The following is a 56,083-nucleotide window of genomic DNA, read 5'->3' as shown; positions in this document are numbered from 1 at the left end:
AGGTGGGGTCGGTCAGGTCGGTCTCGCGGATGCGGACCTCGACGTGCGGGTGCCGGCGGCGGTAGGCGGCGGCCAGCCGGGTCACTGCCGGGTCGGTGCTGTCGCCCAGGAGGCCGACGGTGAGGGTCGCGGTGCCGGCTGCCGTGGCCACCCGGTCCTGTACCCGGTCGGCGTGGTCGAGCAGGGCGTGGGCCTCGTCGAGCAGGACCGTCCCGACCGGGGTGAGGGTGACGCCGGCGGAGGATCGGTCGAACAGGGTGGCGCCGAGCTCGGTCTCCAGCTGCTTGATCGCCCGGCTCAGGGGCGGCTGGCTCATGTGCAGCCGCAAGGCGGCCCGGCCGAAGTGGAGTTCCTCGGCGACCGCCACGAAGTAGCGCAGCGTGCGTAGCTCCATGGCAGCGACGATACCCGCACGGTATCGAGATCCCGGAACGGGTCTTGGACACCCGCCGGGCCCCGGCAGTGGAATGAGGAGTATGAGTGACGCACCGAAAGCCAGTGAGCCGGGTGCCGACCCCGCCGTATCGGTGGTCGGTCCGGGCGACGGCGAGATGATCATCCTGGGCACTACGCGCCTGCGCGTCCTGGAGGACGGCAGCAACACCGGGCACCGCCTCGGGATCGCCGAGTCCGTCCTCGCCCCGCACACACCCGGACCGCCTCAGCACCGGCACGCCCAGCACGACGAGGGCTTCTACGTCATCTCCGGCACCGTGCGGTTCACGGTCGGAACGAAGCACTACGACGCGTCGGCGGGCACGCTCGTGATGGTCCCGCCCGGAGCCCCGCACACCTTCGCCAACCTGACCGACCAACCGGCCGTCATGCTCAGCACGTTCACGCCGGACCTGTACGTGCAGTACTTCCGGGACCTGCAGGACATGATCGCCGCCGGCCAGGCACTGACCCCACAGGCGAACATCCGGACGATGAGCCGCTACGCCACCGAGCCCGCCACTGAGTTCGCCGAGCGGCCGGAGGGATGACGAGGCCCACCTGGCCATGCCGTACCCGCACTGCCGGGGCGGACTTCGCCGGTGCTGCCCTGGTGACGGGTGGTCACCTACACCTGGTAATCATGGATTGGGACTCATGAACGTCGCCTACTGGATCGTGGCCGGCCTGCTCGCTCTCTTCTCCCTCTACGGGGGCGGAGTGAAGGTGGTCCGCAGCCGTGAGCGGCTCCGGCCGATGATGGCCTGGGTGGACAGCACCCCGATGCCCGCCGTCCGGGCCATCGGGATCATCGAAGTGCTCGGCGCCATCGGGCTGATCCTCCCGCCACTGACCGGCATCGCTCCCTGGCTCGCCCTGGCCGCCGCCGTCGGCTTCGTGGTCCTGCAGCTCGGCGCGACCAGGGTCCACCTGAGGATGGGCGACCGCCAGATCGCCCTCAACATCACGCTCCTCCTCGCAGCGGCCGTGACCGTCGGGTTGGCCACGACGTGGCTGTGACCCCAGGAAGATCGAGCTCTCAGGAGGTTTCATGGCATCGATGACCACGGGCTTCACTCATCGGCGGGTGCCCTCGCCCGCCGGCCGGATGCACCTGGTGGAGCAGGGCAACCTGACCGTGTCCAGCCCTCCGCGGAAGGCCGCAGAGGCGGCGCTCGCCCCGTCTGGCTCGGCCTGGGGAACGACCCCGGCACCACCCGCGAGATCACCGCCTGCGTCAAGGCGGGTGGCCCCGGTCTCGCCGACCCACCCGACACGCCGGGCTTCGAACGGGCCGTAGCGATCGGCCACGACGGTCGTACCTCAGCTCTCGGCCGCAAGAGCCGCCCCGGGCACCGTGGTCACGTCCGAGGCCGTGCCCCATGGGCGGCCCGCGTTCGGCAGGTGCCGACAGCAGGTGCCGAGCACGGTTGCGTGAGTCGTCGCGAAGGGGCTGCGAGTCCGACTACCGGACCTGGTTCACCATGTCCTGCACGGCGTTGATGACCACGTCCGGCCGGTCGGTGGGGATGTCGTGCGAGCTGTTCTCGGCGACGACGAGGTGCCGGTTGGGTGCGGCGTCCACGAAGTCCTGTTGGGCCTGGCGCCACAGCTGTGCGTCGTCGGGTGTCGGGAACGGGGTCTGGGAGGAGACGATCGCGGTGGCCGGGACGCTCCGGGGCCAGACAAGCTTGTGGTACGCGAGGTGGACGGGGCCGTAGTCGGCGGCCTCGGCGAGGAGTTGGCGGGTTGCCCGGGTCTGGGGGGCTTGCCGGAGCGCGTCGAGCTGAGGGGTGTTCGCGGCGACGAGCTTGGCGGTCTCGCTGTCGGTGAAGAACTGCGGGAGGTTGGCGTCGACCAGGACGGCGCCGGCGATCCGGTCCGGGTGCTGCTGGACGAAGGCGGTGGCGATCTCACCGGCGAGGGAGTGGGAGACCAGGACGACGTTCTTGGTGATGCCGAGCTGGGTGAGGCCGGCGGCGAGGTCGGCGGCGGCGTTCTGGGCCTTCCACGGGCCGGGTGCGTCGTCGCTCTTTCCTTCGCCGGTGCGGTCGTACGTGATGACCTCGGACCCGGTGTTCTTGGCGAGTTCGGGCGCGAGCTTGTTCCAGTACGAGGCGTCGAGTCCGCCGCCGGCGTCCAGCACGATGGCAGGGAGGCGGCCGGGTGTGACGTAGAAGGCCAGCTTGTGGCCTTCGTTGGTGATCATGTGGAGCGAGGGCTCAACGGCAGCCGCCGTGGAGGAGGTCGCGCCGGGGGTGGTCCCGGTCGTGGTTGTGGCCGGGCGGGGGTCCTGCGTCTTGGCCGTGCCGCAGGCGCTGAGGGTGCCGGCCGTGACAGTGACGCCGGCCAGGGCGAGCGCTGCGTACCGGAGCCGGCGGCGAGGTGTGGTGGGGACGGCCACGGGAGTACCTTTCGCGAGGGACGGACCGCCGATGCGCGGGGATCCGGAGTCGCCGGCAAGTCCGCTGACATGAGGGTCTTCTGACACTCCCCAGCCTGCTCGCGCAATCCGCCGGGGTGCGATGGTGCGGGCCACCGGGTCCTCCGGGGGCTGGCCCTACCCTCAGGGAGGGGGTAACCGCCGCTTGGGGCGATGGGCCGCCTGGTGTGGGCTCGGTCGTCCGCCGTGTTCCGCAACAGCCGATGCAAGGCCGGACAGGCCGCCTGGCGGTCGGTGACGGACGTCCTGCCGGCCGGTGGCGTCGACCAGCGCGGCGCCTCGACCGGCTGAGGGCTCAGCCGCGCGCGCCCGGGTCGGCGGTCGTCCAAGGCCGACCCTCCTGAGACGCGCCCATCGGCCAGGGACCGGACCCCGGCAGACGTCCGTATCGGGTGCCGCTGAGCGTACCGACGCTCACTCCGTCCGCCCAATGACGCTGAGATTCCACGGATTTGACGCTGCGGTGCGAGCGTGCCGGCCCCGTCCATCTGACCGCGTGCACCACGACTTCCGACCGCGTCGGCGACGTCGGGGACAACGCGCGCGATGTCCCCGAGGGAGGCGCTCTAGATCGGGAACCTGGGCTCGCCAGGGTGGTTGGGAAGGCGGTGGACTCGATTCACCAGCCCGTAGGGGCTGACGAGTTCGTCAAGCTTCAGCAGCCCACCGAGTAAGGTGGGCGACGGTATCACGGTCATCTTTCTTCCCCCTGGTCCCAGCTGAAGAGTCGAGCAGCGAGTAGTGCGAGGAGAACGGCCGAACCCGCCAGTACCAGCCAGTCCACGGCGAGGCCGTGCAGTGACGGTGCGCCCGTGAAGGCGTGGCTCAGTGCGTCCACCAGGTAGGTCGTCGGAAACGCCTGGGACACCGCGCGCAGCGGGCCGGGCATCAGTTCCATCGGCAGGAACAGTCCGCTGAACAGCATGGTCACCGGCATCAGCACGGCCAGCAGACCGTTGGCCACCTCCGCGTTGCGCATCCTGGCGGCGACCAGATAGCCAAAACCGAACAACATCAGCGCACCCAGCAGCCCGCTGACCAGCACGGGAAGCGCGTCTCCCGGCGCGAGGAACCCGCAGATCGCCGCGATTGTCCCCACCACCACGACCTGGGCCATGACCAACCCCAGGCGAACCGGCGCCTGGGCCAGGATGAAGGTTCGTCGCTTCAGCGGCGTGGTGCCGAGCATCCGCAGGGTTCCGCGTTGGCGGAGGCCGATCAGCGGCGTGGCTGTGCCGAAGAAAGCGGCTGACATCAGTGCGATGAACAGAACGGTGGGCAGGGACGCCTTCACCGGGTCGAACGGCACTCCGCCGTCCGGCGTGCGGAAGACCGAGTGAGCTGACGCGCCGGTGCCCTTGTCGAGTGCATCGCGCATCCCGCGCACCACTCCGAACTTCCCGGCGTCGACCGTGACAACCGGTCGGCCCTCCTCGGGCTGGACGACCGCGTCGTAGCCGCCGAGCGCACGGGGCTGGCCCGGCAGCGCCTGGTCGAGCTCCTTCACGGTGAGGCCCTTGACGTGGTTGAGCCGGTCGACCACTTGATGCTGCCCCGGCCCCGGAGCCACCGCGACGTGGTACGAACCGCCGCTCATGACGAATCCCATTCCGAGGAACAATGCCATGAAGAACAGTGGGAAACCGAGGACAAAGAATGCGGTTTTCCCGTCGCGGAAAAGCTCCCTGTAATTCGTCCTCACCAAATGGGAGAACGTCGATTTACGAGGATGCATCCGCTCCGCCTGTGTGATCGCTGCCGGTTTCCTTGGAAGCCGAGGCAACCAGATTCCTGAATACCTCGTCCAGTCCCCCGTGTGCAACAGAAAGGTCGATCGCATTCAGTTCGGGAGTGGAGGCGACGTGCCTGAGAACGACATCGCTCTGTCTGGTGCTCACCTGCACCGCGAGGCGCCCGCCGCGGGATTCCGTCTGCACGGTGGTGACCCCCGGAAGCGTACGGACGGCAGCCAGCGAGGTGGGCGAGTCGGTGGTGAAGGAGATCGTGCTGAGGCCGCCGAGCTCGCGGACGAGTTCCGCAGGGTGCCCGAGGCGACCACCTTGCCTGCGACCAGCACAGCTACCCGGTCACAGAGCTGGGCGGCTTCGTTCATGTCGTGGGTCGTCAGCAGGACGGACCCGCCGGCTCGCCGGTGTGTCCGGATCACGTCCCACAGAAGCTCACGCGCCTGCGGGTCGAGGCCCGCGGCGGGCTCGTCTCGCGAACGCGACGTCGCCCTACCTGCTCCAGCACGCCTCCAATCCGGTGGATTGGTGGCCATGGGGAGAGGAGGCGATCAATGAAGCCAAGCGGCGGGACGTACCCATCCTTCTCTCGGTCGGGTACGCAGCCTCCCACTGGTGCCAGTAGATGTGCACAACCCGGTAGATCTGAACTGGGATTGTTTCGGGGAGCAGCGCTATGCATGCGCATGGCGAGCGGCTGGGACAGGACACAGACGCCGGGTTGAAGCCAAGTTGGCCGCCTCGCCCGAGTGGGTGCCCGAGCAGTACGCCACACTCCGTCGGTACCGGGTGGGAGGCGGTCTCGTCTCCGCCGGCCGGCGCTGCTGAACAAGGGTACGAGGCGGCCATCGTGAACCCCTGGTGGTACCCGTGCGAGTGGGGCACCTGGCGGTGTGGACGGCACCGTCCCAGCTGACGCTCTTCGTGACCGCCCTGTGCGGGCCAGGGCGCCATATAGCTGAGGGGCGACGGGAAGGAGCTGTTCATGAGCGTCGACGCGGTCATGCGCACCGAGTTCCCCACGGGGTACGTGGTCTTCTTCGGAGCCGACGGGAAGGTGATCATGACTCCGAAGAGCGAGGAGCACTCCAGCACCATCAGGTCGATGCAGATCGACTCCTTGGCCCTCGGTCGACATGCGAAGGTCATCTCCGACGTGTAAATCGACTTCCCGGCGGACGAGAACTCGGCCCCCGATCTCGCCATCATGCGGGAGGACGCGCAACGGCAGGGCAAGCGCTACGGCTTCGAGGACGTGCTGCTGATCGCCGAGGTGGTGTCGGTCTCCTCCGCGCGCAAGGACTACGACGACTGCACCGCGAAGTACGGCCGTTACGGCATCCCGGTCTACGTGGTGGTGGACCCGTACGCCGCAGAGGTGGTCGTCTACACCCAGCCCACCAGCTCCGGTTACATAGCGGCGCACACCCACAAGTACGGCTCGGGCAAGCTGCCCATCGAGCTGGCCGACGGGCGGACCTACACCCTCGACCTGGACGAACTGCCCCGGCCCGAGCCGGACGCCTGCTGACTGTATAGCGGAGCACGGCCCGCGCCTCCGCGCACCGGAGGCGTCGTACGCGTGTGTGGAGCGGGTCCGGCGGGGCTGGTGCTACCGCTCCGCGCGGCGCAGGAACTGCCAGCCCAGTACGGCCAGGGCGAGCGTCTGCACGAGAGATGTGAGCACGAGCAGGGGCTGAACGGTGGGAGAGCACCAGAACGCGGTCGTGCAGACCATGGGCAGGACCAGGTACGTGAACAGGTCCACCGCGGTCTGAAGCCGCTTGCGCATGGTGCGGCCCGCAACGTTGCGGTGGTAGACCTCCCAGCCGAACATCGTGCCGTGGCCGGAGGCGAGTTCCCCCAGGCGCGGTCCCAGTTGGTCGCGGACGTAGCAGCCGATCGCCGAGATCTTCTCGTCGTTGACCAGGTAGGTCCAGCCCAGGATCAGACAGATCGCGGGGACGAAGAGCAGCAGTCGGGACTGTCCGCTCTGGACGGTGACCGCCACGACCGCAGTGGCCGCGGCGAGCGTGAAGTAGAGCAGGTTGTCGCGGAACCCTATGCGGGTCTTCTGCTCCTCCTTGAGGCAGTCGTACTCGGCCAGCAGGATTTTGCTCTCGGTGACATCGTCCGTGGAGGTCACAGGCATTCCCATGCTCGAGTTCAGGATCAGCCGGCGATCTGAAATGGCGTCATGTTGTTGGGGCTGTGCCGTTCGATCCAGCCCTTCCCGTCCGCCGCTATCCCCTCCAGGAGGCGGAAGGTGTGGGTGGAGCCGGTCGCGCTGAGGTTGATCTCGGAGATCTCCTGGGAGTTCTCGTCCGGCGCCAGTTGATGGGCGTCGGCGTCCTTGATGCGGATCTTCCTGGCAGGTCCGTTAGTGAGGACGAGCTCCAGGTCGTAGCCGACGTCGACGTTCTCCGTCACCTGCACGGAGGACAGCGCGTCGAACCGGTAGTTGCTCCGCTGTTCGTTCCTGCGCGTTGCGTCGGAGAAGTTGAACTCGGAGCTGATCTCGCGGATGCCGTCCTGGGTGAACAGGAACAGGCGGAAGACGTAGTGCGAGTACCGCCACGGGCCGCCCCTGACCCGACCTCGTTTGTAGGAAGGGGCTGGGGCCACCAGGATGGTGTGGGTGATCAGGTCGCGCCAGGTGAGCCGGTGGTGCCGGAGCGCTTCATCGACGAACGAAGTCTTGTCGCAGGTGAGCCAGGTCTCCATTTCCAGCTCGCTGGGGCGCGTGGCGTCCAGGAACGACTGCCAGCGCTGGTGGGCGATCTGTCGCGCGGTCAGTTGTTCCTGGTACTCCTGGGTCTCGCGGATCAGTCGGTACTCTTCGCGCCTGACCTCCAACCACCGGGAAGCGGCCGCGTGCCCGGACCAGGCCGCACCGAGCGCGGCCAGAAACACCCACAGCGGCCGAGGTTGGGCGGCACCCGAGACCGCCGTGCCGAACGCGGCCAGGGCCGCGGCGCCGAGAACGGCGAGGGCCGCTACGGTCAGGGCCTTCGTCCTGCCCGGGGTCTGCTCCTGGCGGTGCTGGAACAGGGTGCCGTCGTTGTGGCGGTTCCGGGCGTCCTCGGCGAGGTACCGGATCAGCCAGTTGACCCGCTCCACACCGATCCGGCTCTCCCGGTAGAGGTCCGCGATCTCTGCCGCGAGGCTGCCGCGGACCTGAGCGGTGTGGGCGAGCCAGGCGTCCGGGGTGAACCCGTAGGGCGTGCGAACGCCGAAGTAGTGATCGAACGAATGGCGGACGCCCTTGGTGAACCCGCCCTCGGCGGAGGCGGGATCGCGCGGGTGCGGGACGCGGGGCCCGGATGCGGGGCCCGGCCGGGATTCCCGGCCCCACCGGAGACCGCAACGGGCCGCGGTCAGGCCCGCGCCGAGCGCCACCAGCAACTCGACGACCGCCTGGGTCGGATCAGCGATCAGCGCCAGGGTCCAGAGGAGCACACTGCTGACGACGAACAGGACCGCCCGGACCGGGAGGGCCGCCTGCGCGGCGGCAGCGGTGCTCGGGCGGGGCGGAACGGCCCGCGCCCCGATGGGGGTGGGCGCGAAGTAGGCCCAGACCCGCCGGGCCCGCTCGTTGCCGAAGCGCTCCGCCCCGGCACGTTCGCGGGTCTCCGCCCACAGGTCGTCCTTCAGACCTCCGGTGAGGATGAGGTCGAGGTGGCGGAGGATCGCGTCGTGCTGGCGGAGCGGCAGGTCCTGCAGCTGCTTCAGCACGGGGCCGGTTTCGCCGTTGGCGGTGCTGAGTACCGCCAGCAGGTCGAAAGTGACGCGCAGGGCTTCCTTCCACTCGTCCTCGGCGTAGGTCTGCACGAGCCCGGAGGTGTAGCGCAGCCGCTGGACCTCTTCGGTGCTGAGGTCGTGGTGGGTGCGTGCGCTGAGCATGGCGAGCACCCAGTGGAAACGCACCTCCGCACCGTCGTACCCGTGGACGATCGCATCAGTGATCATTTCGCGGGCGCGGCTGGGGACGCCGTCCCGCAGGAGTTGCACGCCTACCCGGTACTTCTCCTGCGGCGAGGCGTCCGGGTGGACGAGGTAGATGGTGGAGTCGTGCACGGTCTCGGCCTGGATCCCGATGGTGGAGTTGTGCGCGGCGTTGCTGTGGCTCATGCCAGGTCACCGGCCGCGGCGACGACGGGAGCCAGTGCGGCCACCAGCGCGGGGCACTCCGCGACCAGTCCGCGCAGCCTCCTGAGCGTCATGACCGTCCGCTTCCACGAATCAGGGGTGTTCCTCCCGGCCGACCGGAGGGCGGAGTCCAGATCGGTCAGGGCCTCTCGGTAGGTGTCCTCGTCGAGGGCGCCTTCGACGTGGTGCCGCCCCAAGTGCTCGCGGAAACCGTTCAGTTCCGAGATCAGGTCCGTCGGCCCGGATGCCTTCGGAGCCGTGTGCAGGTGGACGCTGCTGCCCGTGACCGAGCCGGCCATGACGCCGACGGTGCTGTTGTGCGCGGTGTTGCTGACGTGTCGGTCGAGCCGGTCGGTCGAGCGGACCCTGTCGTCCCGGGGCATCGCGGTCTCCTCCTGTTCTCCCAGCAGTTCCACCGCCAAGCGGGTGGCGAAGGCCGCCGCGTTCGCCGCGGCCTTCGGCTGCCAGTTGCGGTCCTCCGCGCTGTTCTTCGTGCCGTCTGCCCGGTCGCTGATCCCCCGGACGATGGCCACCGGCGCCCCGTTGAGATGGCCGGCCTGTGCCACACCGGCCGCCTCCATCTCGATGGCGAGTGCGTCGTTGTAGTGCTGCCGGATCCACTTCGCCTCGGCCGAGATCCTCGAGTTCTGGACGATCTCGCCGGCGGCGATCGCCCCGAAGCGCACCTGCGGCGCGTCCTCGTGACCAGGTGCGGGGTCCGCCCAGTCGTTCAGGCGGGCCAGGTGGGAGGCGAGCTGGCTGATGCCGTGCGGTGCTTCCCACACCCGAGGGCGGGCTTTGAGCCCGTCGTCCTCGCTGGTTCCGCCGTGGTAGGCGTACACGTGTGACGCCATCACCACGTCGCCCAGCCTGGTGGTGTCCCACAGGGCGCCGGCGACCCCGACGAACAGCACGGCCATCGGCGAGAACTCCTGAATCGCGCGTTCGGCGATCACCGCGGCGGAATGGTTCCCCTTGCTCGTCAGGCCGAGCGCGACGTTGCACGACGTGCCCCGCACGGTTCCCACTTCGAACCGGGTACCACGCTCATGGCGGTGCACCAGCGGATCGGCCAGCCTCTGGCGCACGGCCTGGTACTCAAGATTGAGGGCGGTGAGAATCACCACCGAGCCATTCGACATCTACTCCTCTTCCCCTCTCGTGTTCTCTTCCGTCGCGGATGGCGCGGGGCGGATCAGCGGTGGGAACAGCACGGTTTTCGGACCGGCCCGGTACAGCCGTGCGGGCCGTCCTCCCGTGGTCCTGCGGTCCGTGCCGGCGGGGATGATGAATCCCTTCGCGGCTTGGACCTTCCGGTAGAAATTGCGGGTGTCGAGTTCGGTGCCCCAGACGGCCTCGTACACCTGTTGCAGCTCCGCGATGGTGAAGCTCTCCTCGCAGAAGGCCGTGGCCAGCGCCGAGAACTCGAGCTTGGTGCGCGCGTGTTCGATCCCGTCCGTAGCGATTCGGCGGTGGTCGAAGGCGAGCTCCACCTCGCCGGACAGGACAGCTTGTGCGGGAACCCACGCGGCGTCGGTGGCATCCGTCCCCGCGACCGGGTCGGGCAGCCCCGGTGCGATCGCCAGGTGGGCCACGGAGACGACTCGGCCCCGCGGATCGCGGCCCGAGTCCCCGTACACGGCCAGCTGTTCAAGGTGCACCCAGCCGGCGGCCAGGGCCGTTTCCTCGCTCAGTTCGCGGTGAGCGGCATCCAGAATCTCCTCACCATCGTGGTTCAGGAATCCTCCGGGCAGGGCGGCCATGCCCCGGAAGGGATCTCCGCCCCGCTCCACCAGGAGGACGTGCAGGCGGCTCTCCCGCAGCGTCAGGATCACGAGATCGACCGTCAGCAGTACAGGGGGTGGTGACCACACGTCATCTTGCATGTCCTGCAAGATACTTCAGTTATTGTCACTTGCACAAGAAGGGGGGTGGTGGGGATTGCTGTGCCGCTCGACCCCGCAGCCGCGGCGCGTGCGGCGGGACCGCACGGATCGACCGGCTGGCACCGACCCCACCGGTCCGTTCCGGTTTCGGGGTTCCCGCGGCCGGTGCTGCGATACTGCCCACATGGTGAACCGCCTGGCCGATGCCACGTCCCCGTACCTGCTGCAGCACGCCGACAACCCGGTCGACTGGTGGCCGTGGGGTCCGGAGGCGTTCGAGGAGGCGAGGCGGCGCGGGGTGCCGGTGCTGCTGAGTGTCGGGTACGCAGCCTGCCACTGGTGCCACGTGATGGCGCACGAGAGCTTCGAGGACGCCGGGCTCGCCGGATACCTGAACGAGCGGTTCGTCGCCGTGAAGGTGGACCGGGAGGAGCGGCCGGACGTCGACGCCGTCTACATGGAGGCGGTGCAGGCCGCGACCGGCCAGGGCGGGTGGCCGATGACGGTGTTCCTCACGCCCGACAAGGAGCCGTTCTACTTCGGCACCTACTTCCCGCCGCAGCCCCGGCACGGCATGCCGTCCTTCCGGCAGGTCCTGGAAGGCGTCGACGCGGCCTGGCGGGAGCGGCGCCAGGAGGTCGCGGAGGTCGCCGGGCGGATCCGGGCCGACCTCGCCGAGCGCGCCGCCGTCTACTCCGCCGGCGCCCACCACCCGCCCGCCGACGCGGATCTGCACCAGGCACTGGTCGCCCTCAGTCGGGAGTTCGACCAGGCCCGCGGCGGCTTCGGCGGCGCGCCCAAGTTCCCGCCGGCCATGGTCGTCGAGTTCCTGCTGCGCCACCACGCCCGCACCGGCTCCGAGGCGGCGCTGGAGATGGCCGTCCGCACCGGCGAGGCGATGGCCCGCGGCGGCATCCACGACCAGCTCGGCGGCGGCTTCGCCCGGTACGCGGTCGATGCCGACTGGGTGGTGCCGCACTTCGAGAAGATGCTGTACGACAACGCCCTGCTGCTGCGTGCCTACCTGCACCTGTGGCGCGCGACCGGCTCCCCGCTGGCACGCCGGGTGGCGCTGACCACCGCGGACTTCCTGCTGCGCGAACTGCGCACTCCCGAAGGCGCGTTCGCGTCCGCCCTGGACGCCGACAGCCTCGACGAGGAGACCGGGCAGTCCACCGAGGGCGCCTACTACGTCTGGGAGCCCGGCCAGTTGGTCGACCTGCTCGGGCCGGCCGACGCGGCCACCGCCGCCCGGCTGTTCACGGTCACCGCCGACGGCACCTTCGAACACGGCACCTCCGTCCTCCAACTCCTCGCCAACCCCGAGGACTTCGCCGAGTACGAGGCCATCCGCGCCCGACTGTTCGAGGCCCGCGCCCAGCGGCCCGCCCCGGCCCGTGACGACAAGGTCGTCGCCGCGTGGAACGGCCTGGCCATCGCCGCCCTCGCCGAGACCGGCGCCCTGCTGGAGCGCCCAGACCTCGTCGAGGCCGCCGAACGCGCCGCCGACCTGCTGCTCGCCGTCCACCTCACCCCCGACGGCCGGCTGCTGCGCACCTCCCGCGACGGCCGGGCCGGCACCAACGCGGGCGTCCTGGAGGACTACGCCGACACCGCCGAAGGCTTCCTCGCCCTGTACGCCGTCACCGGCGAGGCCGCCTGGCTGCAACTGGCCGGCGGGCTCCTCGGCACCGTGCTCAAGCACTTCACCGACGAGGCCTCCGGCGCGCTCTACGACACCGCCGACGACGCCGAGGAACTCATCCGGCGCCCCCAGGACCCCACCGACAACGCCACCCCCTCCGGCTGGACGGCCGCCGCCGGCGCCCTGCTCACGTACGCCGCCTACACCGGCTCGGACCGGCACCGGACGGCCGCCGAGCGTGCCCTCGGCATCGTCGGCGCGCTCGCGTCGCGGGCCCCCCGGTTCATCGGCTGGGGCCTCGCCGTAGCCGAGGCGCTGCTCGACGGGCCGCGCGAGGTCGCCGTCGTCGGCCCGGCGGACGACCCGGCCACCGCCGCGCTGCGCCGGGCCGCGCTGCTCGGCACCGCGCCGGGCGCGGTCCTCGCCGTCGGCTCGCCGGCGGATGGGGACGGCGAGGTGCCGCTGCTGGCCGACCGGCCGCTGGTCGGCGGAGCGCCCGCCGCGTACGTCTGCCGGCACTTCGCCTGCGACGCGCCGACCACCGACCCGGCGGTGCTGGGGGAGCGGCTGGGTGTCGCGGTCGAGTAGGGCCGGCGTGTCGGGCAGGGCCGACCCGGCGGGTAGGGCTGGCCGGTCGGGCGGGGCCGGTCCTAAATCGCTGGTGGTGGGGGTCGGCCGGGGCGAGAATGGGCCATGACCTGGACGTTCACCACCTCCCTCGACGACTTCCGCGCCCACGCGGGCGACTTCCTCGCCACCCACCCGGTCCAGAACACGGTGCTGCTCACCGTCGTGCACCGGCTGGCCGAACGTGGCCCGGACGTGTTCGGGGAGCGGCCGCCGGTCTTCGGCTGGTGGCGCGGCCCGGCGGGAGGTTCGGCGGGAGGTCCGGTCGAGGGCGCCTTCCTGCGGACGCCGCCGTTCGGCCCCCGCCTCTCCGTCATGCCGACGGCCGCTGCCGCCGAGCTGGCGATCGAACTGGCCGCCGCCGGAGCCGAGTTCACCGAGGTGTCCGGAGTCGGCGGGGGCGCGGACGCGGTCCGGGCCTTCGGCGCGGCCTGGACCGCCGCCACCGGCGCCGGCCAGTCCGTCCGTTTCAGCGAACGGCTGTACCGGCTCGACGAGTTGACCGACCCGCCGCGCCCCCCGGCCGGCCGCCACCGGTCCGCTGCGCCGGACGACCGCGACCTGGCGATCCGCTGGTACGAGGAGTTCCTGGTCGAAGCCGGTGTCGATCTGCCCAACATCCCCCAGGCCGTCGACGACCGCATCGCCTCCGGCCATCTCCACCTCTGGGAGAACCGGGGCCGCCCGGTCGCACTCGCCGGCAGCAGCCCGGTGATCGCCGGGATGTCCCGCATCGGCCCCGTCTACACCCCCGCCGATCAGCGCGGACGAGGCTACGCCAGCGCCGTCACCGCCGCCGCCTCCGCCCACGCCCTCGCCGAGGGCGCCACCGAGGTGCTCCTCTACACCGACCTCGCCAACCCGACCAGCAACTCCATCTACCAGCAGATCGGCTACCGGCCGGTCGAGGACTGCCTGATCCTGGACTTCCAGGCGTGACGCATCCTCACGCGTGGTCGACCGGGTGCCCGCCGACGACCTTGGTGTTGAAGGGGTCGGCGGCGGCGGTACCCGTGGGCCTCGGCAGGTGGTCGGCGTTCCGGTAGGTCTGTGCGCAGGTGAGGAGGTTCCCACCGGCCGACTTCATCTCGTTCGCGAGGTCGTCCAGCAGCTTCTTCCAGGCCGCACCGCACCCCTGCAACGCCGGACCGCTCTGCCAACCCGCCAGCCCCCCGGCCGCCTTGGCAGTCGGATCCGCCAACTTCGCCGTCTCGTCCGGGACTTTCCCGGCCACCGTCAGCGCATTGGTGCCCGCAGCCGTCAACTCGCCCGGCTTGACGGTGAATCCTGGGTCGCTCGCCATCGTGTCCCCCCGGACTGTCGGTGTCGGCCGTGGGAGTTATGGTAGCCCTAAGTGCATTGGGGAGTGCCTGAGGGTGACGGGGGATGAGGGGATGGACCTCGCAAGCCTGAAGAACGCCAGACCGGCGGACCTGTACGTGGTGGCGGACGCGTACGACGCGCTGGGCAAGGCGTACGGGCAGCACGCCACCGACTGGAAGGGCGGCACCGCGGACCGCGTCCACGGGTCCGGGTGGAGCGGACCGGCGGCGGCCGCCGCGATCCCGGTGCTGGACGGCGTCACCGGCAAACTGGGTGCGGCGGCGACCGAACTGCACTGCATCGCCGCGGAGTTACGGGACTGCGCAGACTCCCTCACGCTCGCCCAGGGCAAGCTCCGCCAGGCGCTCGCCGACGCGCAGGCGAAGGGCATGTCGGTCGGCGACGACGGGGCGGTGAGCTGGCCCCCGGCGAGCAGCCCCTTCCAGAGCACCGACTGGGAGGCCAAGCAGAAGGCGGCGGCCGAGGACATCGGCAAGCGGATCGGCGCGGCGCTGGCCGAGGCCGCCCGGGTCGACCAGGGGCTGGCCGGCGAGCTCAGGAAGTACACCAGCCACGCCACTGACAAGTCCGGCCTGGACGCCAGGACCGCGAGCGCGGACGTCTACCTGCTGCAGTTCGGCGAGGCGGCCAACCCCAGCTGGCAGCTGAACATGCCGGGCAAGGACGCCACCCCGACGGACGTCAACTCCTGGTGGAAGGGGCTCGGACCGGACGGGCAGCAGTGGTTCCTCAGCCACCACCCGGAGGTGCTCGGCAACCTCGACGGGGTACCGGCTCAGGTGCGGGACCAGGTGAACCGGGCGCATCTGGAGGCTCTGATGAAACCCGTCCGGGACAAGAGGGAGGCGGGCCTGCCGCTGGACGCCAGCGAAAAGGCCGATCTCGCCCGCTACGGGCCCATCGCCGAACGCCTCGCAGTGAGCAAAGGCGATCCGCCGGTCTATCTGCTCGGTCTCGGCAGCGAGGGCCAGGGACGGGCCATCCTCTCTTACGGGAACCCGGATACCGCCACCGACATCTCCGCCTACGTGCCGGGGATCACCACCACGACCGAAAGCCTGGGAATGGGGGGCAACGTCCACGACGGCACCAACGAGGCGGAGAACGCGTTGAGCCTCTACCGCAGCGCGAGCCGGAAGGCACCGGCCGGCCACTCGGTCGCCTCGGTCGTCTGGCTCGGCTACGACCCGCCGGGGGCCGACCTCGGGGCCGCGTCGACGAAGGCGGGCAAGGACGGCGCCCCGGCGTACGCGAAGTTCCTGAGCGGAGTACGGGCGAGCCACGAGGGCGCCCAGCCACCGCACATCACCGCGATCGGGCACAGCTACGGCTCCTATCTGGTGGGCCAAGCCACCAAGCTCGCCACCCAGCCCGGGTCGCACGACGCGCCCCCGGACGACGTGGTCTTCCTCGGCAGCCCCGGCGTCGGGGTGGACAAGGCCTCCGACCTCAAGCTGCCGTCCGGCCACGTCTGGGTCGGCGCGGCCGACAACGACGTGGTGACGCACGTTCCGTCGAAGTTCAGCATCGACCCGGACGAACGCTGGTACGGGCGGGACCCGGCGAGCAAGCACTTCGGCGCGAACCGCTTCACCGTCGACGACTGGAGCAGGGGCAATCCCGTCGACGCGCACACCAAGTACCTGACGGGTCGCGGCGGGCCCTCGCTGGACAACATCGCGGCCATCGTCACCGGCAGCGGCGACGTCAAGCCGGCGGGCGGGCGATGAAGCGGCCACGCAGGGCGCTGGGTTGTTCCGTGGTGGCGGTGGCAGTACTGGCCACTGGGGCGGGCTTGTTCTACACCGGCTACGGGCCGATGGCCCTGAAGGATCGGGACACTGCCCAGTTGAGCCCGCGCGAGGCGAAGGGGCAGCTTGACGACACCCTGCGGGCGGCGATGGGCGCGATATCCCCGCCGGTGGCCTATCTCGGCGGCGTCTACGTCGTGGACCGCTATCCGGAGCATGCGGACGGTGAGCCGAGCCTGCTGTCCCGTGCCATGGCCTCGGTCACGCTTCGCACGAAGGTCGCCCCCGGGAGGATTCCGGTGTTGCTGGACCAGATGACGCAGCTCTGGGGTGAGAGGTGCCGGCGTGAGGAGAACGTCGTCGGATACGAGGCGAAGCACTACACCGACCTGATGTGCCCCGGCCGCGGTGAAACACAGTTCACGCTCTCGACGGTCGGTTCCGAGACCTCGCCGTTCGTCGAGGTGCGCTTGACCGCACAGGTGTTCACGGTCCGCTACCAGCCCGAGAAGGGCTACGGCCCCGCCCCGGTCGGCGGGCGGCTGACCGGGCACGAAGCCGGGCCCGACCTCGACGACCCGTACTGGTCGCACTGACCGCCGTCACTCCCAGTCCCAGCGGATCCCCAGCAGGCAGGGCCGCAGGGCCGTCGCGACGAGGTGGACGCAGTGGTGGCCGTCGAGGGTCAGCTCCTCGGTCTCGTAGGGGGCTTCGCCGGGGGAGTGGAGGGCGAAGCGGTGGCAGCGGACGGGGAGGGCGGCGGGGTGGAAGGTGATCTGGAGGACGTACTGGCCGGCGCCGGAGTTGAAGCCGCGGACGTATTCGCAGCTGGGGTCGGGCGAGGGGGCGTCGTCGAAGCCGTAGCCGAGCAGGTGGGTGTCGCCGGCGCGTAGGCGGCGGTCGAGGAGGAGTTCGGCGACGAGCAGGTGGTGGGCCTGGTCGCGGCGGATGCGGCCGGGGCGGCAGTTCTCCTCGGCGCGGACGCCGACGCGGGTGATGTCGCTGCCGGGGTCGCCCTGGTAGAGGGCGAGGTAGCGGTCGATGCCGTCGCGGTGGGCGCGCAGGGCGTGTTGGGAGTCGCGGCGGGCGAGTTGGCGGTCGGGGCCGATGCGGACGCGTTCGATGTGGGTGATGGTGTGCAGGCCGGTGTCGCGGGGGCCGGCGATGGTGGCGAGCAGGTCGTCGACGGCGGTGGCGGGGGAGATGAGGTCGCGGTAGGGGCGTACGGGCGGGGCGGCGGGGGTGGTGTCGGCGGCGCGGCGGGGGCCGAGCAGCCGGGTGAGGGAGTGTTCGGGGAGGTCGAGGACGTCTTCGAGGGCGGCGACGGCGCGTAGCGATTCGGGGCGTTCGGGGCGGCGGCGGCCCTGCTGCCAGTAGCTGAGGCTGGTGAGGCCGACGTGGACGCCGCGCAGCGCGAGGTGGCGGCGGATGCGGTGGAGGGCGAGGCCGCGGGTGGCGATGGCGGTGCGCAGGGCGAGGTGGAAGGGGCCGGTGCGCAGGGCGGCGGCGAGGTCGGCCTGGTCGGTGCGGTGGATGACGGCCTCCTGGGGGACGGGTGCGGGCAGACCGTGTTTGACCGTGAATATTCACATCCGGGCGGCCGTTTGTCATCCGGGTCGGCGTGCCGCGAGGGGGTTTCCCGGGTGGCGTTCACAGCGGGGGACGGCCGTTCACATCCGAACCGGGGCGTTCCGAAGGCCGTTGACCCGCCTCTGTCAACGGCGCGATGCTCATGGCGCGATCCGGACCGCGCCCCCCACACAGCACCCCGCTCCGCTTGCGCAAGGAGGCACCTCCCCCATGCCAGTTCCACGGATACGGCTGCGTCGCGCGGTCTCACTGCTCGCCCTCGGCGTGCTGGGCCCGGCGCTGACCGCCGCGGTGGCCGCTCCCGCGGTGGCCGCCCCCACCCAGGACGCTCCCGCGGTCGCCGCCCCCACCCAGGACGCCGTCCAGGCTCGCAGCTCGGCGCAGGTCCGCCAGGCCGCGGCGCCCGGCAGTACGGCCGATCTGGCCGGCACCTTCAAGAAGCTCAACATCACCATGCAGCAGCAACAGCAGACCAACTGGTGCTGGGCGGCGAGCGGGAACACCATCGCCACCTGGTTCGGCTACAACTACAGCCAGAACCAGTTCTGCAACGCCGCGTTCGGCCGCTCGGTCAACTCCAGCTGCCCCAACAGCCAGGCCTCGCTGGCCGATGTGCAGAACGGGCTGAACTGGGTCGGCATCAACCCGGGTTCGTACGTCACCGGGTACCTGCGCTACAACACGGTGCAGACCGAGGTGGACGCGAACCGGCCGATCGAGACCCGGATCCAGTGGAGCTCCGGCGGCGGGCACATGCACGTCGTCTACGGCTACGACACCGGCGACAACTGGGTGTACTGGGGCGACCCGTGGCCGTCCAACTACCGCTACAACTGGGCGGACTACGGGTACTACGTGAACAACGACACGTTCTCGTGGACCCACTCCCTGTACCGGATCGGCGCGTGAGGGGCGACCATGACTGACTTCGGAAAGGCCCGTCGGGCCGCCGTCACCGCCCTGCTCGCCGCCGGCCTCGGGCTGGCGCTCGCCCCGGCCGCGCACGCGGACGGGCAGGCCGGTGCCCCGGTGCCGGTGCCCGCCGCGGACCTGGCCGAGGCCCGCGGCGTGGTCCAGGACCAGGCCGTCCTCGACAAGGTGGGCCACTTCTTCGCCCGCAAGGGCGTCCCGCCGACCCAGCAGCTGACCATCGGCGCGGCCGAGGAGGCGCAGGCGGCGAGCGCGGCCGCGCCGCGACTGGCCGGGGACACCGTGCCGGTGTACACCCTGGACACGGGCTTCGTGGCCGGCACCCCGGGCGCGCCGGTGGCGAAGGCCGAGTTCACCGCGAGCAAGGTGGTCGCGGCGGACGGGCAGGCGGTCTCGGTGTGGACGGTCCGGCAGGGCGACACCTGGCGGGTGGTCAACATCGCCTCCGGAGGCGACGAGAGCGACTACGCGGCGAAGGCCGCCGGCAGCGGGGGCGGGACCGCGTTCCGCGAGCCGCAGGTGAACGCCTGGTACGTGCTGCGCGACGGCCGGGTGCTGCCGCTGGACGACGAGGCCCGGCGCTCGGTGGGCGCGGGCGGGGTGTCGCTGGCCGCGTACCAGAAGCTGGTGCACCAGCGGTACGGGGACAAGCTGCCCGGCTCGGCGTACGACCGGGAGGGCAAGGGCGGCGGCTACCGGTTGGCGGCCGACCCGGAGCCGGCGGCGGGCGGCGGTTCGGTGCTGCCGGCCGTGACGGCGGCCGCGGCCCTGGGCGCCACCGCGCTCGTGGGCGCGGGTGCGGTCCTGCGGCGGAGGGCGGGCGCCCGACGGGGGTAGGGCCCCTCGGGCGCGCCACGCGCGGGACGCGGCGGGGCCCGGCCAACACGGCCGGGCCCCGCCGTCGTGCGTACGGACCCCTGCTTCCCCGGGAACGCCCCGGGTTCACCCCCCGGTGGTCACCGCACCGCGGTCGCGCGACCGCGCTCCGTGGCGTGTCCTGGAAGTGCTGCTTCCGCACATGGAATTGACGCAACGTTGATCTGTCGTTCGCCGCCTGGGGCAGCCCCGAGTGACGGACGGTAGATACCATGTGGCAATCGGTCAGTGCTGGCCGACGCGTGCCGAGAGCGGAGAAGGGGTGGGGCGGCAGGAGCCGACCACGAGCCCGGCGCCGGGAAAGGGGAGTCGAATGGCCGACAGGGAGTCGAGTGCCCAGGTGTGGGGCGCGGCAGTGGTGGTGGCGTCCGCGCTCGCCGTGGTCGCGGCCTACCTGATCAACGGGGCGATGCTGGTCCTGGCCGTCGCCGGGGTCGAGGTGCTGCTGCTCATGGTCTACGTCGGCCGGCGCTGGCGGATGCTTCATCAGCCGCCCGCTCCGCGCGGGCACCGGCCGTCGGCCACGACCCCGGACGCCGCGCACTGCGAGCGCTGCCGCCGGGCCCGCGAGGCGCTGGACGCCCGGCAGGCGGGCGGCCGCGCCGCCCGTCCGGGGGTGGAGCCGGAGCCGTGGCCGGAGGCCGGCGTGGCGGACCGCCCGTCGCGCCGCCCGCAGGGCCGGGCGCCGCACGAGCGCCCCTGGACAGCGGAACGGGCGGTCGCCCGGTCCGTGGACCGCGCGACCGCCCGCCGTGGCGCGCCGGGTTCAGCCGACCGCGCTGTACGCCACCAGTGAGACCCCGACGTACTGCACGATGAACGCCCCCAGGGTGAAGGCGTGGAACACCTCGTGGAAGCCGAACCAGCGCGGTGACGGATTGGGCCGCTTGAGCCCGTAGACCACGCCGCCGATGCTGTAGAGCACCCCGCCGACGATCATCAGCACCAGGACGGCGACGCCGCCGGTGCGCAGGAAGTCCGGCAGGAAGAAGGCGGCGGCCCAGCCGAGCGCGAGGTACACCGGTGTGTACAGCCAGCGCGGCGCGCCGACCCAGAACACCCGGAACGCGATCCCGGCCAGCGCGCCGCCCCAGACCGCCCAGAGCAGCACCTGCTGGGCGGCGCCCTGCAGGAGCAGGATCGTGAACGGCGTGTAGGTGCCCGCGATGATCAGGAAGATGTTCGCGTGGTCCAGCCGGCGCAGCACGGCGTCCCCGCGTGGGCCCCAGTCGAAGCGGTGGTAGACCGCACTGACCCCGAACAGCAGCCAGGCGCTGATCGAGTAGATCGCGCAGGCGATCTTGGCGGGGGTGGAGTCGGCCAGGCAGATCAGCACGATCCCGGCGGCGACGGTGGCGGGGAACATCCCGGCGTGCAGCCAGCCGCGCCACTTCGGCTTGCGCTCCGCGCTCTCGATCTCCGTGCTCTCGACGAGCTCAGCAGTCATGCGCAGCATGCTACCCGCTACCTACGGCGCCGTAGGTTACTGGGGCGTAGGGAAGTGGTGATCATCACTCTTGGACGTTTTGGAGTATTCGAGGTGGGCGCGGGGGCGTCCCGGCCGGGATGTGGACGACCTATTACCAGTCAGTAACCATACTTACTGTAGTAAAAGATGGGTCAATTTCGACGCTGCGCCGCAGTTTGGCGTTGAGGCCGGAGCTACGCTGCAAGCACCCTCAGACCCCCGCTACGCCACCTCCTCGCCGAGATGGCGTGAAACGGAGCGATCGTGTCGTACGAGATCTCTGCTCTCAGCGCATCCGCGCCCACCCGCCACCAGCGTCTGCTGGCCTGGGTGAACGAGATCGCCGAGCTCACCCAGCCGGACCGCGTCGAGTGGTGCGACGGTTCCGACGAGGAGTACCAGCGCCTCGCGGACCTGCTGGTGGCTCAGGGCACCTTCAAGAAGCTGAACGAGGAGAAGCGCCCCAACTCCTACTACGCCGCCTCGGACCCCACGGACGTGGCGCGCGTGGAGGACCGCACCTACATCTGCTCCGAGCAGGAGAAGGACGCCGGCCCGACCAACAACTGGAAGGCCCCCGCCGAGATGCGGGAGGTCTTCCAGGGCGAGAAGGGACTGTTCCGCGGCGCGATGAAGGGCCGCACGATGTACGTCGTGCCCTTCTCGATGGGCCCGGTCGGCTCCCCGCTGGCCGCGTACGGCGTCGAGATCACCGACTCCGCCTACGTCGCCGTGTCGATGCGCGTGATGACCCGGATGGGCAAGGCGGTGCTGGACCAGCTCGGCGAGGACGGCGACTTCGTCCGCGCCGTGCACACCGTCGGCGCCCCGCTGGCCGAGGGCCAGGCGGACGTGCCGTGGCCGTGCAACAGCACCAAGTACATCTCGCACTTCCCGGAGACCCGGGAGATCTGGTCCTTCGGCTCCGGCTACGGCGGCAACGCCCTGCTCGGCAAGAAGTGCTACGCGCTGCGCATCGCCTCGACCATGGCCCGCGACGAGGGCTGGCTGGCCGAGCACATGCTGATCCTCAAGCTCACCCCGCCGTCCGGTGAGGTCAAGTACGTGGCCGCCGCCTTCCCGTCGGCCTGCGGCAAGACCAACCTGGCCATGCTCCAGCCGACCGTCCCGGGCTGGAAGGTCGAGACGATCGGCGACGACATCGCCTGGATGCGCTTCGGCGCCGACGGCCAGCTGTACGCCATCAACCCGGAGGCCGGCTTCTTCGGCGTCGCCCCCGGCACCGGCATGGACACCAACGCCAACGCCATCGACACCCTGTGGGGCAACACGGTCTTCACCAACGTCGCCCTGACCGACGACGGCGACGTGTGGTGGGAGGGCCTGACCGAGGAGCCCCCGGCGCACCTCACCGACTGGCGCGGCAACGACTGGACCCCCGAGTCCGGCACCCCGGCCGCCCACCCGAACGCCCGCTTCGCCGTCCCGGCCGCGCAGTGCCCGACCATCGCCCCCGAGTGGGAGGACCAGGCGGGCGTGCCGATCTCGGCGATCCTGTTCGGCGGCCGCCGCGCCACCGCCGTCCCGCTGGTGACCGAGTCCTTCACCTGGCAGCACGGCGTCTTCCTCGGCGCCAACATCGCCTCCGAGAAGACCGCCGCCGCCGAGGGCACCGTCGGCGAGCTGCGCCGCGACCCGTTCGCGATGCTGCCGTTCTGCGGCTACAACATGGGCGACTACTTCGCCCACTGGCTGAAGGTCGGCGCCCAGGCGGACGCCGCGAAGCTGCCGAAGATCTACTACGTCAACTGGTTCCGCAAGAACGCCGAGGGCAAGTTCGTCTGGCCCGGCTACGGCGAGAACAGCCGCGTGCTCAAGTGGATCGTCGAGCGCCTGGAGGGTACCGGCGAGGGCGTCGAGACCCCGATCGGCGTGCTGCCGACCGTCGAGGGCTTCGACCTCGGCGACCTGAAGCTGACGAAGGAAGACCTCGACCTGCTCTTCACCGTGGACGCCGACATCTGGCGCCAGGAGGCCGCGCTGGTGCCGGCCCACCTGGAGCTGTTCGGCGACCACACCCCGAAGGAGCTGTGGGACGAGTACCGGGACCTGGTCGCGCGTCTCGGCTGAGCCTGAGCCTCAGGCGAGCGAGAGGCCGGCGCGCGGCACGAACCGCGCGCCCGCCGAGCGACAGGACGGCCGGAGTTCCGCCGGGCGGTCTTTCCCCGACCAAGGAGACCGCCAGGGCCGGGACTCCGGCCGTAGTGCTTTTCCTGCCCACCGGCGCACTGGCCCACCGGCCCACCGATCAGGACCGGTCAGGGCTGGACGTAGCCGCTCAGGAAGTCGCCGATCCGGGTCACCGCGTCGGTGATCTCCTCCGGCCTGGGCAGCGTGACCAGCCGGAAGTGGTCCGGCTCGGGCCAGTTGAAGCCGGTGCCCTGGACCAGCAGGATGCGCTGGGAGCGCAGCAGGTCCAGCACCATCTGGGCGTCGTCCTTGATCTTGTAGACCTTCGGGTCCAGCCGCGGGAACGCGTACAGCGCGCCCTTGGGCTTGACGCAGCTGACCCCCGGGATCTCGTTGAGCAGCCGGTACGCGGCGTCGCGCGAGGCCAGCAGCCGCCCGCCGGGCAGCACCAAGTCCCGGATCGACTGCCGGCCGCCGAGCGCGGCGGCCACCGCGTGCTGGGCGGGCATGTTGGCGCACAGCCGCATCGAGGCGAGGGTGGCCAGGCCCTCGATGTAACTGTGGGCGCGGTTCCGGTCGCCGGAGAGCACCATCCAGCCGGAGCGGAAGCCCGCGACCCGGTAGGCCTTGGACAGGCCGTTGAAGGTGACGCAGAAGAGGTCCGGAGCCAGGGTGGCCAGCGGGATGTGCTCGGCGTCGTCGTAGAGGATCTTGTCGTAGATCTCGTCCGCGTAGACGATCAGCTGGTGCCGACGGGCGATCTCGACGATGCCCTCCAGCACCTCGCGTGGGTAGACCGCGCCGGTCGGGTTGTTCGGGTTGATCACCACGATCGCCCGGGTCCGGTCGGTGACCTTGGCCTCGACGTCGGCGAGGTCCGGGTACCACTCGGCCTGCTCGTCGCAGCGGTAGTGCACCGCGGTGCCGCCGGCCAGCGAGACCGAGGCGGTCCAGAGCGGGTAGTCGGGGGCCGGGACGAGCACCTCGTCGCCGTCGTCCAGCAGCGCGGTCATGGCCAGCTGGATCAGCTCGGAGACGCCGTTGCCGAGGAAGACGTCCTCGACGCCCAGCCCGTGCAGGCCGCGGTCCTCGTAGTGCATGACCACCGCGCGGCGGGCGGAGAGCAGGCCCTTGGAGTCGCCGTACCCGTGCGCGGTCGCGAGGTTGCGCAGGATGTCCTGGAGGATCTCGGGCGGCGCCTCGAAGCCGAAGAGGGCGGGGTTGCCGGTGTTGAGCTTGAGAATGCGGTGGCCCTGGTCCTCCAGCCGCATCGCCTCGTCGAGTACCGGGCCGCGGATGTCGTAGCAGACATGGGCGAGCTTGCTGGACTGGATGACCTGCATGACTGCTTACTCTAGGGGCACATCCGGGCACTTCAGCGCGCGTCCGGGGGCGCGCGCCGGACTGCCCGGAGCGGCCTCCTTGGATCGGCAGGCGGGGGCGTCGGCCGACCTTCCAAACCAGGGGCGTGCTGTCCAGGATGTCCCTGTACATGAGGAAATCGGTCTGGGGTCCCGTCCGGGACGAGATGGGCGGCACCCGGTTTCACCGGCAGCGCGCCCGCCGCGTGGGTCTTCGCCACGATCGTCGCCCCGTTGGATGATGTGGCCGGTGCGCCCCGCCCGGTCGCCGGGCGCCGCACGGCCGTACGGGTGTCGATCGAGAGGGGGTGCGCCGGTGCTGGTAGCCGCAGTCGGTGCGGGGCTGGCCGCGATCCTGGTGGCTCCGCTGCTGCGCGGGCTGGTCGCCCGGTTCGCCGTGCCGGAGGGCGAACCCTGGTGCGGCGCCTGCCCGTTGTGCGGGCGCGAGGTGCTGCTGCTGCCGCCGACCGGGCGCTGTCCGGGCTGCCGGGAGCGGCTGGGTGCGGGCGCCTGGTCGGTGGAGCTGGTGGCGGCCGTCGTCGCGGTCGTGGTGGCGTACGCGGCGCCCGGGCCGTCGGTCGCGGCGCTGGCCTGGGTGGCCGGGCTCGGCGTGGTGCTCGGCTTCGTCGACGCCCGGGTGCGCCGGCTGCCGTACCGCCTGGTCCTGCCGCTGGCCGGCGGGGTGGCCGCGCTGCTGGCGGTGGCGGCGCTGGCCGAGGGGCGGCCGGGGGTGCTGCTGCGCTGCCTGCTGGTGGCGTGCGCGGTCGGTGCGCTGCTCGAACTGTTGGTCTGGCTGGGCGGGTTGGGCCCGGGGGACTCCCCGCTGGGGTTCGCCCTGGGCGGGCTGCTCGGCTGGTACGGCTGGCCGGTGGCGGCGGGCGGGCTGTTCGCCGCGGTGGTGCTGGCCGGGTTCTGGGCGATCCTGCGGGCCGCCGCCGCGCTGGCCCGCCGGCGCCCGGTGCGCGGACTCGACGTCCCGGTGGGCCCGTTCCTGCTGCTCGGTGCGCTGCTGGCGGTGCTGGCCCGGTAGCGCCCGGCACGCGGCCTCCGGACGCCGCCCGGGCCCCGGACGCGGGAGGGGTCCGCCGTACCGGTCAGGTACGGCGGGCCCGCCGCCGGCGCGCCGGCCCCACCCTCAAGGAGCGGCGCGCCGGGGGGAGTTACGGCATCTTGTGGACGAACGGGCCGACCGCGTTGGAGAACGCGTTGCCGTTGTTGGCGTCCCAGTTGGTGGACCAGGTCATCGCGCCGCGGATGGTGGGCCACTTGGCCGGCGGGACGAAGCTGCCGCAGTTGTTGCCGGTGGCCAGGCAGTCCAGCGCGTTGTTCACCACCGTCGGCGAGACGTAGCCGCCGCCGGCCGCCTTGGCGGAGGCGGGGACGCCGATGCCGACCTGGTCGGGCCGCAGGCCGCCCTGGATGTGGGTGCAGACCTGCGAGGTGATGAAGTCGATGGTGCCCTGGTTGTAGACCTTGCCGTCGCAGCCGTTCATGCCGCCCGAGTTGTAGAACTGGGTGTTGACGACGGTGAGGATGTCCTTGGTGTTCAGCGCCAGCTGGAAGTAGGCGCCGGAGGTGCTGTACATCCCGATCGTCTCGGGCGCCATGGTCAGGACGAAGCCGGGGCCGACCTTGGCCTGCAGGGCGTGCAGCGCGTTGCCGAGCGGTCCGGCCTGGACGCCGTTCTCCAGGTCGACGTCGATGCCGTCGAAGCCGTAGTCCTTGATGATCGAGTACGCGCTGTTGGCGAAGGTGTTGCCGGCGGTGGCGTCGCCGACGGTGATCGCGCCGTTCTGGCCGCCGATGGAGAGGATGACCTTCTTGCCGGCCGCCTGCTTGGCCTTGATGTCGGCGCGGAACTGCGCGTCGGTGTAGCCGCCGAGGGCCTTGGACAGGCCCGGGTCCAGGGTGAAGCTGATCGCGCCGGTCTGGGTCGGCACGGCGTCGGCGAAGGAGACCGCGATGATGTCGTACGCGTTCTGCACGTCGCTCAGGCGCTGCGGGGTCGAGCCGTTGTCGAAGTTCTGCCAGTAGCCGGTGACCGCGTGCGCGGGCAGGCCGGTGGCCGGCGGGGTGGTGGCGGTCGCGGTGGCCGTGGGGGTCGGCGTCGCGGTCTGGGTGGGCGTCGGGGTCGGGGTCGCGGTGGCCGTCGGCGAGCCGGTCGCGGTGGCGGAGGAGGTCGCGGTGGCCGTGGCGGTCGGCGACGGGGTGGCCGTGGCGGTCGGGCTCGGCGTGGAGGTGCCGCCCGGGCCGACCAGGCTGACGTCGTCGGCGAGGTAGGCGCTCTGGCCGTACCAGCCGTGCAGGTAGACGGTGACGCTGGTGGCGTTCGCGCCGGTGGTGAAGGTGGTGGACAGCTGGTTCCAGCTGTTCTGGTTCGACCAGGCGGACGGGTCGGTGCCGCCGGTACCGCGCGCGCCGAGGTAGACGTACGGCCCCTGCACCCAGGCGCTCAGCGTGTAGCTGGTGTTGGGCAGCACGCTGATGGTCTGGGTGCACTCGGCGGTGTCGCCGGCGCCCGGGGTGGCCTGCAGCGCGCCGGTGCCGGCGTGGACCGGGGAGGAGACGGTGGTCGCCGCGCCGGCGCAGGTCCAGCCGCCCAGCCCGCTGTCGAAGCCGCCGTTGGCGACCAGGTTGCCGACCGCCGCACTGGCGCCGCCGGCGAAGAGGGCCAGGCCGCCGCCGGCCAGGGCGAGGGCGGTGGCGCCGGCCGCGACGGCCGGGAGGGGGCTGCGCCGGCGCTTGTGCGCAGGCTGGTTCAGCGTACGGGCCATGGGATGACACTCCTGGGGAGGGAGCGGCCGCCGCGGTGGGGGGCGCGGCGGCCGCGTGTGGGGGAGGGGAGGTCCGCTGTGGTGCGTGGGGGAGGGGCGGGGTGGGGGGCGTTCCGCCTTGGATCAAAAGCTGGACTAGACCATTGCCGGTCGTCAAGCATCGGACAGTCGGCTTACGGATTCCTTAAGGATTCGGAGACCGTTCCGTGTCCGCCGTCCCGGCGCCCCGGCCGGGCCCGCGACACGCCCGCCGGGACGGACTTCGTACAGGACCGTGACCAGACCGCTACCTGCTGCTTTACCGTGCGCGTGCCCGCCGGAGTAGGCTGCGCCGGGGCGGTGACGCACCAGCTGAACGAGCACGGAGGGGCCGGGAATCATGGGTCTGCGCGATGTCGCGGAACGGACGCCGGGGCTGCGAACCCTGCTGGGCGGGATGTACGGGCTCTACGGCCGCCGGGTCGAGGTCCACCTCGCCCGCACCCCGCACCACATCGGCGTGATCCTGGACGGCAACCGCCGCTGGGCGAAGGCCGCCGGCGGCTCCACGGTGTACGGCCACCAACGCGGTGCCGACAAGATCAGCGAGTTCCTCGGCTGGTGCGACGAGACCCACGTCACGGTCGTCACCCTGTGGATGCTCTCCACCGACAACCTCGACCGCCCCGCCGACGAGCTCGTCCCGCTGCTCGGGATCATCGAGGACGCCGTCACCGGCCTGGCCGCCGCCCGCCGCTGGAAGGTCCACCCGGTCGGGGCGCTGGACCTGCTCCCGCAGCACACCGCCGACGTGCTCAAGCGGGCCGCCGAGGAGACCGCCGACATCGACGGCATCACCGTCAACGTCGCGGTCGGCTACGGGGGCCGGCACGAGATCGCCGACGCCGTCCGCTCGCTGCTCCAGGAGCACGCCGGGCGCGGCACCTCGATCGAGGAACTGGCCGAGATCCTCGACGTCGAGCACATCGCCGAGCACCTCTACACCCGCAACCAGCCCGACCCGGACCTGATCATCCGCACCTCGGGCGAGCAGCGGCTGTCCGGTTTCCTGCTCTGGCAGAGCGCGCACAGCGAGTTCTACTTCTGCGAGGCGTACTGGCCGGCCTTCCGCAAGGTCGACTTCCTGCGGGCGCTGCGCGCCTTCGAGCAGCGCAACCGCCGACTGGGCCTCTGACCGCCGAAGTGACCGCCGTAGGGCTGGCCTACCCGGGGCCCGCGTGAGGCCAAACGTTCACCGGCAATGATCCGTCAGTTCGCCGGGGGCGCGAATGCACCGCCCCTCGCCTGGGAATACTCCAGGCAGTCCGGTCCCGAGGCCACCGGGGCAGCGGGGCCGGCTTGCCGCGGATGACGCAGGGTCATCCGCTCTGGAGGCCTAGTGGTCAGTTCCAAGAGCCGCCGGACGCCAGACCGGCGCACGTACGTTCTCGACACCAGCGTGCTCCTGGCGGACCCTCTCGCCATGACGCGCTTCGAGGAGCACGAGGTCGTCCTTCCGGTGGTGGTCGTCACCGAGCTGGAGGCCAAGCGGCACCATCCGGAGCTGGGCTACTTCGCCCGCCAGGCGCTGCGGCTGCTCGACGACTACCGCATCCGCCACGGCCGGCTCGACGAGCCGATCCCGGTCGGCGAGCTCGGCGGCACCATCCGGGTCGAGCTCAACCACTCCGACCTGTCGATACTGCCGGCCGGCTACCGGGTCGGCGGCGGCGAGGCGGACAGCCGGATCCTCGCGGTCGCCCGCAACCTGCAGGCCGAGGGGTACGACGTCACCGTCGTCTCCAAGGACCTGCCGCTGCGGATCAAGGCCAGCTCGGTGGGTCTGCTCGCCGAGGAGTACCGGGCCGAACTCGCGATCACCTCCGGCTGGACGGGCATGTCTGAGCTGCACGTCCCGGCCGATCAGGTGGACGCGCTGTTCGCGGCCGGCCACGACGCCGCGGTGGACGTCGAGGGCGCCGCCGAGTTGCCCGTCCACACCGGACTGGTGCTCACCTCGGAGCGGGGTCGGGCGCTCGGCCGGGTGACCGGCGACGGCCGGGTCCGGCTGGTGCGCGGCGAGCGCGAGGCGTTCGGGCTGCGCGGGCGCAGCGCCGAGCAGCGGGTGGCGCTGGACCTGCTGCTCGATCCGGACGTCGGCATCGTCTCGATGGGCGGCCGGGCCGGCACCGGCAAGTCCGCGTTGGCGCTGTGCGCGGGGCTGGAGGCGGTGCTGGAGCGGGGGCAGCACCGCAAGGTGATGGTCTTCCGGCCGCTGTACGCGGTCGGCGGGCAGGAGCTCGGCTACCTGCCGGGCTCCGAGACGGAGAAGATGAGCCCCTGGGCGCAGGCGGTCTTCGACACCCTCTCCGCCGTCACCACCCCGGACGTGATCGAGGAGGTCATCTCCCGCGGGATGCTGGAGGTGCTGCCGCTGACCCACATCCGGGGGCGCTCGCTGCACGACGCGTTCGTGATCGTGGACGAGGCCCAGTCGCTGGAGCGCAACGTCCTGCTGACGGTGCTGTCCCGGATCGGCCAGGGCTCGCGGGTGGTGCTCACCCACGACGTGGCGCAGCGGGACAACCTCCGGGTGGGCCGGTACGACGGCGTGGTGGCGGTGGTGGAGAAGCTGAAGGGGCATCCGCTCTTCGCCCACATCACGCTCACCCGCTCGGAGCGTTCGCCGATCGCGGCGCTGGTCACGGAGATGCTGGAGGACATCCACCCGTGATCCGTCCCTGACCAGGACACAGTCGGACAATACGGTCAATTCTCGGTGCAGGGCCCGCTTCTGGCGAGGCGGGCCCTCACCCCTTTCATCACATCGAGTGCTTTCCGTCCGGGGAACTCCCGTGCGGTGAATGTGACATGCGCCACGCGAACGGGAATTGCGTCGACAGCGTCCGGTGCGGCATGGTGAGGGTTCTGTCAGGCCCCGCGTACGGCGTGGCAGGGCTTCCGGACCCCGGGAGTCCAGTCCGGATGGTCCGCCAACTCCGGTCGGTGGACGGACAATTGAACACCGATGAGCCGTACGCCGCCCGATTCCAACGCCTGGTCGCCTCACCTCGACCGGACGCCGGGCCAGTACCTCCCGTGACCAGAGCACCGTGCGGAGGTCAGTGTCAAGGGGCATGTTGCGTCCGCACGGTCACGCGTGGGCGATGCTGGAAGGAATCCATGTGACTCGGATCTCGGTCCGGGGAGTCGCTGTGGCCTCTGCCACCGCCGTCACCGCTGTCGGTGCCGTCGTGGGTATGGCCTCGGGCAGCGAGGGCAAGACGACGCAGACGGTCGATGTCGCCGGCGCGACCCTGCTTGCCGAAGTCCCCTCTGGCGCCCAGGCGCAGACCATCAGTGACAACATCGGCCAGCAGGCGACCGCCCAGCAGGCCTCTGCCGACGCCGCCGCCAAGGCCGCCGCCGAGCAGAAGGCCGCCGAGGAGGCCGCGCGCCAGAAGGCCGCCGCGGACGCCCAGGCGAAGGCCGACGCCCAGGCCAAGGCCGACGCGGAGAAGGCGGCCAAGGCCGCCGACGACAAGCGCAAGGCCGACGAGGCCGCCGCCAACCGCTCCAAGGCCCGTTCGGCGATGGCTGCCACCGACAACAGCGCCCCGCCGGTCTCGGTCAGCCCCGGCTCGGTCCAGGACATCGCCCGGCAGGTCGTCGGCGACGACGCCCAGTTCCAGTGCTTCAGCCAGATCGTGAAGCGCGAGAGCGGTTGGGACTACACCGCGACCAACAAGAGCTCCGGCGCGTACGGCCTGGTCCAGGCGCTGCCCGGCACCAAGATGGCCTCGGCCGGTGCCGACTGGCGCACCAACCCGGCCACCCAGATCAAGTGGGGTCTGGGCTACATGAACAGCCGCTACGGCAGCCCCTGCGGCGCCTGGTCGTTCTGGCAGTCCCACAACTGGTACTAGGAGTCACCACCCCCTGCGGTGGACTCCGTACGGCCCCCGGTCGCTCGTCGGACCCGACGAGTGACCGGGGGCCGTCGCTTTCCCGCCGGTTGGGCGGAGGGTCGGGCCGCGCCGCCCGGGCTGCGCTGACCAGTGCGCCCACGGGCGGTGCGGGCCCGGGTGCGGACGCGGGGCGCGGGAAGGGGTCCTGGTTGCTTCCCGCACCGGCCGGTCCGCCGACAGTTGGTCTGCGGCCGGGACCGCTGAGGCCGGGATCTCGCCCTCCCCGGGGTCTCGTCCCGACTCCTCCCCAGCGATCCAGGTCCGAAACCATCTGAAATCTGGCGTTTTGCCCCGGTTTGGTGACGAGGTTGTTCGAGCCGAACCCGCCGGGGGTCGGACTCGCCGCGCCCCCGCCCGGTAGCGTCATCCCTGACGGCCGTGGCGGGACCCACGGCGTACCGCCGGGCACGGCGGCTCAGCAGGGGAGCGGTGGTAGCGAGGATGGCGCGGGGCGGAAAGGCCTTCAAGGCCGTGGCCAAGGGCATGGCCGTGGTGGCGAGCGCGGCCGCCGTGATCGAACGGCGCCGGCGCGCCGCGATGACGGCGGACCCGCACGAGCTCGCCGTCCCCGTGCTGGCCGGGGCGCCCGATCCGGTCCCGGCCCCGCGGGCCGAGCCCGCCGCGGCGCCGTCCTCCGAACCGGCGGCCCCGGCGGCCTCGGCCACCCCCGCGTCGGCCGCGCCCGCCGGCCTCGGCCGGGAGTACCACCCCGGCCGGCCCGCCACCCCGGCCGAGGCCGTGCCCTGGGGGCTGCGGGTGGCCGCCGAGTCGACCTGGCGGCTGCTGCTGCTCGGCGCCGCGCTCTACGTCGTCTTCTACATCGTCGACATGCTGCGGCTGGTCGCCTTCGCGGTGCTGGCCTCGCTGCTGATCTCCGCGCTGCTGGAGCCGACGGTCTCCTGGCTGCGGCGGCACGGGGTGCCGCGCTCGCTGGCGGCGGGCGCGGTGTTCCTGAGCGGGTTGGCCGGAATCGGACTGGTCGGCTGGTTCGTGGTCTGGCAGGTGTCCACCAACCTGTCGAAGGTCACCAGTCGCGTGCAGGACGGTGTGAACACGCTGCGGGACTGGCTGAGCACCGGGCCGCTGCACCTGACCCAGCAGCAGATCAACGACTACGCCGACCAGATCGGCAAGGCGATCACCACCAACACCGACCAGATCACCTCGGCCAGCCTGACCGGTGCGCAGATCGCCGTCGAGGTGCTGACCGCGGTGGCGCTGGCCTTCTTCACCACCTTCTTCTTCCTCTACGACGGCGCGCGGATCTGGAACTGGGCGCTGCGCGGGCTGCCCCGGCACTCCCGCTTCGCCATGGCCGGCGCCGGCCCGAAGGCCTGGGCGACGCTCACCGCGTACGTGCGCGGCACCGTCTGCGTGGCCTTCATCGACGCGGTCTGCATCGGCATCGGCATCGATCTGCTGGGCGTGCCGATGGCGATGCCGCTGGCCGTGATCATCTTCCTGGGCGCCTTCGTCCCGCTGGTCGGCGCCCTCGTCACCGGCACGGTCGCGATGCTGATCGCCCTGGTCACCGAGGGGCCGTGGACGGCGCTGATGGTGCTGATCGTGCTGGTCGCGGTGATGCAGGTCGAGAGCCACATCCTCCAGCCGCTGATCCTCGGCCGCGCCGTCCGGGTGCACCCGCTGGGCGTCGTCCTCGGCGTCGCGGCCGGCGGCATCATCGGCGGCATCGGCGGCGCGGTGGTGGCCGTCCCCCTGATCGCCGTCACCAACACCGTGATCACCCACCTGCGCCGGCGCAACGAGGCCGGTCAGGCCGTCTTCACCGCGCTGGAGGCCGCCCGCGAAGCCGCCGGCCGCAGTGCCGCGGCCCCGCCCGCGGAGAGCTGACAACGCCGACGGGCCCCTTCCGGACGTGGTGTCCGGAAGGGGCCCGTCGGCGTTGGCGCGGGTCCGTCAGGCGGTGGCGTCGGCCAGGGCGGCCTCGGCGTCGAGGACGCCGGCCACGGCCTGCAGGACGGCGGCGATCTTCATCGAGGCCTGGACGACCTCGCGCTCGACGCCGGCCTTGCGCAGGACGGCCTCGTGCGAGTCGAGGCACTGGCCGCAGCCGTTGATGGCCGACACGGCGAAGCACCAGAGCTCGAAGTCGACCTTCTCGACGCCCGGAGTGCCGATGATGTTCATCCGCAGACCGGCGCGCATCGTGCTGTACTCCTTGTCGGAGAGCAGGTGCAGCGTCCGGTAGTAGACGTTGTTCATCCCCATGATCGCGGCCGCGCCCTTGGCGGCGGTGTACGCCTCCGGGGAGAGGTTGGCCTTGGCCTCGGGCTCCAGCTCGCGCAGCAGACCGGCGCTGCGGGTGGCCATCGCGCAGGACAGCACGGTGCCCCAGAGCTGCTGGGCGGGGAGGTCGGAGTTGCCGATGACCGAGCCCAGGTTGAGCTTGAGGTCCTTGGCGTAGTCCGGGAGGGCGGCCTTCAGGTCGTCGAGGGCCATGGGTCAGCCCGCCAGCAGGGCCTGGGCGTCGAGGGTGTCCTCGCCCTTGGTCCAGTTGCACGGGCACAGCTCGTCGGTCTGCAGGGCGTCCAGCACCCGCAGGACCTCCTTGGGGTTACGGCCGACGGAGCCGGCGGTCACCATGACGAACTGGATCTCGTTGTTCGGGTCGACGATGAACACCGCGCGCTGGGCGGTGCCGTCCGCGCCCTCGACGCCGCAGGCGCGCATCAGGTCGTGCTTGACGTCGGCCAGCATCGGGAAGGGCAGGTCGCGCAGGTCCTTGTGGTCCTTGCGCCAGGCGTGGTGCACGAACTCGGAGTCACCGGAGACGCCGAGGATCTGGGCGTCGCGGTCGGCGAACTCGTCGTTCAGCTTGCCGAACGCGGCGATCTCGGTCGGGCAGACGAAGGTGAAGTCCATCGGCCAGAAGAAGACGATCTTCCACTTGCCCTCGTAGGACTTGTGGTTGATCTCGGCGAAGGCGTTCGCGGCGTCCAGGTCGACGCAGGCGTTGAGTTCGAACTCGGGGAACTTGTCACCGATCGTGAGCACGTTCGCTTCTCCTGAAGTGAGACTGAGGGGAGTTTGTCCGGATTCCGGACACGTCCTACGTTTCCACATCGTGGACTGATCAGGGAAATAGCTAGACTGGATGTGTCTGATCGGAGATGGCTATCAGTACCGAACTTCCCACGTCCCGGCCCCGGCCCCGCAGGGGTGCCGCCGCCAGGCCCGAGTCCGTTGTGGCGAGCGCCACAGTCCGCAGCCCCCGGACGCCGACCGTCGCCCAGCTCAGGGCGTTCCTCGCGGTCGCCGAGCACCGGCACTTCCGGGAGGCCGCCGCTGCCACCGGGACCAGTCAGCCGGCGCTGTCCGGGGCGATCGCGGCGCTGGAGGAGTCGCTGGGCGCGCAGCTGGTCGAGCGTACGACGCGCAGGGTGATTATCACTCCCTTGGGGGAGCGCGTGCGCGAGCATGCACGCCGGGTGCTCGCCTCGCTGCAGGCCCTCACCGAGGAGGTCGACGCGGCCCGCCGCCCGTTCACCGGGCCGCTGCACCTCGGTGTCATCCCGACCGTCGCGCCCTACCTGCTGCCCACCGTGCTGCGGTTGGTCCGCGACCGCTTCCCGGAGCTGGAGCTGCACGTCCACGAGGAGCGCACGCCCTCGCTGCTGGAGGGACTGGCCGCCGGGCGGCTGGACGTCCTACTGCTCGCACTCCCGGCCGGCGGCGTCTCCCCGACCCGGGACATCCCGCTGTTCGACGAGGACTTCGTCCTGGTCACCCCGCCCGACCATCCGCTCGCCGGGCGGATCGACGTCCCGCGCGACGTGCTGCTCGACCTGGACGTGCTGCTGCTGGAGGAGGGCCACTGCCTGCGCGACCAGGCCCTCGACATCTGCCGCGAGGTCGGCGCCGATCCGACGGGCTCCACCACCCGTGCGGCCGGTCTGTCCACCCTGGTGCAACTGGTCGCCGGCGGCCTCGGGGTGACGCTGCTGCCGGCCACCGCGCTGGACGTCGAGGCCGGCCGCACCGACCGGCTGGCCGCCGTGCGCTTCGCCGCCCCGGCGCCCGGCCGCCGGATCGGGCTGGCCACCCGCCCCGGTTCGGCGCGCAGTGCCGAGTACGAACGCTTCGCGGTCGCGCTGCGCGAGGTGCTGGCCGAACTCCCGGTCCGGATCGTCTCCTAGCCCCCTGGCTCCCTGGTCTCCGGGCCCCCGGAATTGCCGCCGAGGGCCTACGGCCTCGCCGGGGCGCCGAGGCAGAGCCCGACCGTGGTGGCCACCAGCAGGTCCAGGGCCCGCAGGGTGTCCGGGTCGGGCTGCTCGCCCGGCGCGCGCAGCGCCAGGTAGCGGTCGGTGAGGCCGTCGAAGCCGGTGAGGAAGTGGACGGCGATCTCCCGGGCGGGCATGGCCAGTTGGAGGCCGTGCGCGTCGGCGAGCGCGGTGAGCATCTCCGCCGCGGTGCCCTCGATCCCGTGCTGGAGCGCCCGCATGATCTCCTGCAGGTCCGGGTCGCGCATCGCCAGCGCCGCGAACTCGCTCAGCAGCACGCACCGCCCGTCCTCGCCGGTCGAGCTCTCCCAGAGCGCGTGGACCAGTGTCCCGACCTGCTCGCCGAAGGAGCCGTCGCCCGGGTAGGAGGCGCGGACGTGGCCGATGAACTCGGCGGTCAGCTGCTCGACGACGGCCCGGTAGAGGTCCTTCTTGGTGCCGAAGGTGTAGTGCACCGTCGCCTGCGCCACGCCTAACTCGGCCGCGATCGCGCGGGTGCTGCCGGCGGCGACCCCCTCCCGGGTCATCAGGTCGAGGGCGGCCTGGACCAGTTGCGGACGGCGTTCGGAGGCGGGGACATGAGCCATCCAGCCAGGGTATCGCCATGGTCGGATAACTGTGTCGAACGATTCTGTCACTTGATTCGGTCGGACAACTTTGTCACCTGACAAGGTTGCGCGTACGGTGGAGCGCGACCTGCTTCAGGCACCTGCCTGCCCGACGACCTGACCGAGGGGTCACCCATGGCCACGTACCTCTACCGACTGGGCCACTACTGCTTCCGGCGAAGGCGGGCGGTGCTGGCCGTCTGGATCGCCGTGCTGATCGCGCTCGGCGGGGCCGCAGGGGCGTTCGCCGGCAAGACCAGCGACGAGTTCAAGGTGCCGGGCACCGAGGCGCAGACCACCCTGGACCGGATCAAGGACACCTTCCCGCAGCAGGCCCACGGCTCCGCCCAGGTCGTCTTCGCGGCCCCCGCGCCCGGCGGCGCCACCGCGCCCGAGGCGGGCCGGGCCGTCAGCGAGGCGGTCGGCCGGATCGCCGCCGTCCCGGGCGTCGCCGCCGTGCCCGACCCGTACGCCACCGGCGCCGTCTCGCCGGACGGCCGGGTCGCGATCGCCCTGGTCTCGTTCGACCACAAGCTCGCCGACGTCACCGACCAGCAGCGCGAGGCCGTCAGGGCCGCCGCCGAGCCGGCCCGCGCGGCCGGGCTGGACGTCGCCTTCGGCGGCGACGCGTACAACAAGATGGCGCAGGTCGACGGCGGGGAGGTGATCGGCCTGGTGGTGGCCGGGGTGGTCCTGGTGGTCACCCTCGGCTCATTGGTCGCCGCCGGGCTGCCGCTGCTGACCGCCCTGGTCGGGGTCGGCGCGGCGCTGGCCGCGATCATGGCGCTGTCCGGCTCGTTCGAGATCATCACCACCGCGCCGGTGCTGGCGCTGATGGTCGGCCTCGCCGTCGGCATCGACTACGCGCTGTTCATCCTCTCCCGGCACCGCCGCCACCTGGACGAGGGCCTGGAGCCGGACGAGGCCGCCGCCCGCGCCACCGCCACCGCCGGCAGCGCCGTCGTCTTCGCCGGCCTGACCGTCGTCGTGGCGCTCGCCGGGCTCGCCGTCGCGGGCGTCCCCTTCCTGACCGTGATGGGCCTGGCCGCCTCCGGCGCCGTCGTGGTCGCCGTCCTGGTCGCGATCACGTTGCTGCCCGCGCTGCTCGGCTTCGCCGGCCGTGCCATCGACCGGCTGCCGGTCCGGAAGCGGGCGCTGCACCGCGAGACCCGCCCCGACGGCCGCACCACCCTGGGCGAGCGCTGGGCCCGCTTCGTGGTCCGCCGCCCGCTGGCGGTGCTGCTCGCCGGACTGGCCGGGCTGGGCCTGCTCGCCGTGCCCGCCGCGAGCCTCGACCTCGGCCTGCCGGGCGGCGGTTCGCAGGCCGCCGGCACCGACGCGCGCAAGGCCTACGACCTGGTCGGCGCCGGCTTCGGGCCGGGCTTCAACGCGCCGCTGGTGGTCGTCGTGGACGCCCAGGGCGCGCCGCGGCCGGAGCAGGCGGTGCAGGGCGTGGCGGCCCGGCTGCAGACCCTGCCGGGCGTGCGGACGCTGCTGCCCCCGACCGTCGACCGGACCGGCGGCACCGCCCTGCTGACCGTCATCCCGCAGACCGGGCCGGACGACGCCGGCACCAGGACACTGGTCAACGAGATCCGAGACCAGCGCGAGTCGCTGAAGTCCGCCACCGGCGCGGACATCGCCGTCACCGGCACCACCGCCGCCAACATCGACGTCTCCACCAAGCTCGGCCAGGCGCTGCCGCCGTTCCTCGCGGTGATCGTCGGCATCGCGGTGGTGCTGCTGGCGCTGGCGTTCCGCTCGGTGCTCGTCCCGCTCAAGGCGGTGGCCGGATTCCTGCTCAGCATCACCGCCTCGCTCGGCGCGGTGGTCGCGGTCTACCAGTGGGGCTGGCTGGACGGCCTGATCGACGTGCCGAAGGTCGGGCCGGTGGTGAGCTTCGTGCCGATCCTGCTGATCGGCGTGCTGTTCGGGCTGGCGATGGACTACGAGCTGTTCCTGGTCTCCGGGATGAAGGAGGAGTACGTCCACGGCAGGGCGCCGCGGGACGCGGTCGTGGCCGGGGTGCGGGGCGGCGCCCGGGTGGTCACGGCGGCGGCACTGATCATGGTGTCGGTGTTCGGCTCGTTCGTCTTCGGCCACGACCCGATCGTGCAGCCGATCGGCTTCGCCCTCGCGGTGGGCGTGCTGGTGGACGCCTTCGTGGTGCGGATGGCGCTGGTGCCGGCCGCGATGACGCTGTTCGGCCGGGCCGCCTGGTGGTTCCCGAAGCGGCTGGAGAAGGTCGTGCCGCGGGTCGACATGGAGGGCGAGCAGCTGATCGCTCGCCTGGAGGAGCGGCCGGCGAAGGAGCCGGTCGGGGTCTGAACCGCGGTCCGGGCGCTCGGCGGGCCGCTCCCGCCGGGCGCCCGCGCGGGCCCTAGGGCTGCCGCTGCTCGGCGGACGGCTGGGGGAGGCGCTGCTCGAACCAGACCACCTTGCCGGTGCCCAGCCGGGTGGCGCCCCAGCGGTCGGCGCACCTGGCCACTATCTGCAGGCCGCGGCCGCGTTCGTCCTCCGGCCCGGTGCGGCGCGGCCGCGGCAGCAGCGGGCTGTCGTCGCCGACCTCGCAGCGCAGCCGGGTGGTGCGCACCAGGCTCAGGGTGACCGGGCGGGTCGCGTGCTGGACGGCGTTGGTCACCAGCTCGCTGACCATCAGCTCGGTCGCCTCGCTGAGCTCGCCGAGCCCCCAGCGGCGCAGCGTGTGGGCGGCCAGCCGACGGGCCCGACCGGGCGTCTCGTTGCGCGGCTGCAGGTACCAGTGCGCGACGTCCCCGGCCGGGATGCCGTCGAAGCACGCGCCCAGCAGGGCGATGTCGTCGCCGCGGTCGCCCGGCGGCAGGATCCGCAGCGCCTCCTGGCAGAGCTGTTCGGGGGACTGCCAGCGGGCGGCGGCGATCCGGGCGCGGAGCACCTCCAGGCCGTCGCTGATCGGGCGGCTGCGGGTCTCCACCAGGCCGTCGGTGAACAGCAGCAGGGCCGAGCCGGGAGGCGCGGGCAGTTCGACCGAGTTGAAGTCCACCCCGCCGACCCCGATCGGTGCCCCGGAGTCCAGCTCCACCAACTCGGCCGTCCCGTCCGGTCGGACCAGGACGGGCGGGACGTGCCCGGCGTTGGCCAGCACCACCCGGTTGGCGATCGGGTCGTACACCGCGTACACGCAGGTCGCCAGGTGCTGCTCGCGGCCGAGCCGCTGGGCCTGCTCGTCCAGGTGGTAGAGCACCTCGTGCGGCGGCAGGTCGAGGGCCGCCAACGTCTGGGCGCTGGTGCGCAGTTGGCCCATGATGGCGGCCGAGGTGAGCGAGTGGCCCATCACGTCGCCGACGATCAGGGCGACCCGGTTGCCGGGCAGCGGTACGGCGTCGTACCAGTCGCCGCCGACCTGTGCGCCGCGCTCGCCGGGCAGGTAGCGCTGGGCCAGCCGGACGCCGTGCGGCTGCGGCAGGCGCAACGGCAGCATGCTGCGCTGGAGTTCGTTGGCTATCTCCCACTCGCGGGCGTACCGCAGCGCGGTGTCCACCGCCAGCCCCGCCTGGGTGGCGAGGTGTGCGGCGGTCGCGATGTCGGCGGCGTCGAAGGCGGGCCGGCCGGTGCGTTCAGGAGGGCGGCGGATCAGCACCAGCAGTCCGAGGACGGCCTTGCGGCCGCGCAACGGCAGGGCCAGCACCGAGGTGCCCGCCGCCAACCGGGCCAGCCCGCGGGTGCCGTACAGCTCGCGCAGCAGCGCCTCGGTGCGTTCGGCGCCGGGCGTGCCGAGCACCGCGGACTCGGCGGGGCGGCGGCTCAGCAGGGCGTGCGCGAGCGCCCCGCCGCGGGTCACCGGGGTGGCGGGGCCGGTGTCGGCGGCCGAGCGGGAGCCGTACCGGGAGCGGTGCCGGTCGTCCGCGCCGCTCGGCCGGCCGCGCCGTCCGATCCGGGTGCCGGTGCTGTGGTGGATCCGCAGCTCGTCCGGGAAGCCGGGTTCGCGTTCGACGTTGGGCAGCGGGTCGCGCAGGTGGACCACGGCGGCGTCGGCCAGGGTCGGGACCAGCACCCGGCCGATGTTGCGCAGCGTCGCGGACAGGTCGAGCGCGCTGTTGATCCGCCGGGTCGCCGAATCGAGGTAGCCGAGCCGGCCCGCCACGTCCTCACGGTTCGGGTGGCCGGCCGGAGCGTGCGCCGGCGCCGGGAGCCCGCCGCGCTGGCCCGGGACGGCAGGCGGCTGTCCGGCCTCGGTCTTGAGCTGGTCGCGCACGGGCTGCCTGTCCTGGATTCGGTGGGGTTCTGCGGTGGTCTGCGGTGTTCTGCTGGCGGACGCTGCTGCCGTCCGGTCGGTCAGCCGACGCGTCGACAGCACAGGAACAGCTGTTCCTCCGGCGGCAGCGCGGTACTGGCCGGCGCGTACGGATGACCCGAGCACTCCTCGACGGAGAAGCCCGCCGTGACCAGAACCCGCTCCAGATCCTCCCTCAGATACCCACTGATCCGCAGCTCTCTGCCAAGGAACGGAAGCGGAACGTGATCCAGATCCGCCTCGACCATGCCGAGCGCCAGCAGTCCGCCCGGCCGAAGGAGTTCGCGCAGCCGGGCGAGCACGGTCGGGATCTCGTCCTGCGGCAGCAGGATCAGCGAGAAGAACGCGGTGACGGCGGCGAACCCGTTCTTGCCCAGCGGCCCCAGCCCGGGGGCGTTCCAGACCTGCCCGGCGCGCTCGGTGGCCAGATCGAACAGGTCGATCCGATGGAACTCCGGTGGGTGTGCACCCGGGAAGCGGGCCTCCCTGGCCAGCGCGAGCATGACGTCCGAGAGGTCTATCCCGGTCACCCGCAGCCCGCCCGCGACCAGCTGGCGGACCGTCGGGTCCCCGGTGCCGCAGCCCACGTCCAGCACCCGCGCCCCGGGTTCGAGCTCGGCCAGCAGTTGCCGCCCGCAGGCCAGCTGCCCGTCCTTGGCCGGGAAGGCCTCGCCGTACCCGGCGCCGATGGTGTCGAAGGCGACCGCCTGCAGGGCACGTGCCGCCCGGCGCCGCCGTACGTCGGGCTCGTCGTCTCCCGCGTCCTCGTCGACGGGGAACGCGTCGGATATCTGTCCGGTCGTCACGATCGAGAGGCACCCTTCCACCCGTGGCCTCCGGCCGGCTGCACGCGGCCTCACGGGAGCGGGCTGCCGTCCGCCCCGGCGCCCGCCCTGCCTCGCCGGCCCACACGCTGCCGGCAGACACTCGTGTGTGTACTGGCATCTGAGAATAGGCGTGATCTCTGCGCCATGGGGTCCCTTTCCAGCCAACTCGTCATGCTTGGGCCGGTGTGGACCGGGTTGCGGAAGCACGACGGTGCGGGTGGGGGTGGTGCGACCGGTCTCCGCGCGCCGCATGGCGCGCCGTGGTGGAATGACTGACCTGCGGTTTCGCCGATCTGCGGACTGACAATCGGACGTTTATTGAACGTCAATTGCCTCGGTGCAGAGTGGAGTCCAGCGCCGGGGAAGCGTTGAGGGCGCTCCCGCAGCCGGGGGGCTGCGGGGGCGCCGACGCGCGCACCGGGGGAGGAACTCCGCTGGGGGGCGGAGGCCTACGGCGCGGGGGGAGAAGAAGGGGGAGGCTCGGTGTGCTGTTGTGAGATGAGGTTCGCCACGGGGGAGGCCTCCGGCACACCGAGCCGCGTGAAGATCGCGTGCGCCTCTTGGAGGCACGCGAGGCCACGGGCGGGCTGGGCCAGGGCGAGCAGCGCTTCGCCTAGGGCGGCGTTGGCCAGGCCCTGGCAGTAGGCGGAGTCCATCTCCTGCGCGATCGCGAGCGAAGCGCCCGCCGCCTCGGCCGCCTCGCCCTGCTGTCCGGCGGCGAGTAGGGCGGAGGCCAGACGGGCGAGGGTGTAGCCCTCCCAGAGCCGGTTCCGTTGGGACCGGTAAAGCTGATGTGCCTCCCGCAGGTGCGGGACGGCTTCGCCACCGGTGAGCACCACGCCGAGCTGGTACAGCGTCTGCGCGAGCAGCGGGCCGTTCTTGGACTCGCGCGCTGCGGAGACTCCGTCGCTGGCGGACTGGATTGCCGTCTCGGTCATGCCGAGCCAGTGCTGCACCCGGGCCATGTTGCCGACGATCCGTGCCTCGGCGGTCGGTGTGCGGACAGCCTGGCTGGTGGCCCGGGCCTGTTCGAGGAACCCCAGGGCCTCGGTTTTGCTGTTACCGATGCCCAGGATCCAGCCCAGCGTGTTGGCCGTAGCCAGCAGCAGGATGGACGGGTTGTCCGGTGCCTGGTGGTCGAGGCTCCGACGCAGCGAATGCTCGGCGCCCTGGAAGTCGCTGGTGACGGACTGGAGGGTACCGAGGGCGAAGTACGCTCGGGCGAGCACTGCCGAGTCGCCACGGCGTTCCGCGTCCTGGCTGATGGTTTCCAGGACCCGGCATCCCCGAGGGCCGCGGGTCGGGTCGGGGTCGATGCTGAACATCAGGTTCAGCAGATCGACTGCCGAGCGCTGCAGGGCGTCGGGACCGTTCGCGGCGGTCTCGACGGCACTGAGGAGCAGGGCGCCCTCGGTTCGGAGCCAGTCTTGCGCGGACTGGCTGGTCGGAAGGCCGATCCCCGGCAAGGCGGGCGTCGTCAGCAGCTCCGGCAGTGTGTCGTCCGGTTCGATGGCCTGGGCCGCATTGCGCATGGTCGGGATCAGCAGGTCGAACAGCCGCTGAATCGCCCGCTCCCGCTCCTCGGCGTCGCCGATCCGCTCGTTCTGCCGCTGGGCGTACAGGCGGAGCAGGTCGTGGTAGCGGTAGCGGCCCGGGGTGAAGCATTCCAGCATGTTCGCTTCGACCAGTGCCTCGGCGAGGTCCTCGGCGGCATCTTCGTTCAGATCGAGCAGCGCAGCTGCCGCCTCCAGCGGGATGTCAGTGGAGTCGATCAACGAGAGAAGCCGAAAGGCCCGAGCCTCGGCCGCGGAGAGTTGTCCGTAGCCGAGCCCGATGGTGGTCTCCACAGCGAGGTTGCCCAGCTGGAGTTCGTCTAGACGGCGCCTTTGATCGGCTAACCGGCGGGCCAGATCGGAGACGCTCCAGCGCGGGCGGCTGGCCAGGCGGGCGGCGGCAATGCGGACGGCCAGCGGCAGGAAGCCGCACGCTTTGACCACGGCCATGGTGGCCTCCGGCTCAGCAGCGGCCCGCTGCTCCCCGACGATGGCCGAGAACAGCGACATTGCCTCGGCTGGCGTCAGCTCCTCCACGTCGAACAACTGTGCACCCGGGATGCCGGCCAGTCGGGACCGGCTGGTGGCCAGTACGGCGCAGCCGGAGACGCCTGGGATCAGCGGCTTGATCTGTTCGGCGTCCCGTGCGTTGTCCAGCAGGATGAGCATCCGTCGTCCGGCGAGCTGTGAGCGGTAGAGGGCCGCGCGCTGTTCGAGCGAGTCGGGACTCTCGGTGACGCCGAGTGAATGCAGGAAGTCGCCCAGGACGACCACCGGGTCGGCCGGTGAGGCGCCGGCCCCACGCAGGTCGACGTACAGCTGACCGTCCGGGAATTCCGACCGGACGCGGTGGGCGACGTGGACAGCGAGGGTGGTCTTGCCGACGCCCCCGATCCCGGCCAACGACGTCACCACCACGGCCTGGCCAGTGGCGTTCTGCAGGATCGTCGATAGATCGGCCACCAGCTTTGAGCGGCCGCTGAAGTCCGATACGTCGGCGGGGAGTTGGGCTGGTGCCGGGGGGGCGGCCGGACCGTCCCTTCGGGCTGCGGCGGAGGCGGTCACCTCCGGGAGGGTCAGTGCCGGGTCCGCCGCGAGGATACGGGCGTGCATGGCGGACAGGCTGGCGCCCGGCTCGACCCCGAGTTCCTCGATGAGCAGCTTGCGGGTGTCGGTGTAGACACCCAGGGCTTCGGCCTGGCGACCGCATCGGTACAACGCCAGCATGAGCAGTTCGCGGAGTCGTTCGCGCAGCGGGTGCTCGGCCGTCAGGATGTTGAGGTCGCTGACGATTTCGGCGTGGAGGCCGATGTCGAGGGCGGCGGCGCAGGATTCCTCGACGGCGGCCACTTGACGTTCGGCCAGCCGCAGCCGTTGGGCGTCGGCGTAGGGGCCAGGGATGCCGGTGAGTGGACGGCCGCTGAACAGCTGCAGGGCCTGGGCGAGGAGCCGGTGTGCCTCGTGCTGGTCTCCCGAGGCCCGGGCGGCCGCGGCGTCGACGGACAGCTTTTCGAAGACCGTCAGGTCCAGGGCGTCGTTTGGGATGCGCAGCGCATAGCCGTCCGCGATGGAGACCAGCACCTCGGAGGGCCCGCGAATCTCTCGTCGGGGTTCGATGACGGAGCGCAGTCGGGAGACGTATGTGCGGAGCGCGGCCACGGCTTGGGTCGGCGGTCGGTCGCCCCACAGGGCGTCGACGAGATCCTGCGTGGTGACCGGACGGCCGGACTGCAACAGAAGGGTGGTCAGGACGGCTTGCTGCTGGGGGGACCCGAGGGAGAGGGGCTTCCCGTCGAGCCAGGCCTGGACCGGACCGAGGACTTGGAAGCGCAGCGCAGGTGCCTGCGGTGTCTCCCGAAACTCCATGAAGTCCCCTGATGGCCTGTGGTGTTGATCTCTTGAAAGGGCGCTCGGCGGTCCGCCGCGGTGCTTCAGCTTAGGCGGACGCCCGACTCTGCCGGACGGCCCCGCAAGCCGCACGATGTTTATCGGACATTTAATCAACCCTACGATACTGTCCCCGCGCCCGCGCCAAGCAGGTCGGGCTGAAGACAATTGATGACTGAAAGGCGGCCGCCCAATGGCCAACAACCAGAGCGAGACCCCGGTGTCGTCGACGCCCGAGAGTGCGGCGCAGACTCCGGCTCCGGCCGCCGCTGTGGAGGCCGGCCGGGCTGTCGAGGGCGCGGTGGCTGCGACCTCGAACCCGACCGAGTACACCGAGCCGAACGCGGACCGGAAGGATGCCTTCGAGAACGAGGTCTTCGGCGACGAGGCTGAGCACGTACTGGAGCCCGTCAAGCCGGCCGCCGACGAGCCGGGCAAGACCTACGAACCCGAGAACGTCGTTTCCGGCTGCCCGTAAAGAGATCGGCCCGAGTGTCCCCGTGCCCGTCTGGGTGCGGGGGCGCTGTTGGTGATGTGCGCGCCAATTCGTGTGCGGGTCCATCGCGGTGGCCGAATCCCGTCCGTGGTGCACTCATGGTGACCGGTGATATCCGTAACGTGCCCGACGGTGGGCGCGGGGCGTTCCGGAATTCCGGATTCACTTGGGGGGATTGCGGGTCGGAATGCCGCGGTTTGCGTGTTTTTTGCCGCAATTAGCGCGGAAGATCGTATTCGGCTGAATCGCGGGGCCTGGGAACGGGCGAGACGTGGTTCGGTTCGGCCGCCCATTCCCGGCCGCCGCCCTCGGGGCGCAGGTAGTGCTCCCCGCCGACGGTGTCCATGTAGATGCCGGTGCGTCCGGTCCTCCGGTCGAGGACGAGTTCACCCACGTGCGGCCGGTAGGCCGAGGCGTCGCGTTGACGGGTGCTCACCGCTGTGCTCCTCGCTCTGGTAGGCGACTGGCCAGCATCTCTAGAGAAGCTAATATCTCTAGAGATGTCAACGGTCGTATCTGCTTACTGTCGGCCGCGGGCGCGCCTACGATTTGTCCGAGGGAGAGGGAGTGGCGATGACCGGCAGCAGTGGCGACAAGCAGCCCAAGTACCAGCGGATCGCCGACACCCTGAAGGCGGCCATCGACGCCGGCCAGTACTGCGCGGGCGACCGGCTGCCGGGCGAGAACGACCTCATGGACGAGTACGGCGTGGCCCGGATGACCGCCCGTCAGGCGCTCGGCGTGCTGCAGAGCGAGGGCATCGCCGAGGCGCGCCGGGGCGCGGGGGTCTTCGTCCGGGACTTCCGGCCGCTGCGCCGGCGCGGGATCCAGCGGCTGGCGCAGGGGCAGTGGGGCTCCGGCCGGTCGATATGGTCGGCGGACATCGACAACCGCCTGCTGGTGGTCGACCAGGTGTCCGTCACCGAGCAGGGCGCCCCGGAGCACGTCGCCCGGGTGCTGGGCGTGGACCCGGGCGAGCCGATGTGCGTACGGCACCGCCGCTTCGTCCTGGACGGCAAGCCGGTGCTGCTGTCGACCTCCTACCTGCCGGCCGGCCTGGTCGCCGGCACGGCCATCACCCGCGAGGACACCGGCCCGGGCGGCACCTACGCCCGACTGGCCGAGATAGGCGCGAAGCCGGTCCACTTCCGCGAGGAGGTCCGCTCCCGGATGCCGGGCGCGGAGGAGGCCGCCCGCCTGGAGCTCTCGGCCGGCACCCCGGTCATCCTGATCTGCCGCACCGCCTTCGCCGACGAGGGGCAGGTCGTCGAGCTCAACGAGATGATCCTCGACGCCGCCTCCTACGTCCTGGAGTACGACTTCGACGCGTGAGTGCGCGCAACGACACCGCCCCGGCCGCGAGGGGCGGCCGGGGCGGCGGGGTGACGCGGGTGGGGGCTACTCCTTGGAGCGGACGCGCAGGCTGGTGATCAGCGGGCCCTCGGTGGTCTCGCGGAAGAAGTCGTTGCCCTTGTCGTCGACCACGATGAAGGCCGGGAAGTCCTCGACCTCGATGCGCCAGACGGCCTCCATGCCGAGCTCGGCGTACTCCAGGACCTCGACCTTCTTGATGCAGTCCTGGGCCAGGCGGGCGGCCGGGCCGCCGATGGAGCCGAGGTAGAAGCCGCCGTGGGCGGCGCAGGCGTCGGTGACCTGCTTGCTGCGGTTGCCCTTGGCGAGCATGACCATGGAGCCGCCGGCGGCCTGGAACTGGTCGACGTAGGAGTCCATCCGGCCGGCGGTGGTGGGGCCGAAGGAGCCGGAGGCGTAGCCCTCGGGGGTCTTGGCCGGGCCGGCGTAGTAGACGGGGTGGTCCTGGAGGTACTTGGGCATGCCCTCGCCGGCGTCCAGGCGCTCCTTGATCTTGGCGTGGGCGATGTCGCGGGCGACGACCAGGGTGCCGGTGAGCGAGAGCCGGGTCTTGACCGGGTACTTGGACAGCTCGGCGCGGATATCGGACATCGGCTGGTTGAGGTCGACGCGCACGACGTCGTCGTCCAGGTGCTCGTCGGTGGTGTCCGGCAGGTACCCGGCCGGGTCGGTCTCCAGCTGCTCCAGGAAGACGCCCTCGGCGGTGATCTTGCCGAGCGCCTGGCGGTCGGCGGAGCAGGAGACGGCCATGGCGACCGGCAGCGAGGCGCCGTGGCGCGGCAGGCGGACGACGCGCACGTCGTGGCAGAAGTACTTGCCGCCGAACTGGGCGCCGATGCCGATCTTCTGGGTCAGCTCGGTGACCTTGGCCTCCAGCTCCAGGTCCCGGAAGCCGTGGCCGGTCTTGGCGTTGCCGGAGGTCGGCAGGTTGTCCAGGTAGTGCGCGGAGGCGTACTTGGCGGTCTTGAGCGCGAACTCGGCGCTGGTGCCGCCGATCACGATGGCCAGGTGGTACGGCGGGCAGGCGGCCGTGCCGAGGGAGCGGATCTTCTGCTCCAGGAACGAGAGCATGCTCGCCTCGTTCAGGATGGCCTTGGTCTCCTGGTACAGGTACGACTTGTTGGCGGAGCCGCCGCCCTTGGCCATGAAGAGGAACTTGTACGCGTCGCCGTCGGTGGCGTACAGCTCGATCTGGGCCGGCAGGTTGTTGCCGGTGTTCTTCTCGTCCCACATGGTCACCGGGGCCATCTGGGAGTAGCGCAGGTTGAGCTTCGTGTACGCGTCGAAGACGCCGCGCGCGATGGCGGACTCGTCGCCGCCCCGGGTGAGCACGTTCTGGCCGCGCTTGCCCATGACGATGGCGGTGCCGGTGTCCTGGCACATCGGGAGGATGCCGCCGGCCGAGATGTTGACGTTCTTCAGCAGGTCGAGCGCGACGAAGCGGTCGTTCGGGCTGGCCTCCGGGTCGTCCAGGATGCGGCGCAGCTGGGCGAGGTGGGCGGGGCGCAGGTAGTGCGAGATGTCGTGCATCGCCTCGGCGGTGAGCAGCCGCAGGGCCTCGGGCTCGACCTGGAGGAAGGTGCGACCGCCGGCCTCGAAGGTGGAGACACCCTCGGAGGTCAGCTTGCGGTACGGGGTCGGGTCAGCACCCAGGGGGAGCAGGTCGCTGTACTCGAAGTCTGGCGTGGGAGCCATGGGGGCGGTCCTTAGGTTTCCAGTGGTCCGGCTGCGTCGGCGAAGCACCCTCAAGGGTAGGACCCGGCCTTGCGTCGCATGCGGACAGGGCAGCCTGCGTGACCGGGCTCACTCGTCCGTGCGTGCGAGCGACTACGCTTGCGCCGTGGAGAATTCGCCGCCGCAGGACGATCCGGGGCAGCCGCCCGTGCCGGCGCCCGTACCGATGACCAAGCCCGAACCGAAGCCCGAGCTCAAGCCGCAGCCGCAGCCGTCGCACGCCCCGGTGGCGCAGGCGGACCTGCGGGTCTCGGACGCCGACCGCGAGCGGATCGCGGAGCTGCTGCGGGACGCCTACGCCGAGGGCCGGCTGGACGCGGACGAGCACGCCGAGCGGATCGGGGCCGCGTACGCCGCCAAGACCTTCGGCGATCTGGTGCCGCTCACCCGGGACCTGCCCGGCCACCGGCCGCTGTCGTTCGAGAAGCCGCCGCTGCAGGCCCCGGCACCGCGTCCGGTGGCGCCGGCGCTGCCGCCCGCGCGCCAGGAGTCCGCGTCGATGGTGGCGGTCTTCGGCGGCGCGTCCCGCCGGGGCCGCTGGCGGGTGGGCTCGCACCTGAGGGCGTTCGCGGCCTTCGGCGGGGTGGAGATCGACCTGACCGACGCCGTCTTCGAGTCTCCCGAGGTGGAGATCGAGGTGACGGCGCTGTTCGGCGGGGTCGAGATCCGGGTGCCGGAGAACGTGAGCCTGCACGGTAGCGGCGTCGGCATCTTCGGCGGCTTCGACGTCAAGGAGCAGACCGCGGCGGACCCGTACGCGCCGGTGGTCCGGGTCAAGGGTGTCGCGGTGTTCGGCGGCTGCGAGGCCAAGCCGCGCCGGGGCAAGAAGCTCAAGGAGTGGGTGCGCAAGCAACTCGGCACCGAGTAGCCGGGGTTGACCGACAGGGCGCCCGATCGGGGATCAACTCCCGGTCGGGCGCTCCGCGTTGTGTCCGGTGCGCTCCGTAGTCGATTGCGTGCAGTGTGCATGAATCGCGGCCGGGCGGGGTAGTTCCTTCCGCACATCGCTTCTTGTACGGCTGCGCACCGGAGGCGGCCCAGCGCCGGTCCGGGGGTTGGACAGCGGGGGCTCGCAGCCGGGCAGGGGAGCGAGCTTCCCCGTGTCCGAGAGTCTCGTCAGGAGTACGGCCGTGCTGCATCCGATCGAGTCCCGCACCACCTCCCCCGTCGCCGCCGCGCAGGTGCTGGAGCGCCGACCGGCCGTCCGGCCGCAGCCGCACCCCCCGGGCGGCCAGGGTTCCCAGGGCGCCTCCCCGAACCCCCCTTCCGCGGGCGAGGACAACCCCTGGCACACCGGTGCGGCCTGCCGGCGGGACGAGGCGGGGCTGTTCTTCGCGCCCTCGAAGGAGCCGACGGCGGCCCGGCTGTCGCGCGAGGAGCAGGCGAAGCAGGTGTGCGCCCGGTGTCCGGTGCTGCTGGAATGCCGCGAGCACGCGCTGGCGCAGCCGGAGCCGTACGGGGTCTGGGGCGGGCTGACGGCCGCCGAGCGGCGGGTCGTACTGGCCCGGCGCCGCCGCCGGGAGCCGGAGCTGCGCGAGGCGTCCCGGGTGGCCGCGGGGCAGCAGCGGATAGCCGGCTGACGCCGGGACGGGCGTCCGGGCCGGTCCCGGGCCGGACGCGCCGCGGCCTCGGCGGAGGGGGATTCCGCCGAGGCCGCGGGTGCGCTCGCCCCGTCCTGGTCCGCGCGGTCGGCGCGGTTGTCGGTTGGCGCGGTTGTCAGTTCGCGCGGTCGAAGTCGATCGCGCTGTAGGCCCGCAGCTTCGACAGCTTGTGGACGGAGTTGATCTCGCGGATCGTGCCGCTCTTGGACCGCATCACCAGCGAGCTGGTGGTGGCGGTCTCCTGGCGGTAGTGCACGCCGCGCAGCAGCTCGCCGTCGGTGATGCCGGTGGCGACGAAGAACACGTTCTCGCCGCTGACCAGGTCGTCGGTGGTGAGCACCCGGTCCAGGTCGTGGCCGGCGTCGAGGGCCTTCTGCCGCTCGGCGTCGTCCTTGGGCCACAGCCGGCCCTGGATCACGCCGCCCATGCACTTCATGGCGCAGGCCGCGATGATGCCCTCGGGGGTGCCGCCGACGCCCATCAGCAGGTCGACGCCGGTGCCCTCGCGGGCGGCCATGATGGCGCCGGCCACGTCGCCGTCGGAGATGAACTTGATCCGGGCGCCCGCCTCGCGGATCTCCCGGACCAGGCCGTCGTGGCGCGGGCGGTCGAGGACGACGACCGTGACGTCCTCGACGGCGCTGCCCTTGGCCTTGGCGACCCGGCGGATGTTGACGGCCGCCGGGGCGGTGATGTCGACGAAGTCGGCGGCCTCGGGGCCGGCCACGAGCTTGTCCATGTAGAACACGGCGCTGGGGTCGAACATGGTGCCGCGGTCGGCGACGGCCAGGACGGCGACGGCGTTGTTCATGCCCTTGGCGGTGAGCGTGGTGCCGTCGACCGGGTCGACCGCGACGTCGCACTCGGCGCCGGTGCCGTCGCCGACCCGCTCGCCGTTGTAGAGCATCGGGGCTTCGTCCTTCTCGCCCTCCCCGATGACGACGACGCCGTTCATCGAGACGGTCGAGACCAGGGTGCGCATCGCCTTGACGGCGGCGCCGTCCGCGCCGTTCTTGTCGCCACGGCCGACCCACCGGCCGGCGGCCATCGCGGCCGCTTCGGTCACCCGGACGAGTTCGAGCGCGAGGTTCCGGTCCGGAGCCTCGGGCGCGACCTCCAGGGCGCTGGGAAGGTGGTGCGGGTACTGCGTGGTCATCGTCGTTACCTCTCTGTACGCGACGGCCAGTAAGCGCCCGACTACTGCCAGGTCGAACGCCGTGGTGAGGGTCCTGCGATCGTATCTGCCCACAAGATGACTGTCTGTGGCGCGGGTCGCCACCCGGCATCGGGCAAGGGCCGGTTTGCCCCGCTTCACCCGTACGCGGGCACCCCGGGTGGCCGTACCGGTGTGTGGATGAGTCACCATGTGGGGGTGGCTGGAGAGAGCAAGCGCATCAGGGGCCGGGAGACCGTACGGGACATGATCCTGTCGATGCTGGCGGTCGGCGTCGTGGTCTGGATCGGGTACCTGTTCCTTCCGCACGACGCGAACAGCGACCCGGTGCACGTGGTCGAGTACAAGGTGGCGGCGGCCTCCGCGAAGCGCGGTGCGCCGTACCAGCTGCTCTCCCCGGACGGGCTGTCCAGCCAGTGGCGGGCCACCTCGGTCGGCTACCAGCCGGCCGCGAACAGCAACGGCAAGGGCAACGCCTGGCACCTGGGCTTCGTCACGCCGTCCGGCCAGTACGCGGCGGTCGAGCAGAGCGACGTCCCGCGCGACGCGCTGCTGGCCGACAAGGTCGCCGGCGGCAAGCCGGACGGCACCTCGGAGGTGGCCGGACAGGCCTGGGAGCGTCTGCAGGGCGAGAAGTCCCGCGCGCTGACCGTGCAGACCGGCGGCGCGACCACGGTGCTCACCGGCACCGCCTCCTACGAGGAGCTGGCCGAGCTGGCGCAGGCGCTCAAGTAGGCGCGTCCCCCGCCCGCGAACCGTTCCGTACGCCCCCGCGAGCGCCCCGCGAACGCGCCCGTACACCCGTGGACGCCCCCGTACGCATTCGAAAGGGCCCGCACCGGACGAACCGGTGCGGGCCCTTCGCGCGTGGCGGATCAGACCGTGGTGACGACCTGGTCGTACTCCAGGCGCGGCGAACGCGGGAACCAGGCGTCGTCGCCCGGCTTGCCGATGTTGACCACGGCCAGCACCGAGTGCTCGCCGTCGCCGAAGAACTCCTTGTTGATGCCCTCGGCGTCGTAGCCGGTCATCGGGCCGGCGGCCAGGCCGGCGGCGCGCACGCCGATGATGAAGTAGGCGGCCTGCAGGGCGCCGTTCAGCGCGGCGGAGTGCTCACGGACGCTGCGCTCGGCGAAGAACACGTCCTTGGCCTGCGGGAAGTGCGGGAACTGGCTCGGCAGCTCCTCGTGGAACTCGTTGTCCGCGGCCAGGATGGCGACCAGCGGGGCGGCGGCGGTCTTGGCCTTGTTGCCGTCCGCCAGGTGCTGGACGAGGCGCTCGCGGCCCTCGGTCGAGCGGACCAGGACGACGCGCAGCGGCTGCTGGTTGAAGGCGGTCGGGCCGTACTTGACCAGGTCGTAGATGGCCTGGACCTGCTCCTCGGTCACCGGCTCGTCGGTGAAGGTGTTCGCGGTGCGCGCCTCACGGAACAGCAGGTCCTGAGCGGCGGCGTCGAGTACCAGGGCGTCGGTGGTCATGCTTGTCTGCACCTCATGCGGGAGGGGTTCGTCGGAGTGACCGGCCGGGGTCGGTCACTGCATCCCAACATGGGTGAACTTTCAACGATTCCCCGACCCCCTGTGAGCTGCGTCACTCGCCGCCCGTGACCCCGTTCTCCTCGGCGGCCAGCGCCGCGTCCAGCCGGGCCCGGGCGCCGTCCAGCCAGCGCTGGCACACCTTCGCCAGCTGCTCGCCGCGTTCCCACAGGGCCAGCGACTCCTCCAGCGACGTCCCGCCGTTCTCCAACTGCCGGACCACCTCCAGCAGCGCGTCCCGGGCGTGCTCGTAGCCCAGCGCGTCGTCCGGGGTCGGCGCCGCCGCGCCCTGCTGCTCCTGCTGCTCTGCCATGCGTGCCAGCGTAGGGGCTGGCGCCGACAGAACGGCCGCGGCGGCGGTGAGTCGCTCCACCGCAGGCCCGCAGCCTCGGCTCCGGCGAGGGCTTCTACGCGCCCCGGCCGTCCTCCACCGCGACGCCGAAGGACCCGCCCGCCACCCGGGCGTGCAGGCCCTCACCGGCCGCGACCTGCGCCGGATCGGTCACCACCGTGCCGTCCGCCCGCTGCAGCACCGCGTAGCCGCGCTCCAGGGTGGCCGCCGGGGAGAGCGCGACCACCCGCGCGAGGGTGTGCCCGAGGTCGCTCTGCGCGTGGTCCAGCCGGTGCCGCAGGGTGCGCCGGGCCCGCTCCAGCAGCGCGCCGAGCTCCTGGCCGCGCCCGTCCAGCATCCGGTGCGGGGCGGCCAGCGCGGGGCGGCTGCGCAGGCCGTCCAGCCCGTGCTGCTCGCGCTCGACCCGGCCGAGGACGTGCCGTCGGGCGCGGTCCCGCAGCTGGCGCACCTTGGCCAGCTCCTCGCCGACGTCCGGAACCACCCGTTTGGCGGCATCGGTCGGAGTGGATGCGCGCAGGTCGGCGACGAAGTCCAGCAGCGGCTGGTCCGGCTCGTGGCCGATCGCGCTCACCACCGGCGTGCGGGCGGCCGCGACCAGCCGCATCAGCCCCTCGTCCGAGAACGGCAGCAGGTCCTCGACGCTGCCGCCGCCGCGGGCCACGATGATCACGTCCACCTCGGGGTGCTCGTCCAGCTCCCGGACGGCCGCGCTCACCCGCTCCACCGCGCTGACCCCCTGCACCGGGACGTTGCGCACCTCGAAGCGGACGGCCGGCCAGCGCCGCCGGGCGTTCTCCAGCACGTCCCGCTCGGCCGCCGAGCCGCGCCCGGTGACCAGCCCGACGCACTGCGGCAGGAACGGCAGCGGCCGTTTGCGCCCGGCCGCGAACAGGCCCTCCCCGGCGAGCCGCCGCTTCAGCTGCTCCAGCCGGGCCAGCAGCTCGCCCAGCCCGACCGGCCGGATCTCCGAGGCCCGCAGCGACAACTGCCCGCGCGCCGCGTACCACTCCGGCTTGGCGTGCACGACGACCCGGGCGCCCTCCTGCACCACGTCCGCGACCTGGTCGAACACCGAACGGAAGCAGGTCACCGTGAGCGACACGTCCGCCTGCGGGTCGCGCAGGGTCAGGAACACCACACCCGCCCCGGGCCGGCGACTGAGCTGGGTGATCTGCCCCTCCACCCAGACCGCGCCGAGCCGGTCGATCCAGCCGCCGATCAGCGCGGAGACCTTGCCGACCGGGAGCGGGGCTTCGGGGGAGCTCGTGTTGGCCATGCGTACGAGGTTAGGGCCTGGCCGAAGCGGGGGAACCCTGGACGCCCAGCACCACCAGGCCGACCGCCAGCCAGATCAGCCCGACGATCTGCGCGGTCGTCGAGGCCTCGTAGACCACCGCGCCGATCACCGCGATCCCCAGGGCCGGGACAACCAGGTGCCGCAGCCGGTCCCGGGAGCCGTGCCGCACCGTGTACCAGCCGATCACCGAGGCGTGCAGCAGCGCGAAGGCGGTCAGTGCGCCCACGTTGACCACCGAGGTCAGCTGGTCCAGCCCGTCGTCCCGGGTGGCCGCCCAGACCGCCGCGGCCATGGTGATCACCGCGGCCACCAGCAGTGCCCGGCGCGGCACCGCGGTGGCCGGGTCGACCGTGCCGAGGACGCGCGGCAGCCGCCCCTCCCGGCCCATCGCGAAGACCAGCCGCCCGGCCGCCGCCTGCCCGGCCAGCGCCGCGAAGGCCGCGCCGATCGCCTTGCCGGCCGCCACCAGGACGTGCAGCCAGTGCCCGATCCCGCTTTCCACGGTGTCGTAGAAGGCCGAGCCCTGCTCCGCCGGGTCGGCGGCCAGCTGCTGCGGGGTCGTCGGCTCCAGCAGCGCCGCCAGGTACGTCTGCGCGACGAACAGCACCCCGGCCAGCGCCAGGCACCAGAGCACCGCCCGGGCCACCGCCGCCGAGGCGCCGACCGCCTCCTCGACGAAGGTCGCGATCGCGTCGAAGCCCAGGTAGGAGAGCACCGCGACGGAGACCGCCGAGACCACCGCGGCCGGCGAGAAGGGGCCGACGGCGGTGAACGGGGTGCCCCAGCCGCGCCGGGCGCCGTCCTGGACCAGCGCCACCACGGCCGCGGCGACGAACACCGCCAGCACCGCGATCTCCAGGGCGAGCACCGCGAAGCCGACCACGGCCGCCGTCCGCACGCCGACCAGGTTGAGCGCGGTGGTCACCACCACCGCGAGCGCGGTCCAGACCCAGCGGGAGACCCCGGGCACCAGCGAGTTCAGCGCGATCCCGGAGAACAGGTAGGCGACCGCCGGGATCAGCAGGTAGTCGAGCATCGCCATCCAGCCGGCGATGAACCCGGGCCCCTCGCCCAGCCCGGCCCGCGCGTAGGCGAACACCGAGCCGGTCTGCGGCACCGCGCGCACCATCTGGGCGTACGAGAGGGCGGTGAAGCCCATCGCGACCGTCGCGGCCAGGTAGACCGTGGCGACGGCGCCGTGGCTCTTGGCGTCCAGGACGCCGAACACGCCGACCGGTGCCATCGGGGCGATGAACAGCAGGCCGTAGACCATCAGGTCGCGGACACCCAGAGTGCGGCGCAGGCCGCCCGGTGCCGGTTGCCCGTTCGCGGAGCTCATAGACACCACATTTGAGCACCGACGACCGGGTCTGTCCGGAAAGCGCCTGCCGTCGGCGCGGCTCGGCGCCGCCCGTACGATGGAGCCATGTCCAACACCGCGCAGCGCCGTGTCCTGCTCGCCGCCCCCCGGGGCTACTGCGCGGGTGTCGACCGCGCCGTGATCGCCGTGGAGAAGGCCCTGGAGCAGTACGGGGCCCCCATCTACGTCCGCAAGCAGATCGTCCACAACAAGTACGTGGTGCAGACCCTGGAGAAGAAGGGCGCGATCTTCGTCGACGAGACGGAGGAGGTGCCCGAGGGCTCGATCGTGGTCTTCTCCGCGCACGGCGTCGCCCCGTCCGTCCACGACGAGGCGAAGGCGGGTCGGCTCGCCACCATCGACGCCACCTGCCCGCTGGTCACCAAGGTGCACAAGGAGGCCGTGCGCTTCGCCGACGAGGACTTCGACATCCTGCTGGTGGGCCACGAGGGCCACGAGGAGGTCGTCGGGACGATGGGCGAGGCGCCGGACCGGATCCACCTGGTGGACGGTGCGGAGGACGTCGCCAACGTGAAGGTCCGGGACGAGTCCAGGGTCGTCTGGCTGTCCCAGACCACCCTGTCGGTGGACGAGACCATGGCCACCGTCGGCGAGCTGAAGAAGCGCTTCCCGGCGCTGGTCAGCCCGCCCA

General features: G+C 71.7%; 50 protein-coding genes and 2 pseudogenes (2 of these 52 only partly in view). 27 read left to right on the top strand and 25 right to left on the bottom strand.

What is annotated here, in order from left to right; all coding sequences use genetic code 11:
• Positions 1–394 carry the 5' portion of a LysR substrate-binding domain-containing protein gene (locus tag P3T27_RS09990; protein ID WP_280676536.1) on the bottom strand. The gene continues 458 nt to the left of window position 1, outside the view, so only the first 394 of its 852 coding nucleotides appear in the window; the start codon lies at positions 392–394; its stop codon lies off the left edge, out of view.
• An 82-nt stretch (positions 395–476) separates the two neighbouring features.
• Between P3T27_RS09990 and P3T27_RS09985 the strand changes: the two genes are divergently transcribed.
• The 3 genes and pseudogenes from P3T27_RS09985 to P3T27_RS09975 form a co-directional block, all read left to right on the top strand.
• A complete protein-coding gene (locus P3T27_RS09985; RefSeq protein WP_280676533.1) occupies positions 477–986 on the top strand; it encodes a cupin domain-containing protein in 510 nt (169 codons plus the stop codon).
• Positions 987–1,092: 106 nt separating this feature from the next.
• On the top strand, positions 1,093–1,455 hold the full coding sequence (locus P3T27_RS09980; RefSeq protein WP_280676531.1) for a DoxX family protein: 363 nt from the start codon (positions 1,093–1,095) through the stop codon (positions 1,453–1,455).
• A 120-nt stretch (positions 1,456–1,575) separates the two neighbouring features.
• Positions 1,576–1,710, top strand: a pseudogene (locus tag P3T27_RS09975) ((2Fe-2S) ferredoxin domain-containing protein); the annotation flags it as partial.
• A 190-nt stretch (positions 1,711–1,900) separates the two neighbouring features.
• Here the strand turns inward: P3T27_RS09975 and P3T27_RS09970 are convergent.
• Positions 1,901–2,839 carry an alpha/beta hydrolase gene (locus P3T27_RS09970; protein WP_280676529.1) on the bottom strand — a complete coding sequence of 313 codons (939 nt, stop codon included), beginning with the start codon at positions 2,837–2,839 and terminating at the stop codon, positions 1,901–1,903.
• 733 nt (positions 2,840–3,572) lie between these two features.
• On the bottom strand, positions 3,573–4,613 hold the full coding sequence (locus tag P3T27_RS09965) for an ABC transporter permease (RefSeq protein WP_280676527.1): 1,041 nt from the start codon (positions 4,611–4,613) through the stop codon (positions 3,573–3,575).
• Between the two features lie 419 nt (positions 4,614–5,032).
• Between P3T27_RS09965 and P3T27_RS09960 the strand changes: the two are divergent.
• The 3 genes and pseudogenes from P3T27_RS09960 to P3T27_RS09950 form a co-directional block, all read left to right on the top strand.
• Positions 5,033–5,242, top strand: a pseudogene (locus P3T27_RS09960) (DUF255 domain-containing protein); the annotation flags it as partial.
• A gap of 366 nt (positions 5,243–5,608) precedes the next feature.
• The gene (locus P3T27_RS09955; RefSeq protein ID WP_280676525.1) at positions 5,609–5,785 is read left to right on the top strand and encodes a hypothetical protein; all 177 of its coding nucleotides are present in this window, start codon (positions 5,609–5,611) and stop codon (positions 5,783–5,785) included.
• Positions 5,786–6,154: a Uma2 family endonuclease gene (locus tag P3T27_RS09950; protein WP_280676645.1), complete on the top strand. Its 369-nt coding sequence runs from the start codon at positions 5,786–5,788 to the stop codon at positions 6,152–6,154.
• An 81-nt stretch (positions 6,155–6,235) separates the two neighbouring features.
• On the opposite strand, the gene P3T27_RS09945 is transcribed toward P3T27_RS09950, so the two are convergent.
• The 4 genes from P3T27_RS09945 to P3T27_RS09930 are packed head-to-tail and all read right to left on the bottom strand — an operon-like array spanning position 6,236 to position 10,658.
• Entirely contained in the window at positions 6,236–6,775 is a 540-nt protein-coding gene (locus tag P3T27_RS09945) for a hypothetical protein (protein WP_280676643.1), read from the bottom strand.
• Positions 6,776–6,795: 20 nt separating this feature from the next.
• The gene (locus P3T27_RS09940; protein WP_280676523.1) at positions 6,796–8,754 is read right to left on the bottom strand and encodes a hypothetical protein; all 1,959 of its coding nucleotides are present in this window, start codon (positions 8,752–8,754) and stop codon (positions 6,796–6,798) included.
• Positions 8,751–9,914 carry a 5'-methylthioadenosine/S-adenosylhomocysteine nucleosidase gene (locus P3T27_RS09935; protein ID WP_280676521.1) on the bottom strand — a complete coding sequence of 388 codons (1,164 nt, stop codon included), beginning with the start codon at positions 9,912–9,914 and terminating at the stop codon, positions 8,751–8,753. Before P3T27_RS09935 ends, P3T27_RS09940 begins: the two co-directional genes overlap by 4 nt.
• The gene (locus tag P3T27_RS09930; protein ID WP_280676519.1) at positions 9,915–10,658 is read right to left on the bottom strand and encodes an NUDIX domain-containing protein; all 744 of its coding nucleotides are present in this window, start codon (positions 10,656–10,658) and stop codon (positions 9,915–9,917) included.
• Between the two features lie 184 nt (positions 10,659–10,842).
• On the opposite strand from P3T27_RS09930, the gene P3T27_RS09925 reads away from it, so the two are divergent.
• A complete protein-coding gene (locus P3T27_RS09925; RefSeq protein ID WP_280676517.1) occupies positions 10,843–12,891 on the top strand; it encodes a thioredoxin domain-containing protein in 2,049 nt (682 codons plus the stop codon).
• A 105-nt stretch (positions 12,892–12,996) separates the two neighbouring features.
• Complete coding sequence (locus P3T27_RS09920) at positions 12,997–13,869, top strand: GNAT family N-acetyltransferase (protein WP_280676515.1); 873 nt, start codon at positions 12,997–12,999, stop codon at positions 13,867–13,869.
• Between the two features lie 7 nt (positions 13,870–13,876).
• Here P3T27_RS09920 and P3T27_RS09915 read toward each other — a convergent pair whose 3' ends face one another.
• Positions 13,877–14,233, bottom strand: coding sequence for a hypothetical protein (locus P3T27_RS09915; RefSeq protein WP_280676513.1), 357 nt, complete (start codon positions 14,231–14,233; stop codon positions 13,877–13,879).
• Between the two features lie 91 nt (positions 14,234–14,324).
• On the opposite strand from P3T27_RS09915, the gene P3T27_RS09910 reads away from it, so the two are divergent.
• Complete coding sequence (locus P3T27_RS09910) at positions 14,325–16,004, top strand: alpha/beta hydrolase (protein WP_280676511.1); 1,680 nt, start codon at positions 14,325–14,327, stop codon at positions 16,002–16,004.
• Between the two features lie 38 nt (positions 16,005–16,042).
• Positions 16,043–16,621 (top strand): hypothetical protein, encoded by a 579-nt coding sequence (locus P3T27_RS09905; protein WP_280676509.1) that lies wholly within the window; start codon positions 16,043–16,045, stop codon positions 16,619–16,621.
• A 6-nt stretch (positions 16,622–16,627) separates the two neighbouring features.
• Here P3T27_RS09905 and P3T27_RS09900 read toward each other — a convergent pair whose 3' ends face one another.
• The gene (locus P3T27_RS09900; RefSeq protein WP_280676641.1) at positions 16,628–17,560 is read right to left on the bottom strand and encodes a hypothetical protein; all 933 of its coding nucleotides are present in this window, start codon (positions 17,558–17,560) and stop codon (positions 16,628–16,630) included.
• A 265-nt stretch (positions 17,561–17,825) separates the two neighbouring features.
• Here P3T27_RS09900 and P3T27_RS09895 point away from each other — a divergent pair, with 265 nt between their 5' ends.
• The 3 genes from P3T27_RS09895 (at position 17,826) to P3T27_RS09885 (ending at position 20,217) form a co-directional block, all read left to right on the top strand.
• Positions 17,826–18,524 carry a papain-like cysteine protease family protein gene (locus P3T27_RS09895; protein ID WP_280676507.1) on the top strand — a complete coding sequence of 233 codons (699 nt, stop codon included), beginning with the start codon at positions 17,826–17,828 and terminating at the stop codon, positions 18,522–18,524.
• 9 nt (positions 18,525–18,533) lie between these two features.
• Positions 18,534–19,382 (top strand): hypothetical protein, encoded by an 849-nt coding sequence (locus P3T27_RS09890; RefSeq protein ID WP_280676505.1) that lies wholly within the window; start codon positions 18,534–18,536, stop codon positions 19,380–19,382.
• Between the two features lie 352 nt (positions 19,383–19,734).
• On the top strand, positions 19,735–20,217 hold the full coding sequence (locus tag P3T27_RS09885; protein ID WP_280676503.1) for a hypothetical protein: 483 nt from the start codon (positions 19,735–19,737) through the stop codon (positions 20,215–20,217).
• Here P3T27_RS09885 and P3T27_RS09880 read toward each other — a convergent pair.
• On the bottom strand, positions 20,188–20,877 hold the full coding sequence (locus P3T27_RS09880; protein ID WP_280676501.1) for a hemolysin III family protein: 690 nt from the start codon (positions 20,875–20,877) through the stop codon (positions 20,188–20,190). The genes P3T27_RS09885 and P3T27_RS09880 overlap by 30 nt on opposite strands.
• A gap of 276 nt (positions 20,878–21,153) precedes the next feature.
• Here P3T27_RS09880 and P3T27_RS09875 point away from each other — a divergent pair, with 276 nt between their 5' ends.
• Positions 21,154–22,980 (top strand): phosphoenolpyruvate carboxykinase (GTP), encoded by a 1,827-nt coding sequence (locus P3T27_RS09875; RefSeq protein ID WP_280676499.1) that lies wholly within the window; start codon positions 21,154–21,156, stop codon positions 22,978–22,980.
• Between the two features lie 188 nt (positions 22,981–23,168).
• On the opposite strand, the gene P3T27_RS09870 is transcribed toward P3T27_RS09875, so the two are convergent.
• On the bottom strand, positions 23,169–24,383 hold the full coding sequence (locus tag P3T27_RS09870) for a pyridoxal phosphate-dependent aminotransferase (RefSeq protein WP_280676497.1): 1,215 nt from the start codon (positions 24,381–24,383) through the stop codon (positions 23,169–23,171).
• A 334-nt stretch (positions 24,384–24,717) separates the two neighbouring features.
• On the opposite strand from P3T27_RS09870, the gene P3T27_RS09865 reads away from it, so the two are divergent.
• Positions 24,718–25,431 (top strand): prepilin peptidase, encoded by a 714-nt coding sequence (locus P3T27_RS09865; protein ID WP_280676495.1) that lies wholly within the window; start codon positions 24,718–24,720, stop codon positions 25,429–25,431.
• A 130-nt stretch (positions 25,432–25,561) separates the two neighbouring features.
• Here P3T27_RS09865 and P3T27_RS09860 read toward each other — a convergent pair whose 3' ends face one another.
• Positions 25,562–27,175, bottom strand: a complete 1,614-nt coding sequence (locus P3T27_RS09860; RefSeq protein WP_280676493.1) for a glycosyl hydrolase family 18 protein — start codon at positions 27,173–27,175, stop codon at positions 25,562–25,564.
• A 379-nt stretch (positions 27,176–27,554) separates the two neighbouring features.
• Here P3T27_RS09860 and P3T27_RS09855 point away from each other — a divergent pair, with 379 nt between their 5' ends.
• The 4 genes from P3T27_RS09855 (at position 27,555) to P3T27_RS09840 (ending at position 32,973) form a co-directional block, all read left to right on the top strand.
• Positions 27,555–28,349: an isoprenyl transferase gene (locus P3T27_RS09855; protein ID WP_280676491.1), complete on the top strand. Its 795-nt coding sequence runs from the start codon at positions 27,555–27,557 to the stop codon at positions 28,347–28,349.
• 204 nt (positions 28,350–28,553) lie between these two features.
• Positions 28,554–29,888 carry a PhoH family protein gene (locus tag P3T27_RS09850; RefSeq protein ID WP_280676489.1) on the top strand — a complete coding sequence of 445 codons (1,335 nt, stop codon included), beginning with the start codon at positions 28,554–28,556 and terminating at the stop codon, positions 29,886–29,888.
• A 433-nt stretch (positions 29,889–30,321) separates the two neighbouring features.
• Entirely contained in the window at positions 30,322–31,080 is a 759-nt protein-coding gene (locus P3T27_RS09845; RefSeq protein ID WP_280676487.1) for a transglycosylase SLT domain-containing protein, read from the top strand.
• 483 nt (positions 31,081–31,563) lie between these two features.
• Positions 31,564–32,973, top strand: coding sequence for an AI-2E family transporter (locus tag P3T27_RS09840; protein ID WP_280676485.1), 1,410 nt, complete (start codon positions 31,564–31,566; stop codon positions 32,971–32,973).
• 66 nt (positions 32,974–33,039) lie between these two features.
• Here the strand turns inward: P3T27_RS09840 and P3T27_RS09835 are convergent, their stop codons facing one another.
• Both P3T27_RS09835 and P3T27_RS09830 read right to left on the bottom strand, forming a co-directional pair.
• A complete protein-coding gene (locus P3T27_RS09835) occupies positions 33,040–33,582 on the bottom strand; it encodes an alkyl hydroperoxide reductase (protein ID WP_280676482.1) in 543 nt (180 codons plus the stop codon).
• 3 nt (positions 33,583–33,585) lie between these two features.
• Positions 33,586–34,137: a peroxiredoxin gene (locus P3T27_RS09830; protein WP_063347991.1), complete on the bottom strand. Its 552-nt coding sequence runs from the start codon at positions 34,135–34,137 to the stop codon at positions 33,586–33,588.
• 191 nt (positions 34,138–34,328) lie between these two features.
• Between P3T27_RS09830 and P3T27_RS09825 the strand changes: the two genes are divergently transcribed.
• Positions 34,329–35,279, top strand: coding sequence for a LysR substrate-binding domain-containing protein (locus tag P3T27_RS09825; protein ID WP_280676479.1), 951 nt, complete (start codon positions 34,329–34,331; stop codon positions 35,277–35,279).
• Between the two features lie 47 nt (positions 35,280–35,326).
• Here P3T27_RS09825 and P3T27_RS09820 read toward each other — a convergent pair whose 3' ends face one another.
• Positions 35,327–35,950 (bottom strand): TetR/AcrR family transcriptional regulator, encoded by a 624-nt coding sequence (locus P3T27_RS09820; protein ID WP_280676477.1) that lies wholly within the window; start codon positions 35,948–35,950, stop codon positions 35,327–35,329.
• 156 nt (positions 35,951–36,106) lie between these two features.
• Here P3T27_RS09820 and P3T27_RS09815 point away from each other — a divergent pair, with 156 nt between their 5' ends.
• Positions 36,107–38,299 (top strand): MMPL family transporter, encoded by a 2,193-nt coding sequence (locus P3T27_RS09815; protein ID WP_280676475.1) that lies wholly within the window; start codon positions 36,107–36,109, stop codon positions 38,297–38,299.
• 52 nt (positions 38,300–38,351) lie between these two features.
• Here P3T27_RS09815 and P3T27_RS09810 read toward each other — a convergent pair whose 3' ends face one another.
• The 3 genes from P3T27_RS09810 to P3T27_RS09800 form a co-directional block, all read right to left on the bottom strand.
• The gene (locus P3T27_RS09810; protein WP_280676473.1) at positions 38,352–40,205 is read right to left on the bottom strand and encodes a SpoIIE family protein phosphatase; all 1,854 of its coding nucleotides are present in this window, start codon (positions 40,203–40,205) and stop codon (positions 38,352–38,354) included.
• Between the two features lie 80 nt (positions 40,206–40,285).
• Entirely contained in the window at positions 40,286–41,050 is a 765-nt protein-coding gene (locus P3T27_RS09805) for a class I SAM-dependent methyltransferase (protein ID WP_280676471.1), read from the bottom strand.
• A gap of 470 nt (positions 41,051–41,520) precedes the next feature.
• Entirely contained in the window at positions 41,521–44,604 is a 3,084-nt protein-coding gene (locus P3T27_RS09800; RefSeq protein WP_280676469.1) for a BTAD domain-containing putative transcriptional regulator, read from the bottom strand.
• A gap of 100 nt (positions 44,605–44,704) precedes the next feature.
• Here P3T27_RS09800 and P3T27_RS09795 point away from each other — a divergent pair, with 100 nt between their 5' ends.
• On the top strand, positions 44,705–44,989 hold the full coding sequence (locus P3T27_RS09795) for a hypothetical protein (RefSeq protein WP_280676467.1): 285 nt from the start codon (positions 44,705–44,707) through the stop codon (positions 44,987–44,989).
• Between the two features lie 235 nt (positions 44,990–45,224).
• On the opposite strand, the gene P3T27_RS09790 is transcribed toward P3T27_RS09795, so the two are convergent.
• Entirely contained in the window at positions 45,225–45,443 is a 219-nt protein-coding gene (locus P3T27_RS09790) for a hypothetical protein (protein WP_280676465.1), read from the bottom strand.
• Positions 45,444–45,580: 137 nt separating this feature from the next.
• Between P3T27_RS09790 and P3T27_RS09785 the strand changes: the two genes are divergently transcribed.
• Positions 45,581–46,339 carry a GntR family transcriptional regulator gene (locus tag P3T27_RS09785; RefSeq protein WP_280676463.1) on the top strand — a complete coding sequence of 253 codons (759 nt, stop codon included), beginning with the start codon at positions 45,581–45,583 and terminating at the stop codon, positions 46,337–46,339.
• Positions 46,340–46,405: 66 nt separating this feature from the next.
• Here the strand turns inward: P3T27_RS09785 and P3T27_RS09780 are convergent, their stop codons facing one another.
• Positions 46,406–48,073, bottom strand: coding sequence for a fumarate hydratase (locus tag P3T27_RS09780; RefSeq protein WP_280676462.1), 1,668 nt, complete (start codon positions 48,071–48,073; stop codon positions 46,406–46,408).
• Positions 48,074–48,278: 205 nt separating this feature from the next.
• Between P3T27_RS09780 and P3T27_RS09775 the strand changes: the two genes are divergently transcribed.
• Entirely contained in the window at positions 48,279–48,980 is a 702-nt protein-coding gene (locus tag P3T27_RS09775) for a DUF1707 domain-containing protein (protein ID WP_280676639.1), read from the top strand.
• Between the two features lie 262 nt (positions 48,981–49,242).
• Positions 49,243–49,692, top strand: a complete 450-nt coding sequence (locus P3T27_RS09770) for a WhiB family transcriptional regulator (protein WP_280676460.1) — start codon at positions 49,243–49,245, stop codon at positions 49,690–49,692.
• A 136-nt stretch (positions 49,693–49,828) separates the two neighbouring features.
• Here the strand turns inward: P3T27_RS09770 and glpX are convergent, their stop codons facing one another.
• The gene (gene glpX / locus P3T27_RS09765) at positions 49,829–50,869 is read right to left on the bottom strand and encodes a class II fructose-bisphosphatase (RefSeq protein WP_280676458.1); all 1,041 of its coding nucleotides are present in this window, start codon (positions 50,867–50,869) and stop codon (positions 49,829–49,831) included.
• Positions 50,870–51,085: 216 nt separating this feature from the next.
• Between glpX and P3T27_RS09760 the strand changes: the two genes are divergently transcribed.
• Positions 51,086–51,622, top strand: a complete 537-nt coding sequence (locus P3T27_RS09760) for a DUF4245 domain-containing protein (protein ID WP_280676456.1) — start codon at positions 51,086–51,088, stop codon at positions 51,620–51,622.
• Positions 51,623–51,762: 140 nt separating this feature from the next.
• On the opposite strand, the gene P3T27_RS09755 is transcribed toward P3T27_RS09760, so the two are convergent.
• The 4 genes from P3T27_RS09755 to P3T27_RS09740 form a co-directional block, all read right to left on the bottom strand.
• Positions 51,763–52,365, bottom strand: a complete 603-nt coding sequence (locus P3T27_RS09755) for a malonic semialdehyde reductase (protein WP_280676454.1) — start codon at positions 52,363–52,365, stop codon at positions 51,763–51,765.
• 112 nt (positions 52,366–52,477) lie between these two features.
• Complete coding sequence (locus P3T27_RS09750) at positions 52,478–52,735, bottom strand: exodeoxyribonuclease VII small subunit (RefSeq protein ID WP_280676452.1); 258 nt, start codon at positions 52,733–52,735, stop codon at positions 52,478–52,480.
• A 94-nt stretch (positions 52,736–52,829) separates the two neighbouring features.
• A complete protein-coding gene (gene xseA / locus P3T27_RS09745; protein WP_280676450.1) occupies positions 52,830–54,050 on the bottom strand; it encodes an exodeoxyribonuclease VII large subunit in 1,221 nt (406 codons plus the stop codon).
• Positions 54,051–54,060: 10 nt separating this feature from the next.
• Positions 54,061–55,410 (bottom strand): APC family permease, encoded by a 1,350-nt coding sequence (locus tag P3T27_RS09740; RefSeq protein ID WP_280676448.1) that lies wholly within the window; start codon positions 55,408–55,410, stop codon positions 54,061–54,063.
• Positions 55,411–55,497: 87 nt separating this feature from the next.
• Between P3T27_RS09740 and P3T27_RS09735 the strand changes: the two genes are divergently transcribed.
• On the top strand, positions 55,498–56,083 hold the 5' portion of the coding sequence (locus P3T27_RS09735) for a 4-hydroxy-3-methylbut-2-enyl diphosphate reductase (RefSeq protein WP_280676446.1). The gene runs 389 nt beyond the window's last position; the window shows 586 of its 975 coding nt (coding positions 1–586); the start codon lies at positions 55,498–55,500; its stop codon lies beyond the right edge, outside the window.

Source organism: Kitasatospora sp. MAA19, assembly GCF_029894125.1.
Lineage (GTDB): Bacteria > Actinomycetota > Actinomycetes > Streptomycetales > Streptomycetaceae > Kitasatospora.
Note: the sequence above shows the minus strand (reverse complement) of the source record. Positions and strands in the feature narration are given on the sequence as shown.

Bases quoted from the DNA above. Each gene is read 5' to 3' on its own strand.
- P3T27_RS09985 (WP_280676533.1), top strand. From the start codon at position 477: ATGAGTGACGCACCGAAAGCCAGTGAGCCGGGTGCCGACCCCGCCGTA.
- P3T27_RS09980 (WP_280676531.1), top strand. From the start codon at position 1,093: ATGAACGTCGCCTACTGGATCGTGGCCGGCCTGCTCGCTCTCTTCTCC.
- P3T27_RS09965 (WP_280676527.1), bottom strand. From the start codon at position 4,613: ATGCATCCTCGTAAATCGACGTTCTCCCATTTGGTGAGGACGAATTAC.
- P3T27_RS09955 (WP_280676525.1), top strand. From the start codon at position 5,609: ATGAGCGTCGACGCGGTCATGCGCACCGAGTTCCCCACGGGGTACGTG.
- P3T27_RS09945 (WP_280676643.1), bottom strand. From the start codon at position 6,775: ATGCCTGTGACCTCCACGGACGATGTCACCGAGAGCAAAATCCTGCTG.
- P3T27_RS09940 (WP_280676523.1), bottom strand. From the start codon at position 8,754: ATGAGCCACAGCAACGCCGCGCACAACTCCACCATCGGGATCCAGGCC.
- P3T27_RS09935 (WP_280676521.1), bottom strand. From the start codon at position 9,914: ATGTCGAATGGCTCGGTGGTGATTCTCACCGCCCTCAATCTTGAGTAC.
- P3T27_RS09930 (WP_280676519.1), bottom strand. From the start codon at position 10,658: ATGCAAGATGACGTGTGGTCACCACCCCCTGTACTGCTGACGGTCGAT.
- P3T27_RS09925 (WP_280676517.1), top strand. From the start codon at position 10,843: ATGGTGAACCGCCTGGCCGATGCCACGTCCCCGTACCTGCTGCAGCAC.
- P3T27_RS09920 (WP_280676515.1), top strand. From the start codon at position 12,997: ATGACCTGGACGTTCACCACCTCCCTCGACGACTTCCGCGCCCACGCG.
- P3T27_RS09915 (WP_280676513.1), bottom strand. From the start codon at position 14,233: ATGGCGAGCGACCCAGGATTCACCGTCAAGCCGGGCGAGTTGACGGCT.
- P3T27_RS09910 (WP_280676511.1), top strand. From the start codon at position 14,325: ATGGACCTCGCAAGCCTGAAGAACGCCAGACCGGCGGACCTGTACGTG.
- P3T27_RS09895 (WP_280676507.1), top strand. From the start codon at position 17,826: ATGCCAGTTCCACGGATACGGCTGCGTCGCGCGGTCTCACTGCTCGCC.
- P3T27_RS09890 (WP_280676505.1), top strand. From the start codon at position 18,534: ATGACTGACTTCGGAAAGGCCCGTCGGGCCGCCGTCACCGCCCTGCTC.
- P3T27_RS09885 (WP_280676503.1), top strand. From the start codon at position 19,735: ATGGCCGACAGGGAGTCGAGTGCCCAGGTGTGGGGCGCGGCAGTGGTG.
- P3T27_RS09880 (WP_280676501.1), bottom strand. From the start codon at position 20,877: ATGCTGCGCATGACTGCTGAGCTCGTCGAGAGCACGGAGATCGAGAGC.
- P3T27_RS09870 (WP_280676497.1), bottom strand. From the start codon at position 24,383: ATGCAGGTCATCCAGTCCAGCAAGCTCGCCCATGTCTGCTACGACATC.
- P3T27_RS09860 (WP_280676493.1), bottom strand. From the start codon at position 27,175: ATGGCCCGTACGCTGAACCAGCCTGCGCACAAGCGCCGGCGCAGCCCC.
- P3T27_RS09855 (WP_280676491.1), top strand. From the start codon at position 27,555: ATGGGTCTGCGCGATGTCGCGGAACGGACGCCGGGGCTGCGAACCCTG.
- P3T27_RS09845 (WP_280676487.1), top strand. From the start codon at position 30,322: ATGCTGGAAGGAATCCATGTGACTCGGATCTCGGTCCGGGGAGTCGCT.
- P3T27_RS09840 (WP_280676485.1), top strand. From the start codon at position 31,564: ATGGCGCGGGGCGGAAAGGCCTTCAAGGCCGTGGCCAAGGGCATGGCC.
- P3T27_RS09835 (WP_280676482.1), bottom strand. From the start codon at position 33,582: ATGGCCCTCGACGACCTGAAGGCCGCCCTCCCGGACTACGCCAAGGAC.
- P3T27_RS09820 (WP_280676477.1), bottom strand. From the start codon at position 35,950: ATGGCTCATGTCCCCGCCTCCGAACGCCGTCCGCAACTGGTCCAGGCC.
- P3T27_RS09815 (WP_280676475.1), top strand. From the start codon at position 36,107: ATGGCCACGTACCTCTACCGACTGGGCCACTACTGCTTCCGGCGAAGG.
- P3T27_RS09795 (WP_280676467.1), top strand. From the start codon at position 44,705: ATGGCCAACAACCAGAGCGAGACCCCGGTGTCGTCGACGCCCGAGAGT.
- P3T27_RS09785 (WP_280676463.1), top strand. From the start codon at position 45,581: ATGACCGGCAGCAGTGGCGACAAGCAGCCCAAGTACCAGCGGATCGCC.
- P3T27_RS09780 (WP_280676462.1), bottom strand. From the start codon at position 48,073: ATGGCTCCCACGCCAGACTTCGAGTACAGCGACCTGCTCCCCCTGGGT.
- P3T27_RS09775 (WP_280676639.1), top strand. From the start codon at position 48,279: ATGACCAAGCCCGAACCGAAGCCCGAGCTCAAGCCGCAGCCGCAGCCG.
- glpX (WP_280676458.1), bottom strand. From the start codon at position 50,869: ATGACCACGCAGTACCCGCACCACCTTCCCAGCGCCCTGGAGGTCGCG.
- P3T27_RS09755 (WP_280676454.1), bottom strand. From the start codon at position 52,365: ATGACCACCGACGCCCTGGTACTCGACGCCGCCGCTCAGGACCTGCTG.
- P3T27_RS09750 (WP_280676452.1), bottom strand. From the start codon at position 52,735: ATGGCAGAGCAGCAGGAGCAGCAGGGCGCGGCGGCGCCGACCCCGGAC.
- xseA (WP_280676450.1), bottom strand. From the start codon at position 54,050: ATGGCCAACACGAGCTCCCCCGAAGCCCCGCTCCCGGTCGGCAAGGTC.
- P3T27_RS09740 (WP_280676448.1), bottom strand. From the start codon at position 55,410: ATGAGCTCCGCGAACGGGCAACCGGCACCGGGCGGCCTGCGCCGCACT.